Annotated in this window: 36 protein-coding genes and 1 pseudogene; 24 read left to right on the top strand and 13 right to left on the bottom strand. The window is 57.9% G+C overall.

The window, feature by feature from the left end; translation table 11 throughout:
• Positions 1-453: 453 nt before the first annotated feature.
• A complete protein-coding gene (locus VG146_22350) occupies positions 454-825 on the bottom strand; it encodes a cupin domain-containing protein (protein ID HEV2395101.1) in 372 nt (123 codons plus the stop codon).
• Between the two features lie 173 nt (positions 826-998).
• Here VG146_22350 and VG146_22345 point away from each other — a divergent pair, with 173 nt between their 5' ends.
• Both VG146_22345 and VG146_22340 read left to right on the top strand, forming a co-directional pair.
• Entirely contained in the window at positions 999-1,478 is a 480-nt protein-coding gene (locus VG146_22345; protein ID HEV2395100.1) for an Lrp/AsnC family transcriptional regulator, read from the top strand.
• A complete protein-coding gene (locus VG146_22340) occupies positions 1,453-2,628 on the top strand; it encodes an aminotransferase class I/II-fold pyridoxal phosphate-dependent enzyme (GenBank protein ID HEV2395099.1) in 1,176 nt (391 codons plus the stop codon). The genes VG146_22345 and VG146_22340 overlap by 26 nt, the downstream gene beginning before the upstream one ends.
• Before the next feature lie 8 nt (positions 2,629-2,636).
• On the opposite strand, the gene VG146_22335 is transcribed toward VG146_22340, so the two are convergent.
• The 3 genes from VG146_22335 to VG146_22325 are packed head-to-tail and all read right to left on the bottom strand — an operon-like array spanning position 2,637 to position 9,775.
• Positions 2,637-4,805 carry a prolyl oligopeptidase family serine peptidase gene (locus VG146_22335; GenBank protein HEV2395098.1) on the bottom strand — a complete coding sequence of 723 codons (2,169 nt, stop codon included), beginning with the start codon at positions 4,803-4,805 and terminating at the stop codon, positions 2,637-2,639.
• A 6-nt stretch (positions 4,806-4,811) separates the two neighbouring features.
• Positions 4,812-8,405, bottom strand: a complete 3,594-nt coding sequence (locus VG146_22330; GenBank protein ID HEV2395097.1) for an FG-GAP-like repeat-containing protein — start codon at positions 8,403-8,405, stop codon at positions 4,812-4,814.
• A gap of 32 nt (positions 8,406-8,437) precedes the next feature.
• Positions 8,438-9,775: a Gfo/Idh/MocA family oxidoreductase gene (locus VG146_22325; protein ID HEV2395096.1), complete on the bottom strand. Its 1,338-nt coding sequence runs from the start codon at positions 9,773-9,775 to the stop codon at positions 8,438-8,440.
• A 126-nt stretch (positions 9,776-9,901) separates the two neighbouring features.
• On the opposite strand from VG146_22325, the pseudogene VG146_22320 reads away from it, so the two are divergent.
• A pseudogene (locus tag VG146_22320) lies at positions 9,902-10,177 on the top strand (DNA methyltransferase).
• Between the two features lie 300 nt (positions 10,178-10,477).
• Positions 10,478-12,163: a hypothetical protein gene (locus VG146_22315; protein HEV2395095.1), complete on the top strand. Its 1,686-nt coding sequence runs from the start codon at positions 10,478-10,480 to the stop codon at positions 12,161-12,163.
• A gap of 105 nt (positions 12,164-12,268) precedes the next feature.
• Here the strand turns inward: VG146_22315 and VG146_22310 are convergent, their stop codons facing one another.
• Positions 12,269-13,660 carry a hypothetical protein gene (locus VG146_22310; protein ID HEV2395094.1) on the bottom strand — a complete coding sequence of 464 codons (1,392 nt, stop codon included), beginning with the start codon at positions 13,658-13,660 and terminating at the stop codon, positions 12,269-12,271.
• 256 nt (positions 13,661-13,916) lie between these two features.
• Between VG146_22310 and VG146_22305 the strand changes: the two genes are divergently transcribed.
• From VG146_22305 to VG146_22290, 4 genes are all read left to right on the top strand, one after another.
• Entirely contained in the window at positions 13,917-15,275 is a 1,359-nt protein-coding gene (locus VG146_22305; GenBank protein HEV2395093.1) for a tetratricopeptide repeat protein, read from the top strand.
• Positions 15,276-16,826: an ATP-binding cassette domain-containing protein gene (locus tag VG146_22300; GenBank protein ID HEV2395092.1), complete on the top strand. Its 1,551-nt coding sequence runs from the start codon at positions 15,276-15,278 to the stop codon at positions 16,824-16,826.
• A gap of 81 nt (positions 16,827-16,907) precedes the next feature.
• Positions 16,908-17,810: a prepilin-type N-terminal cleavage/methylation domain-containing protein gene (locus VG146_22295; protein HEV2395091.1), complete on the top strand. Its 903-nt coding sequence runs from the start codon at positions 16,908-16,910 to the stop codon at positions 17,808-17,810.
• A gap of 60 nt (positions 17,811-17,870) precedes the next feature.
• Positions 17,871-20,492, top strand: a complete 2,622-nt coding sequence (locus VG146_22290) for a hypothetical protein (GenBank protein ID HEV2395090.1) — start codon at positions 17,871-17,873, stop codon at positions 20,490-20,492.
• A 116-nt stretch (positions 20,493-20,608) separates the two neighbouring features.
• Here VG146_22290 and VG146_22285 read toward each other — a convergent pair whose 3' ends face one another.
• On the bottom strand, positions 20,609-21,925 hold the full coding sequence (locus VG146_22285) for a heparan-alpha-glucosaminide N-acetyltransferase domain-containing protein (protein ID HEV2395089.1): 1,317 nt from the start codon (positions 21,923-21,925) through the stop codon (positions 20,609-20,611).
• A 646-nt stretch (positions 21,926-22,571) separates the two neighbouring features.
• Here VG146_22285 and VG146_22280 point away from each other — a divergent pair.
• Positions 22,572-22,832: an AbrB/MazE/SpoVT family DNA-binding domain-containing protein gene (locus tag VG146_22280; protein ID HEV2395088.1), complete on the top strand. Its 261-nt coding sequence runs from the start codon at positions 22,572-22,574 to the stop codon at positions 22,830-22,832.
• A gap of 61 nt (positions 22,833-22,893) precedes the next feature.
• Here the strand turns inward: VG146_22280 and VG146_22275 are convergent, their stop codons facing one another.
• Together VG146_22275 and VG146_22270 are read right to left on the bottom strand one after the other, a co-directional pair.
• Positions 22,894-25,458, bottom strand: coding sequence for an FtsX-like permease family protein (locus VG146_22275; GenBank protein ID HEV2395087.1), 2,565 nt, complete (start codon positions 25,456-25,458; stop codon positions 22,894-22,896).
• A gap of 1 nt (position 25,459) precedes the next feature.
• Positions 25,460-26,140, bottom strand: coding sequence for an ABC transporter ATP-binding protein (locus tag VG146_22270; GenBank protein ID HEV2395086.1), 681 nt, complete (start codon positions 26,138-26,140; stop codon positions 25,460-25,462).
• Positions 26,141-26,418: 278 nt separating this feature from the next.
• Between VG146_22270 and VG146_22265 the strand changes: the two genes are divergently transcribed.
• The 7 genes from VG146_22265 to VG146_22235 all read left to right on the top strand — a co-directional run bounded on the left by VG146_22265 (position 26,419) and on the right by VG146_22235 (position 32,658).
• Positions 26,419-27,099, top strand: coding sequence for an arylesterase (locus VG146_22265; protein ID HEV2395085.1), 681 nt, complete (start codon positions 26,419-26,421; stop codon positions 27,097-27,099).
• 102 nt (positions 27,100-27,201) lie between these two features.
• Positions 27,202-28,752, top strand: coding sequence for a recombinase family protein (locus tag VG146_22260; GenBank protein ID HEV2395084.1), 1,551 nt, complete (start codon positions 27,202-27,204; stop codon positions 28,750-28,752).
• A gap of 311 nt (positions 28,753-29,063) precedes the next feature.
• Entirely contained in the window at positions 29,064-29,300 is a 237-nt protein-coding gene (locus tag VG146_22255; GenBank protein HEV2395083.1) for a helix-turn-helix domain-containing protein, read from the top strand.
• Positions 29,297-29,482, top strand: a complete 186-nt coding sequence (locus tag VG146_22250; protein ID HEV2395082.1) for a hypothetical protein — start codon at positions 29,297-29,299, stop codon at positions 29,480-29,482. The genes VG146_22255 and VG146_22250 overlap by 4 nt, the downstream gene beginning before the upstream one ends.
• Before the next feature lie 55 nt (positions 29,483-29,537).
• Positions 29,538-30,332: a hypothetical protein gene (locus VG146_22245; GenBank protein ID HEV2395081.1), complete on the top strand. Its 795-nt coding sequence runs from the start codon at positions 29,538-29,540 to the stop codon at positions 30,330-30,332.
• Between the two features lie 290 nt (positions 30,333-30,622).
• A complete protein-coding gene (locus VG146_22240; protein ID HEV2395080.1) occupies positions 30,623-31,636 on the top strand; it encodes a hypothetical protein in 1,014 nt (337 codons plus the stop codon).
• An 800-nt stretch (positions 31,637-32,436) separates the two neighbouring features.
• Positions 32,437-32,658 carry a hypothetical protein gene (locus VG146_22235; protein HEV2395079.1) on the top strand — a complete coding sequence of 74 codons (222 nt, stop codon included), beginning with the start codon at positions 32,437-32,439 and terminating at the stop codon, positions 32,656-32,658.
• A 679-nt stretch (positions 32,659-33,337) separates the two neighbouring features.
• Here the strand turns inward: VG146_22235 and VG146_22230 are convergent.
• The 4 genes from VG146_22230 to VG146_22215 form a co-directional block, all read right to left on the bottom strand.
• A complete protein-coding gene (locus VG146_22230) occupies positions 33,338-33,922 on the bottom strand; it encodes a hypothetical protein (GenBank protein HEV2395078.1) in 585 nt (194 codons plus the stop codon).
• Between the two features lie 17 nt (positions 33,923-33,939).
• Positions 33,940-34,674, bottom strand: coding sequence for a hypothetical protein (locus tag VG146_22225; GenBank protein HEV2395077.1), 735 nt, complete (start codon positions 34,672-34,674; stop codon positions 33,940-33,942).
• 4 nt (positions 34,675-34,678) lie between these two features.
• Positions 34,679-34,909: a heavy metal-associated domain-containing protein gene (locus VG146_22220; GenBank protein HEV2395076.1), complete on the bottom strand. Its 231-nt coding sequence runs from the start codon at positions 34,907-34,909 to the stop codon at positions 34,679-34,681.
• Between the two features lie 383 nt (positions 34,910-35,292).
• The gene (locus VG146_22215) at positions 35,293-35,718 is read right to left on the bottom strand and encodes a MerR family DNA-binding protein (protein ID HEV2395075.1); all 426 of its coding nucleotides are present in this window, start codon (positions 35,716-35,718) and stop codon (positions 35,293-35,295) included.
• 254 nt (positions 35,719-35,972) lie between these two features.
• Between VG146_22215 and VG146_22210 the strand changes: the two genes are divergently transcribed.
• Positions 35,973-36,818 carry a mechanosensitive ion channel domain-containing protein gene (locus tag VG146_22210; protein HEV2395074.1) on the top strand — a complete coding sequence of 282 codons (846 nt, stop codon included), beginning with the start codon at positions 35,973-35,975 and terminating at the stop codon, positions 36,816-36,818.
• A 60-nt stretch (positions 36,819-36,878) separates the two neighbouring features.
• Here the strand turns inward: VG146_22210 and VG146_22205 are convergent, their stop codons facing one another.
• Positions 36,879-37,937 carry a YncE family protein gene (locus VG146_22205; GenBank protein HEV2395073.1) on the bottom strand — a complete coding sequence of 353 codons (1,059 nt, stop codon included), beginning with the start codon at positions 37,935-37,937 and terminating at the stop codon, positions 36,879-36,881.
• 224 nt (positions 37,938-38,161) lie between these two features.
• Between VG146_22205 and VG146_22200 the strand changes: the two genes are divergently transcribed.
• The 7 genes from VG146_22200 to VG146_22170 form a co-directional block, all read left to right on the top strand.
• Positions 38,162-38,935, top strand: coding sequence for an SDR family NAD(P)-dependent oxidoreductase (locus VG146_22200; protein HEV2395072.1), 774 nt, complete (start codon positions 38,162-38,164; stop codon positions 38,933-38,935).
• 17 nt (positions 38,936-38,952) lie between these two features.
• Entirely contained in the window at positions 38,953-40,212 is a 1,260-nt protein-coding gene (locus VG146_22195) for an MFS transporter (protein ID HEV2395071.1), read from the top strand.
• Positions 40,188-41,849 carry a hypothetical protein gene (locus VG146_22190; GenBank protein HEV2395070.1) on the top strand — a complete coding sequence of 554 codons (1,662 nt, stop codon included), beginning with the start codon at positions 40,188-40,190 and terminating at the stop codon, positions 41,847-41,849. Before VG146_22195 ends, VG146_22190 begins: the two co-directional genes overlap by 25 nt.
• A gap of 144 nt (positions 41,850-41,993) precedes the next feature.
• Positions 41,994-42,365 carry a PepSY domain-containing protein gene (locus tag VG146_22185; GenBank protein ID HEV2395069.1) on the top strand — a complete coding sequence of 124 codons (372 nt, stop codon included), beginning with the start codon at positions 41,994-41,996 and terminating at the stop codon, positions 42,363-42,365.
• 153 nt (positions 42,366-42,518) lie between these two features.
• Positions 42,519-43,205 (top strand): response regulator transcription factor, encoded by a 687-nt coding sequence (locus VG146_22180; GenBank protein ID HEV2395068.1) that lies wholly within the window; start codon positions 42,519-42,521, stop codon positions 43,203-43,205.
• Positions 43,202-44,254: an ATP-binding protein gene (locus tag VG146_22175; protein ID HEV2395067.1), complete on the top strand. Its 1,053-nt coding sequence runs from the start codon at positions 43,202-43,204 to the stop codon at positions 44,252-44,254. The genes VG146_22180 and VG146_22175 overlap by 4 nt, the downstream gene beginning before the upstream one ends.
• A 116-nt stretch (positions 44,255-44,370) precedes the next feature.
• A partial coding sequence (locus VG146_22170; protein HEV2395066.1) for an RND transporter occupies positions 44,371-44,668 on the top strand: 298 nt, incomplete at its 3' end.

Genomic DNA, 44,668 nt, shown 5'->3' with positions numbered 1-44,668 from the left:
GGCGTTTGTTACTCCTATACGGAGAAACCGCCTCCTTGTTGAGGCTAAAATGCCGGCACCTCCGGGTGTCGCGCCTGCACCGACCGGAACCATTCGAACTTTAACTACATCTCGTCGGTCTGAGGCTCTGCCTCGCTAGTGTTTAATCCGAACCTGCCAGTCCGGAACTTCAGCGGGATTGCCATCACGTCCGACAAAAGACCGCTTGCGCAGCTTTGAACGCCAATAGTCGACGTGGGTTTTCCCCAGTTTTGTCTGTACCCTTTCTGTACCCTTTTTTGGGTTCTGAAGGCTCCCATCCTGATCGCTACTGTTCATACGGCGAAATCAAAATACCCCAGTAAAAGCAGGGTGTTCAGAGGACTAATGTGAAGAGTTGTGAATAGTTGCTAACACGACGGATTAAACCTCACAATCGCTTGGTCGGGGGTTCAAATCCCTCTGGGCCCACCATTATTTGATTTCAGGGATTCCGGCTAATGTTTTCTCAGGTTTGGAAAGGGTCAACAGCATCGAGAACTGTTTGGTGGCCCTGACAGCGTGAGGAAGGTTCGGCGGCATATATATCACGTCACCGGCTTTCACCTGAATGGTTTTTCCAGCGAGGGAGAATTCGCATTCTCCGGATAGAATCTGGATTACCGCATGTTGGGTTGAGGTGTGCTCGGTCAGTTCCTGTCCTTCGGCGAACCCAAACAGCACAAGACGGCAATTGGCCGCGCGCAGCAAGGTCCGGCTCACAATGCCGTTGGGCGCAAACTGGGTTTCGGCGGCAAGAGAGAGAATTTTCTCCCGACTTGCATCAATCAATGGTTGCTCGTTCATGGGCATAAATTACCCGCTGAAGATCGGGCCGGCCTTGATGCACGTCAAAGAATCTCATCTTTCTGCCGCAATCTTTCTGCCTGCATTTTTCTAGGTGCAACTTTCCGCCTCTTTTCGGCTCGACCCCTAATCGCCCGTTCATTATCTTCCCGCCACTTTACGCGAGGTGGCCTATGGATGAACTGTTACGAATCTTACAGACCAACGCCCTGGAATCGCGCGAGAATATCGCGCGCATGCTCGGGGTGCCAGTGGCCGAAATCGAGAAGCGCATTGCCGATTACGAAAAGCGCGGCGTCATCCGCGGTTACCAGGCCGTTCTGAACGAAGACCGCCTGGACCTGGACAAGGTTACTGCCGTCATCGAAGTCAAAGTGACCCCCCAGCGCGAAGGGGGTTTTGACACCATCGCGCAGCGAATCGGCCGGTTCCCGGAGGTCAGGTCGGCCTACTTGATGAGCGGAACCTATGATCTCCTGTTGTTCGTCGAAGGCCGCACATTGCGCGAGGTGGCGGCGTTCGTCAGCGAACGGCTTTCACCGCTGGAGGGCGTTTTGTCCACCTCAACCCATTTCATGCTCAAGACCTACAAACGTCTGGGCGTGTTAATGCAGCACGAAAACCTCGATGAACGCCTCAGCGTCTCTCCGTAATCGCCTCAACGTCACCGTGCGCGATCTCCCGCGCTCGGGTATTCGCGATTTCTTCGACATCGTCACCTCGATGAAAGACGTCATCAGCCTGGGCATCGGCGAACCTGATTTTGACACCCCCTGGCATGTCCGTGAGTCCACCGTATTCGCCCTCGAACGCGGAGCGACGCATTACACCAGCAACCTCGGCTATCTCGAACTGCGCCGCGCCCTGGCTCGATATGTCGCCAAGGTCTTTAACGCCGAGTATGACCCTCAAGTCGAAGTGCTCATTACCGTCGGGGTCAGCGAGGCGCTGGACCTGGCCTTGCGCGCCCTGCTCAATCCAGGGGATGAAGTCCTTTATCATGAGCCCTGTTACGTCTCGTATCGGGCGACGATCCTGCTGGCTCAAGGCGTGCCCATCGCCGTGGAAACACGGCCACAGGACGCCTTCCGCCTCACTCGCGCGATGCTCGAAGCGGCGGCAACCCCGCGCACCAAGGTGCTCATGCTCAATTTCCCAAATAACCCTACTGGGGCGGTCATGGAGCGAAGCGATCTCGGGGCAATCGCCGCCTTTGCGCGTGAGCGGGATTTGATTGTCATCAGCGATGAGATTTATGGCGAACTGACCTATGATAGCCCTCATACCAGTCTCGTGAGCCTTCCTGGCCTGCGCGAGCGCACGATTCTTCTTCACGGCTTTTCGAAAGCATGGGCCATGACCGGCTTTCGGCTTGGTTATGCATGCGGGCCCGCCGAGCTGATCGAGGCCATGATGAAAATTCACCAATACACCATGCTCTGCGCCTCGTCCTTAAGCCAAAAGGCCGCCATCGAGGCCCTCGCGCGCCCGGAAACCGATGTCGCCGAAATGTTAAATGAATACCGGCGGCGCCGAAACTTTATCGTCAGTGCGTTTTCCGAGCTTGGGTTGGAATGCCACCGTCCGCTAGGGGCCTTTTATGCCTTCCCGAGCGTGGCCCGGTTCGGGCTTTCCTCGCGCGAATTCGCGTTGAATCTGCTCCACCAGGAACGCGTTGCGGTGGTCCCCGGCACGGCTTTTGGAGCATGCGGCGAGGGCTTTGTCCGGTGCGCCTATGCCACCAGCATGGATAACATCAAAGAAGCCATGAAGCGGATAAAGCGCTTCATGGAAACGAAGTAGGAGCAGGATTACTTAGGCGGCCTTTGGATGCCAAGGTTGTATGCCTGGAAAGCCCAAATGTCAGCGGTCTGGGCGATGCGTTTATCTGTGGGCATGTAGCCGTGGCTGGTTTTGGTTTCAACCCGGATAAGCACCGGGTTGGGGCAGCCCTGGTCGCGCTGGAGCGCGGCGGCAAATTTATAGGAATGGCTCGGCACAACACGATCATCGTGGTCTGCCGTCGTGATGATGGTTGGTGGGTAGCAGGCGCCTTTCTTGAGGTTCGCCAGGGGCGAGTAGGCATTCAGCCAGTGAAAGGCCTGTTCCTGGTCGGAGGTCCCGTATTCCGGAGCCCAGAGCGCCCCACCGGAGAACCTTTGATAGCGCAGCATATCCAGGACGCCCGCTCCGGCGTAGGCGGACCCGAACAGGTCCGGGTGTTCGGTGATGCTGGCGCCTACCAATAAGCCGCCATTCGAGTAGCCCTGGATGCCCAGTCGCCGGGAGGAGGTGAATTTTTGGGCGATCAGGTATTTAGCTCCCCAGGCAAAATCATCAAACACATTTTGTTTGCGGCCCAGCATGCCGGCCTCATGCCACGTTTCGCCATAGGTGCCGCCCCCGCGCAGATTGGCGACGGCATAGACGCCCCCCAGTTCGAGCCAAACCGGCAGCATCGGGTTGAACCGAGGGGTGATGGTAATGTCGAAACCGCCATAGCCATACAGGATGGTTGGGTTGCTGCCATCAAGCTTCACGTTGTGCCTGGCGACGATAAACATCGGAATCTTCGTGCCGTCCTTGGACGGATAGAAGACCTGCTGAAGGTCGTATGGAGCCGGGTCGAAGTGGACATCGGGTTTGAAGAACACGCGCGTCGTGGCCTCCTTGAGGTCGTGACGGTACACCGATTCGGGATACAGGAACGAGGTGAAGCCGTAATAAACGGTTTCAGAATCATTGCGGGAGGACATCCCGCTGACCGAGCCAAGCGCCGGCAGGCCGAGTTCCCCCTGCGGTTGTCCATCCGTCGAGAAGAGGGCGAGCCGGCTTTTGGCGACGACCTGGTAATCCACCAGGAGCCGGCCGCCGGCCATCATTGAGCCCTGGATGACACCTTCGCCCTCCGGCACCAAAACGCGCCAGTGCGCCGGGTCGGGCTGATCGAGGTTTGCCGCTACAATGCGGCGCCGGGGTGCGTCGAGCGTGGTCTGGATGAACAGTGTTTTGCCGGCATGCCCCGCCACGATATATTCGGCGTCGTTCCTGGTATAGAGCGGCTGGGGCACGCCGGCGATCGAGGGTTTCAGCGGGTCGCCCAGGTCAAGGTAGAAGAGTTCATTCTGGGGCGCTGTGCCGTTTTGAAGATAGACGAAGAGGTAACGGCCATCCTCGGTCACGCTGCCGTTGATGATCCACGCCGGCAGGTCCGGTCGAGCATAGATAAGCGCGTCGGCGCTCTGCTCAGTTCCAAGGCGGTGGTAATAAAGCTTCTGGTTGATGACCTGCTGGCTGATGGCCTTGCCCGAGGGCGGCTCGGGGTAGCGTGAATAGAAAAAGCCCTTGCCATCCTCCGTCCAGGCAATGCCTGAGAACTTCACCCAGCGGACGGTGTCGGAAAGGTCCTTGCCGGTGGCCACGTCGCGGACATGGACGGTGAGCCAGTCCGAGCCGCCTTGGGAAAGGTTGTAGGCCAGATACAATCCATGCGGCGAGGGTTCGTAGCCAAGAAGCGCAACTGAGCCATCGGGAGAGAGGCTGTTGGGGTCGAGCAATTCGCGGGCTGTGCCTGTGGGCGAGTCCTGAACGTAAACCACAGATTGGTTTTGCAGGCCGGAGTTCTTGCCGAAGAAAATACGCCCGCCTTCCACCAGCTCGGGGGTGCTCTCCCTCGGATAATTCCACAGGGCCGTCAGCCTATCTTTAATCCAGCCCCGGACCGGGATTTTTTCCAGGTAAGAAAACGTGAGGGCGTTCTCGGCCTGGACCCATTGCTGCACAGCCGGGCTGTCGAGGTTCTCCATCCACTGGTAGGGGGCAGGCACCTGGATGCCGAAATAGTTATCGATGGTCGAGTCGCGCTGGGCCGGCGGATATGTCAACGGCGATGGCCGCGCATCGGTGGATTGCGCGCCAGCCAGAGGTACCGCAGCCGCCAACGCTGCCAGGAGCATTGCGAGGGTGTGAAGATGTCGCATACAGTGTTAAAAGGCGCGGCGCGGCCCGGCGGTCATCTCGTTGAAATGGATGAAGATGCCTTTCTTATTGGCGACGAGCACATCGGGCCGGCCATCGCCGTTGAGGTCGGCGGCAATTACCTGAGTTCCCACGCCGCTGTCGTCGTCAATCAGGTGGGGAATGAAGCTGGCGCCGCCTTTGCCATCGCGCCGCAGTTCCATCCAGAAGAGCACTGCGGGTGCGGCGGGTTCTTTGTCGCCGTTGGGCCCGTGAGCCCAGAAACGTTTGCCGGTCACAATGTCCATGAGACCGTCGCCGTTCATATCCGCCAGGGCCATGGCGTGCATTTGGCTGACGCGAAAATCGGTTGTGGTCACATCCGGGTTAGGCGGGAGGATGATATGTTCCTTCCAGTCGGGCTGGCCGTCGGCGCCCTTGATCTGCTGCCACCAGACAAGCCCGTAATGATGGCAATGCCAGGCGGTGATAATGTCGGCCAGGCCGTCGCCATTCACGTCATAGACCATCATCTGCGCGCCGGCATCGGCAAAGTGGAAGGGATGAAAAATCCAAGGCTGGTCGGGCGCCAGCTTAGCAGGTTGCTCCCACCAGCCGGCGGCTTCGATAATGTCCACGCGCTTGTCGCCATTGATGTCACCGAACCCAAGGCCGTGTGTGAACTTCTGATAGCGGTTTTCTTTGGTTGAGATGGGATGAAACACCCAAGGCGCATCCGGGTTGGTCCGGTCAGGGCCGGCATAGCCGAGATAGCCGTCGATGCAGAAAATCAATTCAGGGTGGCCATCTCCATTGATGTCACCCCAGGTCGGCGATTCGTCGCCGATTTTGGGATAGGCCAGATGCTTCTTCCATGCCCCCTCTTTTCCGGCGGGGTTCTCATACCAAAAGCCTTCTGCGCCCGGGAATGGGATGCAGAGGATGTCAGGCCAGCCGTCCCCGTTGAAGTCACCTGTGAAAGTCAGGAAGTTGTCCGAATACCCTTTTGGATCGAAAGCTTTCGCCGGGCGATATTCGTGGCGCTTTTTGAAATCCGGCCCTTCAAACCAGAATGGGCCGGCCACAATATCTATATGGCCGTCGCGATTAAAATCGCCATAAGATGCGCCTTCCGCATAAAACTGGTTTGAGAGGCACACCCTTCTGAAGGGACTGCGCCCGGGCAGCTCGGCGGGCTTGGGCACAATTGCAGCTTGCCCGGCCGGGCCGTCGCCTTGTGGGCATTCGACACGCAGACCGCGGATTGGTTTGAAATCAGTGCCGACGATTCTGGCAACGGCCGACCAACCGCCGCCGCCCTGGGTGATTTTGAGCATGAGTTCATTGGCGCCCTTTTTGAGGCTGATGGGCGCAGTGTCCTGGTCGGTGACTTCGCCACGGTCCACATTATTGCTGTGCACCACTTTTCCGTTCAACCAAGCCTTCACGCCGTCGTCGCTGCCAACCAGCAGCAGGCCCTGGCAATCCTGCGGGGCGATGAGGCGCGTCCGCAAATAGGCAGCGCAGTTTTGCTGCTCGGGGAAAAGGGTCGCAAGGCTCACGTGATCCTCGGGAGGCACGGTCTTCCACTCAACTTTGGAACCAGGGTTCTCTGGAGGAAATGCAATGTCGAAAATGGCCGTCGCGCCGACAACTCCCGCCTGACGGTAAGGACCGGAAACCAGCCAGTCCCGAATGAAAGGCGCGCGGGCCCTGGGCTTTCGGCGCAACGCCCAGGCACGCCGGGCGATATCGCCCTCCTTCACCCGAGCGAGCACTTGGGTTGCTGCTTCCTGGGCGAGGGTAGGATTGGCGCGAGCCAATTTCTCGGCAATGCCCAATGAGGCGAGGGCCGCTTCGTCCGTGAGGCCCGGAATGGTGAGGCTCTTGAGGGCTATATCGAGAGCTTCGGGTGTTGGTATCTGGCCAAGCTCACCAAGGGCCTGCTTTTTTTCGTCCAACCGGCTCGCGCTTGCCATGGCTTGTTCGAGCAAGGCAAGGCGCTTCGCCGGGTCGGGTTCCTGGCCGGCGACCTGGATGGCCCCTCGCAGGGCCAGCGTTTGCAACGTGGGATCAGTGCTCGCGCGGGAGATTTCGAGGAGCAAACCTGCAGGGGCGGCATTGGGCCATTGGGCAAGCACGCGGAGGCCCTCCCTGGCCAGCTCGGGGTCCGCATCGCGACTGGCGGCCTGTGCGGCGGCGAGGGCCTCAGGCGTGCCAAGCTCGGCCAGGATCGGCAGCAGTGGACCCCTCTCTGCGAGCGGGAAACGTCCAAGCGCCTCGACGATTTTATCGCTTGACTCCTCCTTGTTGGGACTGGCCTCACAAATAGCATAGAGCGCCTTGAGGACGGGACCGCGGTCATCGTCGGATTTAGATTTGGCGGCCATTTCGAGCAGGCGCGGGGCAGCCTCGGGCGGCGCCAGCGTGCTCAGGGCATCCAGGGCCGCCAGGCGCACCGGCTGCTCAGCAGAGGAGGCGTTTTGTAGCAGGACACCGACCGCCGAGGGATCGCCGCGTTGACCCAAGGCGCGGAGCAACTCGGTTTTCTCGGGCGTGGCTGCGTCCTCAACCCGGGCGAGCAATGCCTGGCTCGCGCCCGGACCGCGCAGGCGTTCGAGGCCATCCCGGGCGGCGTCGCGTTCGGAGGGCTCGCCCTGGGCTGCCGCCTTGGCAAGTGAAGGGATGGACGGGAGATCACTCAATTCACCAAGCCCCTGCAGTCCAGCTATCCGGAGGCGAAGGTCGCTGCTTTGGCTGGCAAGGCGCGCGAGGGGGAGGGCCGCGGCGCCGAGTTTCATTTGGGCATCCAGGACGGCCAACTGCGATTCCGGTGAGAAGGAGGCCCATTGAGCCGCGCACGCTTCGATGAGCTGCCTGTCGCGCGATTGGCGCAGCAGCTTGAGGGCAACCATCTGCACCGGGCGGTCTGCGCCTCCGAGTGCCTTGAGGACGAGTTCGGTTCGGTGCTGTGCATCCGCTAACACCACGCCACGCCAAGCTGAGGTGCGGACTTGCACCGGGTATTTTGAGTTGAACAATTCCTGATAAACCGCGAGCGCGTTGGCGGTGTCGTTCGCGGCTGCCAGGCGTTCGGCGGACTTGAGGAGGCTCTCGAGCAGCGCAGGCAGCGCAGCGGGAGACGCGTGTTCGCGCGCGGTAGAGAGTGCGGCCAGCGCGTCCGGGCCGCCAATCCGGCCCAGCGCTTCTGCGGCAGCCGACGCAATGTCCGGATTGGAATCCGACAGAAGCGGCGTGAGCAACGGCACCGATGCCGATTGACCGCGCCAACCGATTGAATCGACGACACCGGCTTTGAGCCGGCCAGAAGTTCGGCCCAGCGCATCGCGGAGCGCGGCATCTGCTTCCGGGCTCGGCAAAGCTTCCAGAACGAAGCGCGCGGCCTGGGACAACTTCTCATCTGTGAGCAGAGCCGACAACGCGGGCACGGCTTTGGCGGTTCCCATTACTCGCAGTTGCTGGCACGCCTGCCATTTCTGTGACGGGGCTGCTGCAGATTGGAGCGTAGCAATCAGGTCCTGTTCTTCAGCGGCGCGCAGGTTTGTGGCAGCCCCGGCGAGCAGGCAGGCCAGCAGGATTCGGACTATCAGAATTGTTTTCATTGCACGGGGTGTTAAGCAAAGGTTCATAGGAATCATACCCTCCACGGTGGCCGGGCCGCGTACGAAAGCAGCCGGTTCGCCTCCTCATCGCCAGGGAAGTCAAGGCGCACCGGGTCCCATTTGACGGCGCGGCGCAGCCCGAGGGCGATGCCGCCCGTGAGCAGGGCGTTCATCGAATAAAGGGCAGTGTCCGGGTCACAAATAGTTAACCGCCGGGTGCGAATGCATTCGAGGAAATTGCCGGAATGGCTGTTGGCTTGATAGACCCGGCTGTCGTCGGGGCGCAACGGCTCTTTAAGAATGCGCGCTGGATAGGAGACCAGATTGCCGCGATCGACGGCAATCCGGCCCTCGGTCCCGACGAAGCACGCCCCACCATCGGGGCCGATGCGTTCGCCGGGGTAGCCTTCGGAGCGGACTACCACGCCGTTGGTGTAATGGTAACGAATCTGGCCATTCTCATAATGCGCCTCGATAGGCGCGGTGAGGTCCGGGTTTACAGTCCACTGGACGATGTCGTAATGATGCGGGCCCCAATTGACATCTCCTACGAACAGGCCGGGCACGGTTTGATGGACCTCACCTGCGTAGGGCCGATAAGGCAGCGGCCCCATCCACATGTCCCAATCCAACTCCGGCGGCTGCGCCACCGAGCGGTCCGAAATCCAGGCCGATGGGAACAGCGCGCCGGGCAGGCAGTAGGCATAGACTTCTTTGAGCTGGCCGATCCGGCCATTGCGAACCAATTCGCAGGCGATGCGGAACCTGCCGCCATATTCGGAACGCTGCTGGGTGCCGGCCTGATAGATGCGTCCAAAGCGTTTGCTGGTCTCGACCATCGTGCGCCCCTCGCGGACGGTGATGGCAACGGGTTTCTCGCAATAGACATCCTTGCCGGCGCGCATGGCCATTGTGGCCAGGATGGCCGCCCAATGATACGGCACAGCAATAAGGACAGCGTCAATATCAGGGCGGGCCAGGACCTCGCGAAAATCGTGGTAGGCTTCGACGCCATCGTAGTTTGCTTGCCCGAACCGTTGGGCGTACATCTGATTGCAACGCTCGCGCGCGCTTTCGCGATGCCTCTGATCGACATCACAAACCGCGAGCACTTGCACGTCTGTACGAGCGACGTAGCCGCCGGGCACGTAAGTCCAGCCGCCGCCCAATAGATGCCCGGTGCCCTGGCCCCCCAAGCCAATAAAACCCATGGTAATGCGGTCATTGGGCGCGACCGCGCCGTCGCGACCCAGCGCAGAAGCTGGGAGCAACAATGGTGTGGCGAGCGCTGCGGTGGCGGCACTGGTTGCTTTGAGAAAATTGCGTCGCGAGATCATCCGAAGCGCATTGGCAGTTGCTGGCTTTTTCATATTAAATGTTTTAGCCGGGTATGAGCCGGGCGTAAAAGCAATTCTTCAAGAGTTTTTCAACGGAATTGGCAATTGGAAGAACCACATGATGCCTCAATTGACTGGATACGCGTTGCAATCTCATCTATGATGCTGTCTGCGATGACGGACCTAGGCGAGTTGGGTGTGCGGGAACGCGAGGGCGTATCCATTGAGGCACCGCGCGAAGACAATAAGCTTCGAATCGAAGATCGCGCCGCCCATGATTGGTACCGGTTCGTCCTGTCCTTTCCGGCGCACCTTGTGAGGGCGTACGTCGCCAAGTTCGAGATCCATCCTGGCCACATGGTTTTGGATCCGTTTTGCGGCACGGGCACGACTCTGGTTGAATGCAAGAAACTGGGCATTTCCAGTTGCGGTGTTGAGCCTAACCCGATGGCAGCCTTTGCAAGCAAAACGAAGGTTTCCTGGGATGTTGACTCCCGGGCGCTGCTCAGGCACGCCACGTGCGTAGCCAAGCTTACTCTTGAGAAGTTCGATCGGCAGGGCTTGGCGGACGAAGGCGGCCTGCCCCTCTTTGATGCGAACCGCCAGGCGCCGGCAAATCTGAAAACGCTCAGTCCCGAGCTTCTGAAGCTGCTCCTTAGAGATTCAATCAGCCCACTCCCACTCCATAAGACCCTCTTGCTATTGGAATCTCTCGAAGATTGCAAGGAAGAGGTTTTGGACGCGCACGAGCGACTTGCGCTGGCCAGGACCCTGGTGAATGACATCAGCAACCTGCATTTTGGACCCGAAATAGGGGTCGGTCCAGCCAAGCCAGACGTTTCGGTGGTCGGGCCGTGGTTGCGCGCCGTAAAGGCCATCGCGAGCGACTTGGACCACCTACGCGGCAAAGCCACCGCGGCGTCGGTGGTACATCGGGCAGACGCCAGGGATTTGATTTCCCTCCTGCAACCTGCGTCTATCGATGCGGTGATTACCTCGCCCCCTTACCCTAACGAGAAAGACTACACGCGGACGACGCGGCTTGAGTCTGTGGTTTTGGGATTCATTAAGAGCAAGGACGACCTGCGCCAACTCAAACAAAACCTTGTTCGGTCGAATACGCGCAGCGTTTACAAGAGCGACACCGACGACCGATTTGTCGAGAACCATGACGAGATTCAACGGATTGCCGAAGCGATAGAGAATCGCCGGATAGCGCTCGGGAAGACGTCGGGTTTTGAGCGTCTTTATGCCCGGGTCACTAAACTCTACTTCGGTGGGATGCTTCGTCACCTGACGGACATTCGCCCTCTTCTCCGCCCTGGCGCACGTCTGGCCTATGTGGTCGGAGACCAAGCATCCTACCTGCGTGTCATGATCCGCACCGGCCAATTGCTTGCGGATCTGGCGAAGTCAGTCGGATATGAAGTAGTTAACATAGACCTTTTCAGAACACGCCTCGCCACCGCCACGCGGGAGCAATTACGCGAGGAGGTCGTGATTCTGCGCTGGCCTGGTCCGATGAGGATCAATGGGTGGCCGCGCCCGCCGGATGCAGGCATGGTCGTCAATGACAAGCCGTTGAAAAGTGCCATGAAAGAACAACCCGCTAAGCAATCAACAAAGAAGCTCAACCGCTACTCAGCCATTATCGAGAAGGTCTTTTTCTCAAGGTACAAGCAGGGAATGCGGGAGGTTCCCTTCGAGCGGCAAGAGATGGAAACATTCGCGGCGAAGCTCAATGTCAAGCTGCCGAAGAATCTGGGGGATTTAGTTTACAGTTTTCGTTACCGGGCGCTTCTGCCGAACTCGATTACCTCGCTCGCCGGCGAACAGGAGATTTGGGTGATTCGTCCAATGGGTCGCAGCAGGTACAGTTTCGCTCTGGTGAAAAGCACGCCAATAACACCGAATGAACACATGGCGGTTACCAAGGTTCCCGATGCCACTCCTGGCATCGTGGCGAAGTATGCTTTTAACGATGAACAAGCGCTGCTCGCCAAGCTAAGATACAATCGGCTGGTGGACATTTTCACCGGGGTTACGTGCTACTCCCTACAGAACCACCTTCGAACAACAGTTCCGGACATGGGCCAAGTGGAGACCGATGAGATCTATGTGGGAGTGGATAAAAAAGGGGCGCACTATGCCTTCCCAATCCAAGCCAAAGGCGGGAAAGATAAGCTCAATATTGTGCAGATAGAGCAGGACTTCGCGGTTTGTGCGACGAAGTTTCCTCTTTTGGTTTGCCGGCCCATAGCCGCCCAGTTCATCGAGGGCGGAGTCATCGCGCTTTTCGAGTTTGAGACGGGTGCGAATGGGGCCACAATAGCTTCAGAGAAGCACTATCTCCTCGTCCCTCCCAAGGAGGTCACGGATGCTGATTTGCAGGGTTATCGTGACCGGTTGGGCGGCGGGTGATAAGAACGAGATGCCTGTTTGGATTGAACAAGTTACACAATAAATATGGTGGGTCTGGTGGGTAGGCCTGAGGATTGGCCGCCGAGCGCGCCCCAGTTTAGCGGGTCACTTGTGTTTTTCCATTGGTAGTGCCGCTCTGCGCACCGCAAGGACGATGTCCTGGTCAAAAGCAGGGACCTTAATCGTACGGACTCCACCTTGGTGCTCGAACCGCTCGCGCGACACCAACTTAGCCATTCGGGTATTAAACCACTGCGCGGTGAACTTGCCCGAGGGCAGTTTGAGCTGCAGCGCGAGTTCGCCTTCCCGGAATTTCGCCTGCCTTTGATCGCTTTTCCCGCCAATACCACTGCGCACGTATAGAATGTACTCCTCCCCGGGTTTGACGAGCGCCCGAACGGTTGTGCCCGGCGGCAAGTTCCCATTGACACCCTCGTCCCCTGGCCGCATATGCACAAAATCGAACCCATTGATGAATTCTCTAAGAAATCCAATCTGGCGGCGCAGTCCAGGGTTTCCGCCGCCGGGTTGTCCGGCTGGAACACCAAACGTGCCGTCTTCGTGCCCGACAGTGAACGAATAGTCCAGGTTATTGAACAGACCCCCGCCGGCGATGATGAAATCCCATGCCTCCATTCGATAAGGGGCGTCGTTGGTCCCGCGAAAGCCGGTTTCGTTGTCGCCAATTACCCGATTCAAACCAAAGTTCATCGCAACCGTGTCCGGCGGAGTGGCATAGTGAAAATTGAAAATGGAAACCGCCGGATGCGGGTCTTGCACTGGGGCCTTTTCATTGGCGATATTTTGGGAGATGAGGTGATGCGCGCCGAAAGGAGTCTCGGTTGCAAAGATTACATCCGCGATATGGCGTTGCCACTCGATGGTGACCCCGCCGAAATAGGGTTCATTGCAGATTTCATAATAGAGATTGTCGAAGTTCTTCAGCTCAGTCACGAGCTTGCGTGCCAATGCCTCCTGAACCGCCAGCAGACCGCCGTTTCTATCGAGCGTATAAACATTCGTGCGGGCCAGCTTTCCCAGGCCGTTGATGTTGTTGGCCCCGTTCATCGGGCTGAGCAACCACATGCTCTCGTCGTAAAACGGGCAGAAAAGGTTTAGCTCGACAATGATGCCTTTGCGGCTTGCCTTCGACAGGAAGTCCTTCAGACGTGCAACATAAGCAGGGTCCCACCTATTCAAATCAAACTTATTGCCGCCGCAGCCGCAGCCCGGTTGCTCGCTCCGCGCCCAGGGACAGATCAGGCGCCCAGGCGCCGGCGCCAGGGTGTTGCTGGTGATGTTGAAAGCTGCGGGCGACTCGCAATAGACTCCCGTCCAGGTGCGTGTGCCGTTCAAACCCGCTCTCGCCAGCGTATCGAGGTAGCTCACATAATTAAAATCCCGATTCAACACCGCTCCGTAATGTTCGCCGGAAGTAATGAAGAGCGCTGGTTTGCCGCGAAACAGGAAATAGTGGCCGTTTTCTGGATGCAACAAGAGGGGCTGCCCAGCCGGCAAACTGGAGGAACAAAAGCTCCAGAGCACAAAAACTGGAAACAGCTTACAAACAAATCGGGAACATGAACGGCGCAGTGAACGGACGACGAGTTGTGGTTTCATCGCGGTGCATCTTACTGCTGGAATTGCTTTTGAACAGAAGAGAGCGAAGGGCAAAACGGCGCCTGCGTGGCAGAACACGGGCTTTCTTTTTCCTGATTTCTGTTAGATGCTGAATGACGAAGGCAAAACACGCATGAGCGCTGGGCTGGCCATTTTTGTTTGGTTTTTGATCTTCAGCGGCTGTTTTGCCGCGGCGGCGCTCTATGTGATTTTGCGGCTTGTACCAGAGCCGAACCAGGCGGGGATGTGGCGCTGGTTGGGCGCTTGGGCGGTTAAAGGCGGGGCAGTTCCTTTTCTCATTTGGATGCTGATGAACGTGGGTTTGTCGTGGAGCTTGCAGCCTTTTATGCCGCAGGTCCAGGCCGCCCGCAACAGCGGAGGTCCATGGTTTCCGGAATATTTACGGGTGGCTGGCGCCGGCCTGTTCATCATCAGTTCGTATTGGGTCGCGATTACGTTGGGATGGGTATTAGTGAGGGCTGGATTGGCTGCGCCAGAAGAGCCGCGCAAGGACTTTAAGGGCTTATGTTGGACGTGTGTGCTGGGATTGTTTTTCCCCGCCCTGTTGGTGTTGCTGATCGGCGGCTGGGCGAGCTTCGGCCTGGCAGCAGGAGTGGTGCTCATTCCCATGGCCGGGTATGCCCCATCTGTCCTGCACCGGAAAAGAATGCCGCCGATGTACGCGCGAGCCGTTGCCCGAATGAAGTTCGGCAAATACAACGAAGCCGAGCTGGAAATCCTGCGCGAGCTCGAAAAATGCGAAGAGGATTTCGAGGGCTGGATGATGCTGGCGGAGCTATACGCCAATCATTTCGGTGATGTCGCCGAAGCAGAGCGGACGGTGCTGGAACTCTGTGACCAGCCGGGGGTCACTGCCTCCCAGGTTTCCGTTGCCCTTCATCGGCTGGCAGATTGGCAGTTGAGACTCGCCCAGCAGCCGCTGGCGGCCCGGCGGGCGCTCGAAGTGATTTGCAATCGCTTTCCAGGCACGCATCTGGCCCATATGGCTCAATTACGAATCAATCAATTGCCCAAAACCGTCGAGGAACTGCGCGAGCAACGAACTGCCAAACCCATCCCGCTGCCGGCGCTCAGTGAAACGGACCAGCCTCCGAGGCTGGCCGAAACTCCCTTGGAACGCCGCCAGGCAGCCCGCGCGGCCAACGAGTGTGTCCAGCGTCTTAAGGAGGACCCGGACAATGTCCCCGCCAGAGAAAAGCTGGCCCGGATTTTCACCGAACAACTTGAGCGCGCCGATCTCGGGATTGAACAGGTCATGCTACTGCTGAATATGCCCGGGCAGCCGGACGAACGGCGAGCGGAATGGCTGGGTTTGGTGGCCTCCTGGCACCTGCGCTACCAGAAGGATTTTGATACAGGGCGCAAGTTCCTCGAGCGCCTGATTCAAGAGTTCCCCGGCAGCCCACAGGCTTATACGGCGCGGCGCCGACTCAATGCGGCAACCGACGAGCGGCGGCAGAGCGCGAGTTGAATGGGCGCAACGTCTCCAGCCCGCCCTTCCCCACCCTTCCTCGAGCTGCGCAACGCGAGCTTCCGTCTGGGAGACCGCCTCATTTTTGAAAACACCTCATGGAGCTTTCAGCGCCACGAGCACTGGGCCGTTCTCGGCCCGAACGGCTCAGGCAAATCGTTGCTGGCCGATGGCCTTCGTGGCCGCCTGCCGCTGGTTCGTGGCGAGTTGGACTATTACTTCCATCCTCCGCCCGGGCTGAGCCATGAGGAGGCCATAGGGCATGTCTCGTTTGAAGATCGCCAGGCTGATGTTCATGAAACTATCGTTCAATCGCGCTGGAACAGCATCGAGCAACAAGGCGCGCTGAGCGTTGGCGATTTTCTCTCGTACGAGCGCGTGATGGAGATAAACCCATTCGAGGTCATGCCGCAGCGCAACCAGGCGCGGGCCGGTTTTGCGCCCCGGCGCCGCCAGGCGATAGCCCTCTTGCAGCTCGAATCCCTGCTCAACCACTCCCTCCTGTCCTTATCCAACGGCGAGAGGCAGCGCGCGCAACTAGCCCGCGCCCTTTGCCGGCCTTTGCGCCTGCTGATACTGGATGAACCCTTCGTCGGCCTGGACGGCGCAACGCGCCGGCATTTTGGCGAGGTCCTCGAGAATTTAATGGCGTCGCCTCTGCGTATCCTCCTCCTCAGCACGCGCCCGGAAGATTTGCCAAGGCACATTACCCACGTGCTCAGGCTGGATGATTGCCGGGTCATTACATCCGGTCCACGGCTGTCGATGCTTCCCGGTGAGCTTTCCGCACAAATGAGGCAGCCGTTGAAATTGCGAATACGTCCGCGGTCAGCGCCGGCCCGGACATCGGCTTTGGGAAAGCGACGGTTAAACCATCCAGAGCAATTGTTCCGTTTGCGAGACGTCACAGTGGGTTACGGCGAAACGATTATCTTACGCGGCATCAACTGGACCGTTTGGGAAGGAGAGAGCTGGGCGTTGCTCGGGCCGAACGGCTCCGGCAAGACGACCTTGTTGAGCCTGATTCTGGGCGATCACCCCCAGTCTTACGTCAACGACATCTCTGTCTTCGGACGCCAACGCGGCAGCGGCGAATCAATATGGGACCTCAAACGCCACCTCGGCTGGGTCTCACCGGAACTGCACCTGCACTATCCCACCGATGCGACTTGCATGGACGTGGTGGTCTCCGGCTTTCACGAGACCGCCGGTCTTTTCCAAGAGCCGAACAGGATTCAACGCGCTGCCGCGCTTCGTTGGCTGAAGCGTTTTCAACTGATCGACCTGGGACGTGAGCCGCTTTTTGCCCTCTCTGCCGGCTTGCAGCGGATGACGCTCCTGGCCCGAGCTTTGGTGAAACAGCCGCGTTTGTTGATCCTTGATGAGCCGTGCCAGGGATTGGATTCAGCCCACCGGGGGCTCTTCATCCGCACTATCGATGGCCTCATCCGCGGTCGTTTGGTTACCGCCATCTACGTGACCCACCGCCCCGAGGAAATCCCGCCTTCCATCACGCGGGTGATGCGGTTGAGGAATAAGGCTGCAGGGTGATTTGAGGTGCATGCGCCGAGCGCAATTATGTCGCCGAGCGCAATTATTGACAATAAGCGGGATTGAATGTATGCGCTTCTTATGAAACCAGCAGATGTATCGGCGCCTGGTTCATTGAAACGAGGCACCCATGAGGCGCCCGTGGAGGCCCCCTTCGGATTCACGCTGATCGAGCTGCTGGTCGTTATCGCTATTATCGCGATTCTGGCGGCGATGCTTCTGCCTGCATTATCCAAAGCCAAAGTGCGGGCCCAGACCTCTAGTTGCCTGAACGATGAAAAGCAACTGACTCTGGCCTGGATGATGTATGCAGGCGACAACCAGGACAAGCTGGTTAACAACCATACCATGGGCAATGCGGGCTGCGGCCCTTATGCTTGGATTTCTTCAGGCCAAAAGCTGGGCTTGGGCAATTGGACCGGAAATGCGCGCACGGACCCGACCAACTGGGCGATCGTGTTTGGTTTGCTTTATCCTTATAATGGAAGCCCCGGTATTTACCACTGCCCGGCGGACAATTCGGCCGTGAACGGGAACCCAGCGGTTCGCCGGTCGCGGAGTGTCTCGATGAGCACCGGCATGAATTGGGTGGACGAGAATAATTACAACCCGACCAATGGCAGTTTTTTTCGCCTGACGCAGATTTTGAATCCAGGACCGAGTCTGGCCTCCGTGTTCTTGGACGAAGCGGCTAATAGCATCGATAACAACGCACTCGGCATCTACTCTGGCACAACATTGGACCCACTGGGGGGAGTAATTGGCTACTGGAATTTACCCGCCAGCCGCCATAATAACGGCTGTGTTCTTTCCTTTGGCGATGGGCACGCTGAGTACTGGAAATGGCGCGGGCCCTGGATTCTTAATGACAATGCCATCGCTGATTCCGGCGCCGGCAGCATTGGCCCGGGTTGGGGTGCTCCCAGCGATGCCGCCGACCCGGACCTCAAACGGCTCAAACGAACAGTGCCCATCATGCAGTGAGAACGATTGCTTGAAATCTGACTGATGCGCGGCCAATCTGCACCATTAACCACAACACCTATGAAAAATCATATCCCTCATTTGCAATGGTTGAATTCCTTTTGCTTTGAAGCCACAACCGCCGCGCGACACTGGCGCGGCGTGGCGTTGGCCATTCTATTGCTCCTTGCAGGCAAGCTGGAAGCTGGGGCACAAACTTACAGCCTAACCACTACCTGGCAAGCGACCAACGGCACGCCTGGAGCGCACCTGGCCACGGGTGACGTCAACAGAGGGCTGGCTTTCAGTGTGCTCTCCAACCAGGTGTTTGTCGCCAACAAAGGAGTGACCGGCTCGGGAACGACCCCAGCCATTGATGTGTTCGATGGAGCCACGGGAAGTTTGGTGGGCAACGCGGATACGACCGGTATTTCTGGCGGAACTTTTTGGCTGGACCAGGTCGCGGTCGCCGACGACGGGGTGTTTTATGGCGCCAACCTCACGACGGCGGTCGGATCGACCGCTTACCGGCTTTATAGGTGGCCGAGTTGGATGACCGTGCCTGCCAATGTCTTTGCAGGGGACCCGACAGGGGGCGCTACGATAGGCAAACGCATTGGCGATAACCTGGCTGTCACGGGTGCCGGAACCGCCACCCTCATCCTGGCTCCAGTGGAAAGTGGCACTGTCCCGACTACCAACGTCGTCTTGTTCAGCACCCTGGATGGTACCAATTTTAATCCGACCCTGGTGAACATATCAGGATTGCCTCCCGCCACCGGAGGGCCGGTCTTCGGTATTGCATTTTTTACAAACAACACCTTTCTCTTCAAACCAAATGGCGCCGCAATTTACCTGGTCCAGTTCCCAGTGGATTTCGCAAGCCAATCCAGCCCGGTGACGGCAACCGTTGTGGCGACCAATGCCTTCAGCGGAAACAATTTGATTTTATCGTTCGATAGCGTGTCGAGGTTTCTGGGAGCAGTCACCCCGGCCAGCAGCGGGACCACCCTGGTCAACCTTTACACCTTGCAGGATTTCGTGCAGGGGCTCAATTCTGTGGCCTCGACCAATTTTGCTTCTCCCAACGCAAATGGCAATCTCACCGGAGGCGCAGCGCTTGGAGGACAGGGGAAGACCAACTTTATCTATGCACTGGATACGAATAACGGCTTGGTGGCTTCTCGCGTCAATTTCACAGCGGCCGCTGTCGCCCCGGCGATTACGACCGAGCCGGTGGGCGGAACGGTTTACACCAACGCCCCCTCGTTCACGTTTACCGTTGCCGCCAGCGGCTCGGCGCCGCTCGCTTATCAATGGCAGTTCAATACTGTCAGCAACGTGGCGAGTGCAGCAAATATCAATGGCGCCACAAATACCTCTTACACACTAACGTATCCGCCGACCAGTGCCTCCGGCTGGTATGACGTCGTGGTCACCAACCTGGCGGGGGCAACCTCGAGCATCCCGGCCCAATTGATAGTCGTACCTCCGGCTTCCAGCGGCGTAGTAACCCAATTATGGAGTTTGGCGCCGGGGTTCAGGCCCTACCTGGGTGGGGCGGATACGTATGATACTCGCGGGCTTGCCTATGACGGCGCCAGCAACACTGTCCTTGTGGCCGACAAAAACATCGCCAACTTTGGCGTCTTTGTTCTGGACGGGGATACGGGAGCCGACTTATTCGCGTTGAATACTCTGGGCATAGGCCAGCCAGGCAACCAATTTGATTTAGACCAGGTTGGCGTAGCCGATGACGGCGTGGCATACGCCGGCAATCTGACCCTCGCCGGCAGTGGCGCAAATTTTGGCCTGGTCAGTTGGCCTTCGGTGAGCGCCAGTGCGGCTCCTTATCAGGCCTACGCGGGCGACCCGGGCAACGGTTCAGAAGATCGGTGGGGCGATACCATGGCTGTTCGCGGAGCGGGGGCGAGCACGGAGATTCTTTTGGGTTCTTATTCGGGGTTTGGCGGGGGACCCGCGACGAATGTCGCCTTGTTGACGACGAGCGATGGGCAGAACTTCAGCGCCACGACTCTGGCCATTTCTAATGTCCCCGCAGGATTCTCGAGCCTGGGGATTGCCTTTGGGGCCGGAAACACATTCTGGGCGAAGAGCCCCGGCTATGACCTGCGGCAGATCGCCTTCGACCAAGTTGCGGGGACAGGGACCGTTGTGGCGGATTACCCGGCGGCGACCAGCGGTATTTCGAGCTTCTCGTCGATGTCTTCCATCGGTTTGGACGCCATGCACGGAATCCTGGGCGGCATTACTTTCAATGACGTTCCCAATGATCTGGCCTTGTACCAGATCAGCACAAACGGCATTCCACCGTATCTCTTTGATCAGGACTTTTTCCCGTCCCTGAACGGAAACGTTCAGGAGAACGGGGTTACGGTCATCCGATTTCCCCGAATTTATGCCCTCGACGTCAACAATGGAGTCCTAGCCCTGAGTTATGGCGTGCCGCCCCCCCCGCCCCTGCCGCCCTTCAGTATCAGCGGAATCATCAAAGGGGTTAGTGTGACCTTAACGTGGCCAAGCTATTCGGGGCGCTCTTATCAGGTAATGTATAAAAACGCGCTCACGGACCCATCCTGGACCGCTTTGGGCGCGCCGATTGTCGCAACCGGGACTACCAGCTCGTTCACGGATACCTCGGCTGGAGGGGCGGCGCGTTTCTACCGGATTCAAGGCCAATAGCCGCTAAGCGCCTGTTTTTGAAATTTGTGGGGGCCTGCGGCGAGGATTCTCGGCCGGCCCGAGGCGTGGCAGCTCCCGTGGCGGGAGCGCTCCCCATTTCAACTTCATGTTGCGGCTTAGAGCCTCAGGAAAACCTTGCGGCGATAAAGCACCCGCACAAACCAAAAGGCAAGAAATAGCCCAACAACTGAAATCATCAAGTCTCCCATCCCTTTCGCGAGATGCGCGTCTAACAAGGACCTTACATCGCCTCCAGTCAACCGCTCTGCCAGCCTGCGGAAGCCGCCCAGCATATTGCTGGCAAGATAAACTGTAATCGAGTTCATTCCCATCCAAACAAAGGGCTGACACCAGCCACGCGCCCGCCAGACATCCACCGCCAGATAGAATAAGCCAAGCAGTACCGCGCTATAGCCGCCCGCAACCAGCACGTAGGAAGAAGTCCAAATCTTTTTAATCACGGGGAATTGCAGACCCCACAGCCATCCCAAAGCCGCGCTCGCAATGCCAAAGCCGAGCAGTAACAGGACCTTGCGATTATCCGAGACGTTCTGACTTCTTAGAAGCAATCCGCCAAACATACCCAGCAGGCAGGTCCCTATCGCCGGGATCGTGCTCAGCAGACCCTCTGGATCGAAGAACGTGTCGTACTTGCGCCCTGGGAGGTACTGGAAATCAATATGGTCCGACAGGTCCAAACCCTTGTCGAACTTCCCTGTGACCCGCCGGGTTGTGCCATAAAACATCTTTTCGGCCGCAGCATAGGCTGGACTGTTCTTCACCGCTGACGGGTTGGTGTCTTCAAGGAACAGCGCCGCGGTATTGGTATGACCTGCGCGTTCTGCCAGGTTTGCCAGGTTCTCTTTTGTGAGTTGAATATCGCGAATCGGCACGAAGGTCATCAGCGCCCAGTAACCCAACAGCAGCCCGGCGCAGATGCCCGCCAGCACGCGCGGTTTAAAAAAGCAAAACAGCAAGCCTGCAAAGAAATACGCCAGCGCAATTCGGTTGAGCACACCCATTAAGCGCATGTCCGGCCAAGGCCGTGAAAATCCGCCTGAGTAGAATAATCCAATCAGAAACAGCAGAATACCACGGCGAAAGACCCGCTTGAGCGCCTCGGCGCTCCCGGCCCGTTCGATAATGTTAGTGAGAGAAAAAACAAGTGAGACGCCGGCAATGAAAACGAACAGCGGAAAGATTAGGTCGTAAAAATGGAATCCGCGCCATTCCGCATGTTCCAGTTGGCCCGCCAGAAAAGCGGCTGGTTTGCTGCCGGTCATCCGGTTCAGCGCATAGACCAGCGAGTCGGCGCCAATAATCCAAAACATGTCAAAGCCGCGCAGCGCATCGACTGACATCAAGCGCTCCCGCTTCGGCGCGCCTTCGGCGGGCTTTTCCGAGGCAGGCTGGATTTGAGCAACTGTGGTCATAAGGGGAGGACCAACGGGGCAGCAGAAAGCCCTGCATCCCGGCTCACGCTGAATGCCCAGCCCTGAGAGCAGGTCGGCTCGCCTTACAAGGCGCTTCTGCCCGCAGCTTTTGCTCTGCGCCAGCGCGCCCTGGCCATTGCGGCAAGTCTTGCCCTAACCGCTGGGCTCATTCTTCTTTTGGCCTTCCGGGCCGGTGCTGCTAATCCGCGTTCAGCCCTCAGTTTGGCCCATCTAGCCGTCGCAGCGGCTGCTATCCGCGCGCGGCCGGCAGCGCTCATTCTGCGCTTTTTCGGAGCCGCAGTGATAGCTGTCGTCCCATCGTGTGTTGGAGCGCCAAGAATTTCGCTGAGCTGGGTTCGGAGCGATTCAATGCGCTCTTGAAGGTCCGCTGCCCGGCGAAGTTGTTGTGCCGATAAGTTCATGATTGATTCCATAAGTCCTTAGCATGTGGCTGGACGCGCGGAGAAGTCAAGTGCGCTCGGCGGGGCGCAGCAATTCTCATTTTGGAGCCGCCGCCGCATAAAATGCGAATTGCGGGAGGTGCGAATGAATCCTGCACCGTGTTTTGCTGTGGGCGAGTTTGGCGTCCGCTCAAGGATAGCCAAGAAGTCTTGAAAAAGCCTCTTCCTGGCAGGGAAGGTGCACCGTGAGCGCAACAGTTCTACGCGAAAAACGGCAGACCACCTTGCCTCTTGAAGTGGTTGAGGCAGCGGGACTCAAGCCAAATGACCAGGTGGACTGGCGGTTTCAGGACGGGGAGATACGAGGACGGAAGCTCGAGCCGGTCAAGCCCGCTCCGATCCTCAAGCCGCTACGGCTAAAGGGCCGACTGAGGCCGCCTCCGGGCTTCAAGCCATCCCCCCAGACGGTTGCGGCCGCTATCCGGGCCGACCGGGACGCCAGATGAGGCGTTACTGGGACAGCTCTGCATTGCTGGACTAGTGAGACTTCCATACGCCCCCACCGTTTTAGACCTCTGCCCGTAATATCGCCAGCGGAGGATGATTCAATATACCGCGGCTGACGAGCAAACCCGTAGTGACTGTGATTGCCGGGACGAGCACCAGCGCAATTGCCAGCGGCAATACCGCTATGGCAAAGGGCGTTTTGAAAACAAACAGGGCCAGCGCCCACGCGGCCAGAACGGCCAGCAGAATGCCGGTCAGGGCTGCCAACAAACCGAGCGACAGATACTCCACCAGCAGAATGTTTAAAATCTGCCTTCGCGGGGCGCCGAGCGTGCGCAGCAGCACGCTTTCCTGAATGCGCTGGTAGCGGCCAGTAACCAAGGCGCTGACAAGCACCAGCAAACCGGTCAGCACGGTGAACATTGCCATGAACCGCACCACAAATGAAATCTTCCCCAGAATGGAATCGATGGTCCGCAGCACCAGCGTCAAATCAATGATCGACACATTTGGAAATGCCTTCACCACTTCGCGCTGCATTTTGGCGGAGGCATCGCTCGAGGGAACGCGCGTGACGAGCACATGCATGGCCGGCGCGTCTTCAAGGGCGCCACGCGGAAAGACTACGAAGAAGTTTGGCTGAATGCGCCGCCATTCCACCGTGCGCAAACTGGCGACTCGAGTAGTGACCGGGACGCCTTGCACGTCGAACTCCAGTTCGTCCCCCAGCCCGACGCCGAGGTCCTTGGCAATGCCGTCCGCCAGCGAAACCGGGATGATGGGCGTGCCATTCATCACGCTGGGAATAAATCTCCCGGCGATGATCCTTTCGCCGTCGCGCAAGTGATCGCTGCTGGTGCTGCGATATTCGCGGCGAAATGCCCAACGATTCCGCTCTCGATGTTTGTCCCCCATGATGGATTGAATGGACTGTCCGTTGATCGCGCTCAGGCGCATTGTGATGATGGGCAGTTCATCCAAAACCGGCAGATTCAGCGAGTGGACCATGCGCATCACCGCTTCCTTCTGGGACGGCTGGATGTCGAACAAAACGGCGTTGGGCTGTAGCTTTCCGGTGGAAGAAACCAACTGTGCCAGCACGTTTCGTTGAACCAGGTACAGGCTCACCAGCAGGAACGTTCCCAGGCCAAGCGAAAGCAATAGCAGCAGCGTGCGGTTGTTTGGGCGGTGCAAATTGGCAATACCTTGCCGCACGGAAAACGGTAGCGCGCCAGGGACGAACCTTCGCGCCCCAAAAATTAGAACCCTTGCCACAACCGTCAGAGCCAGGAACGCCCCCCCAAGACCGGCGGCGAATCCAAGTCCGATGCGCCAATTGCGGGTTTGCGAAAGGGCAAAGGCAATAATGGCTGCTGCCAGACAGGCGCCCGCCAACCATTGCAACAGGTCTGGTCGCGGACGCTGTGGTTCGAATGAAACTCGGATTGCCGCAAGCGGTGAGACGCGCCGCACACTCAGAAGCGGTAGCAGGGCAAAAATGACGCAGATGCCGAATCCCACGGCCATGGCGCGCCCGACGGCAAGCCATGACGTATGAAACTGGAAGGCAAATGGGATGAAGTCCGCCAGCACTCTGGGCAGCAAGGCTTGAATAGAAATGCCAAGCCCCGCGCCCGCCACCGCCCCGAAAGCGCCCAACGCCATGCCTTGCGCGAGATAAATCGCAAACGTCTGCGCGATAGACCCGCCCAGGCAGCGCAGGACCGCCACCGTGCCGAGCTTTTGCCTGACGTGCGCATGTATCGCACTGGCGACGCCTACCCCTCCAAGCAGCAGCGCCACAAATCCAACGAGATTTAGAAAATGATAGAGGTTGTCCATCGCCCGGCCCAATTGGCGCTTGCGTTCCTCGACCGTATCAGGCCGGAGACGAAGCCTTTCGAGCTGCGGGCGGATTTGGCTCACCAGTTCAGACACATCGGTGGCAGGAGGAAGTTTGAAATAGAGCCGATACTGCGCCAGACTGCCTTCGCGCAGCAACCCGGTCTTCGGCAGGTCATCCATCGAAAAATACACCCGTGGCGCGATGGCTGAGAGCGCAACAGCTTCTCCGGGGATTTTTTCCAGCCTGCCAACGACATGGGAAACAAGGTTCCCAATACGCAATTCATCGCCGAGGTGAGCGTCGAATTGGGTCAACAGGGTTTGTTCAACCAGCGCGCCTCTGTTTCGCTGGCGGAATGCCATGGCCGCTTCCGGAGGTTCCGCCTCGAATTGCCCATAAAATGGAAAACCGCCTCTTAACGCGCACGCCTCCACCAGGCGCGTCCCGCCGGTGCGCGGAAAATAAATCATCGTAGTGAATGAAATCTCGCGTGATTGTTCTCCGGCGATCTTTTGGAATAACTCGTCGTCCTCCTGGGTGAATGGGTCGCGCGAACTGATCACAAGGTCGGCCCCGAGCAGCGTTTTGGCCTGCTCTTCGATGGCGCGGTTGAGGTTGACTCCCAGCGACCCAATGGCCGCCAGGGCCGCGATGCCCAGAATGATCGAGCAGGAAAAAAGCAGGAGCTTTTTGCGGCTGGTCCGGCTGTCGCGCCAGGCCATCTGCCAGGTCCAGCGCGAAAACAAGTGGCTGAAGAGATTGCGTGAGGAGGTATTCAAATCAGTCTCCGTTCACCATCACACCGCCCTTGAGCCGAATAACCCGCTGGGCCCGTTTGGCCAGTTCGAGATCATGCGTCACGAGCACCAGCGCTGTGCCCGAACCGGTATTGAGCGCAAATAAATTCTCGATCACGAGCTTTCCGGTTTCGGCATCGAGATTGCCCGTTGGTTCGTCGGCAAACAGAATCTTGGGGCGGTTGATGAATGCGCGCGCCAATGCCACCCGTTGTTGTTCCCCGCCGGAAAGTTGCGCCGGATAATGGCCAAGCCGTTCGCCCAGACCCACGCGCTTGAGCAGGTCCACCGCCTGGGCGCCCACGTGGCTGCCCCCGCGCAATTCCAGGGGCACCATCACGTTTTCGAGCGCCGTTAGCGTCGGAATAAGCTGAAAGGTTTGAAAAACAAACCCGACAAGTTCGTTGCGCACGCGGGCGCGCCCATCTTCATCCAGCGCCGCAAGGCGAATGCCATCCAATTCCACCCTGCCCGAAGTGGGCTGGTCGAGACCGGCGCACAGGCCGATAAGGGTGGTTTTGCCGCTGCCCGAAGGACCGAGGATGGCGCACGACGAGCCCTCGCCGAGGGAAAAGCTAATGCCCTTCAGGACTGTGAGCGTGCGTCCCCCGCTGGGATAGCTCTTGGTCAGCCCGGACACCTCAAGAATCGGTTTTGGATTCACTGTCTCCTCAATACATTAGCCCTTTGGCGCGTCAAATAGCATTGTGTATCCTGACTCGTCTGCTGGTTGAAACGTATTTCCAGAAACGCGCCCCTTTTGGCGTCACGACTTCATCCCGCATTCCTTGCGTTCCTTGCGCTCTTTTGCGGCTAATAATGTCCTCTCTGTGTTCCTTCGCGGGCAATTTCCGTATTCCGCGGTTCAAAAAAATAAGGGTCCGGCGCTAATACTTTTTCTTCATCTTGATTTTGGCTTTTATCAACCGTACATCGACTGACATGCGAGCATTAATGACGCGGCGGTTCGGGCCAATGCTTTTTTGGGCAGCGCTGTTGGCCGCATCTCCGCCGCCTTCCACCCCGGCTTGGGGCGGCATTCCTCAAAATCTGCCCGAACACAAAACAATCGTTGTGCTCGGCGACAGTCTTGCCGCCGGGCTTGGAGTGGACCCTTCGCAAGCCTTTCCCGCGCTGTTGCAGGACAAAATTGACGCCGCGGGTTGGAACGATACCGTTATTAACGCCGGCGTCAGCGGCGACACCACCGCCGATGGCCTGAGCCGAATCAACTGGCTGCTCAAACGAAAAATAGACGTGCTCATCCTCGAACTGGGCGGCAACGACGGCTTGCGCGGTATTCCGGTTTCGTCAACAAAAACCAATCTGCAATCCATTATCGACCGATTGAAGGAAAAATATCCGCAAGCCAAAGTCATCCTGGCCGGATTGCAGGCCCCGCCCAACATGGGCCAGGACTACACGACGCCGTTCAGGAATATATTCCCGGAACTCGCCAAAGAGAATGGCGCCGCTTTGATACCGTTCTTGCTGCAAGGCGTGGGCGGCAAGCCCGCCTTGAACCAGCCGGACCATATCCATCCCACGGTCGAAGGCCACAAGATCGTTGCCGAGAACGTTTGGAAAGTGCTCAAGCCGGTCCTGCTGAGGGACACGAACTGACAACACAGGATCGGATAGCGGCCGCTGACATTCGATTTGTCTCTGAGCAAACCGGCTGAAACCCGTTGATATTTAGACACCGCTCTGGCATTCTCAGGGTGAATGAATACGGAACACCTTGAAAACCCCAATAAAGCTGAGGCGAAAGTCGCCATATCATACGTTCGGTTCAGTAGCAGAAAACAGCGGTTTGGCAAGTCGGTTGAACGCCAGCTTGATGAAACACGGGCATTCTGCCAGGAGCACAAGTTGAACCTGGACGAAAGCCGCTCAATAATGGACCCGGGCCTGTCCGCATTCCGTGGAGCCAACACGGCGCAAGGCAATCTTGGAACGTTCATAAGGGCAGTCAAGGCTGGAAGGATTGAAGTCCCGATTGTGCTTTGCGTGGAAGCCCTTGACCGCATCACCAGACAAGAGACAACCGAAGCCGTGCATTTGCTTACAGAACTTCTGTTGCTCGGGGTGGAAATCGGACTGGTGTCGGATGACAAAATCCTTACTCACGCTGCCGTCAAGAATAGCCCCGTTGAACTGATTGTTGCGACTACCTACTTGATACGGGGATATGACGAAAGCCGAATGAAGTTCAGACGCACCAGCGATGCTGTAAAGCGAATGATTGCAACCGTGAAGCAAGGCAAGCCGTGTCAACTTGGTGGATACCTCCCGCCCTGGTACAGGTTCGACAAAGAAAAGAACCGTTTCGTTCGGGATGACGCTAAAGCTGCAATTGTCAAGAGGGTTTTTGATGCTTATCTGAACGGCAAGGGCACTACTGCCATTGTAAAGGACTTGGTAGGGTATAAAGTCCCAAAGTGGAATGACACTAAAGACAGACACGCCCCTTGGCGTGCTGGCGGTGTTCGCTCAATGCTCCGCAACAAACAAGTCATAGGCACGTTGACCCTTGGCGGGGTTGAATATCCGAACTATCTAAAGCCCATTGTCCCCGAAGCCGACTTCAACAAAGTTCAAATGATGCTGGACAAGAACACCACCAGGCACGGCAAGCACGATGCACGGATAAACAACCTGTTCAATGGGCATATCTTCTGCAAATCGTGCCGCAAGCCGTTAGGTGTCCACAAGTCAAGTTCAGCGAACTACTACCATTGCTTCAACGCTCGTGATTACGGGTGCCAGGACAAAAAGTATGTGAAAGCCGATGACGTAGAGCAATGGGTGTTCGGGGTGTTGTTGAAGAAAGCCCCGAGCATCCTGCGTGCGGAAAAGGATACAAAGACAGCCCGAGAGATAGACCGCTTGGAAACGGAACTGGCGTCCATCCGAAAAAAGCGAAAGAACACCCTCATATTGCTGGAGGATGACACAACTAACACGGATGACTTGAAGCCCATACTTGCCGACTTGAAGACACGGGAGAGAGATACGGAAAAGGCTTTGCGGGAAGCCAGAGTAAAGCACTCCGAACGGAAGACAGCCCCGAAGAACTTGGCTGTCTTTCTTCAACTTATCGCAAGGGACTTGAGAGACCAGACCATACGCCAGCAAATCAAGGCATTGGTCCCCACTTTCTTGAAGCGGGTTGAAATCGAGTTGGAAACCGATACGGTTAGGGTTCAACTCCTGAATGGCGCTTGGCTCGGCGACTATATGACCGATGAACAGGCGGAGGAAGCAGGTCTGTAACCCAGTTTGCCTATCTTCCCCACTACCCTGGGCGGCTGGGAGTGTGTCTGAACAATCGAAGGTCACCTTCCCGCTCGGGGTGCCCATAGCCGTTTAACAGGCGGGGCCAGATTCTCATAGGCGGCGACATTTGCATACGTATGGGGAGCAACCGTGGCAGTTCGATAGCCCCATTCCGAGTCGGCTCGGCAACCAGCCGAAAATATTTCTGCATCCTTCGGCGGCGGCGTTGTATTTATTCCTGTAGCCAAGGAACACTCTCACGCAATTGGAGTTACGGCTGACGGCATCACCCGCTGCGAGTTCGAGCGGTGGAATCCAGAAGAGGGGCCATCCGTGAGCGGGTCAACTCGGGCCTTGCGGCGGCGAAAGCCAAGGGCGTGACGCTGGGCCGACCCGCTACCCTTCAGCGTCGGCGCGCCGACGTATTGGAACTACGGGAGCAAGGCAAGGGCATCCGTGAAATCTCTCGGGAGTTAAGAATGCCCGTCTCCAGCGTATTCAAGTTGCTCAAGGCGAAGGCCGTGGTAAAAAGGATACGGAAATGAAGACCGAGATAATCAGAGACGCCAGCGGCAAGACGATTGCCTATCAGCAGCAGGTAAACGACTATCGAGAGACCATCACGGACCCCTCAGGTTCGTTGTTGGGCTGGTACGCCCCCCCCGAAGAACGCACACACGCAGCGGCAGGGTCATCAGCAACAGCGGGGACGTTCGGGCCTCCCTGATTCCGAGAGGCGAGAAATGAGCCAGCCATCTTCGTTCTGGTCTCGGTCCTACACGGTGACCTGCCTGTTGGGTTTTCTGCTGTCGCCTGTCGGGGCATGGGGCCAAGCCACGGTTAACAAGTCGCTTTCGCCCGGTGGCACGAACGGCGTTGAACCTTGGCCAACTTTGGTGGCGGATTACGTCCCATCTCTGCACGGTCAGCCTTGGCCTTCCCTGCCGACTGTTCGCTACGTCGAGATAGACACCAACTTGAACATTTGGGGCCATCCCGCATTCCCAAAGAAATTCCCCACAATGCAGGAAGTCCATGACCCAGATGCAGATTTTGCTACCGTGGTCGTGCGGTTACCGAACGGCGAGGTTTACAAAACTTACAACGATTTTGTTCTTGGCCCTTACTTGGCTGCGGTGTATTCGGGCGATTTCAACGGTGATGGCGTCCCAGACTTCTTTGCGATAAAGCCGACAACAGCCTGCGGCATTGGTGGAGAGCAGGCTCTAGGCGTGTTCGCCTTCTCAGAAGGAACAAACGGGTATCGGTTTACGAGAGTTCATGGTTGGGGGTTGGGGCGTCATTCTTTGGTGATAGACCCGACCACCAAAACATTCCGATTCATGCACACGACGTTTTGTCCTGCGAAGGGTAAAGAGGGTCGCTATCACGCGTTTTGGGTGCATCGGTTTTTTGAGTGGGAAAATGGTTCGATGCGTTTGGATGAGCATCATCCTCCTATCTGGGTTCAATACTTGTTTCGACCTAACCATGAGCCCACGAAGCTCCTGACAGAGCAGATGAAGGCAAAGGCATGGGCGGCGGAGCGGGACAGGCTTGATTATATCGAATGGTAGCCCCTCCGTGGAGACTGGCATCCGAGGGGCAGCCACGCTCTGGTTAAGCCGATGTTGTGACCAGGAGCCAGACAATGGCATGACAGCCGACCTTGCGGTGTTCTTCCGCTGTTGATTTGTTCGATGGCTCCCGAGCGGTGTCTAATGGACAACTGGAAGGCTCCGATCCGCTGCACCTCCGATTGGGGGGTGTCATGTTGCTCCTGCCGCGGGCCGGCCGGCGAAGAACCTGGCGAGTGATAGGCTCGATTCAACCTTGACCATCCGGGTTGACTTCGTAGGCTGGGCACGTGAATCAGAACGCTCCCTTCCAGGATATTCCTCCCGTTCCGCCGCAATATAAAGATCGCCACACCGGTCTTGTAGTCTTTGGCATCCTCGAAATCGTGCTGGGAGCCCTGTGCTTGCTGATGGTCGGTTTTATGGTTCTCGGACAATTGATGCTTTCTCGAACATCGGGCGCGCTCAACAGCAGAATACTGCTTCCCGGCATACTTGTTTACGTAGGGATGGCTGCCGTCTTTGTGTGGCTCGGCGTTGGCTCCATCCAATGCCGCCGCTGGGCGCGGGCACTGCTGCTGATACTTGCCTGGGGCTGGTTATGCGTCGGTGTGATAGCCGTTCCGTTGATGGCCTTTCTCATGCCCCGCATCCTCCGTGCCTCAGCCGCCACTGGCCCTGCATTGCCCCCTGTAGCGCTCGTCGTCATTGTCGTTGTCCAGATGGTGTTCCTCACGGTGTTCATGTTGGCGCTGCCAGGGGTACTCGTATTCTTTTACCAAAGTTGCCACGTGAAGGCCACGTGCGAGGCGCGCGATCCGTTGCGCCGCTGGACCGATGCCTGCCCGCTGCCTGTGCTGGGGGTTGCGTGCTTTCTGTGGCTGGGTTCTGTCTCAATGCTGTTGTTCCCGTTAGCCTACGGCGGTGTGCTGCCGGTTTTCGGAACAATCGTTTCACGTCTGCCGGGAACACTGCTAGCACTCGTCCTGGCGGGCCTTTGGTTTTGGCTTGGCCTGCTGTGGTATCGGCTCAAAATCGCCGGATTGTGGGCGCTGGTGGCCGTTCTGATCGTCTTCGGCCTCTCAAATGTTATTTCCTTCCTGCACCTGGACATCCTGGAGCTGTATCGAAGGATGGGCTACCCCGAGGCGCAAATTGACCTTATCCGCCGCCAGGGATGGATTTCGAGCAAGTTCATGTTGTGGAACTCTGTGCTTTGGATGCTCCCGGTTCTGGGTTATCTGTTTTGGGTCAAACGCTTCTTCCGCCCTGTGTCGCAGGTTGAAAGTGGCCAAGGGCATTGAAGGAAGCCATGCAGGACAGTCGTGCCTGGCGCCGTAGGTGACCCTGTGTCTCTGGCGAAGTCGAGGAGGATTTACTTTTGCCGTCAAGAGAATCTTCACGGATGACAGTATGGCGGGGTTGTGTTGCGGAAGTAAACCAGTTTTCGGGACCATTCCGTGCGGGCGCAGTTCGTTGCGCTAAGCGTCGGGGTCAAACCGTAGGTCGTTCCAGACGCATCACCCAATTGAACAAAGTCTCGCGTTCGTCAACGAGTGAGATTATCTGCAATGCCCCATGGACGCCACTGACTGAGCCCAATCTGACGACGGATGCCTAGCATCTCCCGCGCGAACGCTCCAACCCGAGCTCAGCAACAAATCCCGTTTGCACGGCCATCTTTTTCAGCGCAGTCAACGCCAGGTTCCACACCATCGAATCGCAGACGTAGATTTATCCGCCCTCCCGTCAGCAGGTTCGGATTCTCGTGTCTCTGGTCTGTGGCCTCTGTGGCCCTGCGCCGATTGCTTTTCCCAGTACACTGGTTTAGCCTGCTCCATCAATGCGTAACCGCGCTTCTGCTCACGCCCTCCATTGGATTTCCCGGCAGGACACGATGCCCTCGAATGAACCGCAACTCGCTCCAGAAGCTTGGCGCCTGGCTCGGGCGGCATCGACTGCTGTTGGCGGTGGTGCTGATCACCCTGCTGGTGCCCTTGTTTACAACGATGGAGCACGTGCGTTAAAGCGCTTTGCGCTCCGCCACGGTGGACCGCCCCAGTCGCTCGATGCTCTCGCGCCTGAATTCCTTCGCTCCATCCCGGTGGACTACATGGATGGCAAGCCAATCAAGTTTCGTCCGCTCCCCACAGGCGGTTTTGTGCTCTATTCAGTGGGTGAAGACGGCAAGGACGATGGTGGCGATGCCAGCTTGCGTCCGGGCAAAACCAACTCACGAATGATTTGGGACCGCAACGATGCGGTTTGGCCCGCCCCGGCTACGGCCAAGGAGCTGCAGGCTTATCGCGCCGAATCCACAAAGTGACCTTTGCGGCGAACGGGCGCCTTGAACGAGTGTCGAGTCGATAGGTGGGACGATGCTTATCCTCTGACCGAGCCTCTGCTGCCTCTGCTCCCGGCGGTTGAATTAATCGATGGTCTAGATCGCGGGCACCATGCATCAGCCGGATTGCCTGCCGGCAGCCTAAACCTTAAGGCCTGACCGCGCAAGGACCTGCGGTGTTGGCGGTGTTGGCCTCTGCCTCTGTATTTTGGGCCCCGCTTGCGGCTCTTTTCCAAACCTCTGTATCTGCGCGCCTCTGTGGTTTGATACCACCTCGAATTCGACGAGAGATATCTCTGGGACTGAAATCGCCCGGATGAATCGCGCTTTCAGCGCTCGGGGATATCTTGTAACGCCTTGGAACGTCTTGTAACGCCTTTGTAACGCCCTTGTAACGGTTTGATCTTCATAATGCCTCGGTTTTATGCGGGTTGTAACGGTGTAACGCCCTGTAGCACCTAAACACTCCCCCCTCCCCTCTCCCTTCCCTGGCTATCCACTTTTTGGACACTCTCAGCCTTCCTGTAGCCAGACGTCACCTGTTGTCACCAATGGTCACCAATGGTCACCACAAATCGCCTCCCCTCTCTCGCCGACCCGAACCGGGTGCCCCCGAAAAAAAATCCATTCTCGACCTGCCTCCTTTGCAGGCCGGATGCCCTCACGCAGCGAAAACTCCTGCTCCCAGGATAGCCACAAATGCCAGAAGCTGAAGCTTAGCTGCGGTTCCGCTGTTGAGAGTTTGATCCGAAACGGCTGCAGGCCTGGCTTCAAAAGGAAGCCTGGCGGCCTTCAATCGCTTCACCGCTGCCCTAACAGTTCCCAGGCAGCATGAGCCCTGTGGATTGCGCACTTCGCAAGCGCAGTCCCCTGCCCTGACTCTCGACGCGATGCGTTGCGCGATATCGCAATCGCCGGTTGCATCGATTTCCTCAATCACCATCGCTTCGGTAAAGCCAAAACAATAGCAGAGCATAACGGGGTCCTCCGTCTCCTTGAGCCCAACCCGCACCCGCAAGTCGCCTTTACTGAATCGTTCGCCATCCGGATGGAAGTAAACCGTTCCACAGTTTGGTGAAGGGCAGAAGAGGAAGCCGGGCCTACTGGCAACGTCGAGAAAGCTCGGTTTCACGATGTGCTTGAGAGTGATTGTTGCGACTCGGGTCCCCAGGTCGCTGCATTCAGGGCATTTGCCGGCCCTGCTGGCTGCCGGGGTCTCTGGATTATTTATGCAGCAATTCGACATAAACCCATACAGACCCATCAAGGCTCGTCCCTATTCGGGCGAAAGCCCTTCAAAGCCTCCTGCAATTGACTCACCTCTTGTTCATTGAGGTACTGCCGGCATATCTTCAGGATTTCTTTCTCAGTCGAATCCCGGTCCGGCAACCCACCCGTCAGCCGGCGTGTGAGAATCTCGGTGAATTGCTGCTGCATGGCTTTGCTGTTTGGACCGGTTAACGTGACCACGGTGCGAATCTTTCGAATCAATCTGCCCGCCATAATTCCGGCTTCTTCCTCGCTAAGGCGGTCCACGCCGGCGCCGCGATACCAGGCATTTCCGGACTGAAAATCTTTGAGTGCCTGTTTTTCAGCATCCCCGGTAAGTTTCTTCGCCGTCATCTCTTTTTGCTCAAGAATCGCCTTGAGCGTTTTGGCCCGCTCTCGGGCTTTCGATTGCTCGTTCCAGACAACAGCCAAAATGGTTCCCGCGCGGTTTAGCCATGCTTCCGACACGACACCGCTGTGCTCGAGGCTGAGCAGGAGCGGCTTGGAGGCGCTGCCGCAGCCAATTTGTGGCGCTGCAGGACACACCAGAGGCACCTCGTAAAAGCTAACCCGATCGGGGTTGAGCATTCCTCTTTCATGTTCGGAGCTTGTGGCTGGGGCGGAACTTTGGGCTATGTCCGCGCAGAGGGCTGTCTGAAAGCAAGCGAGATAAGTTGATGCGGCAACGAGCACCGCACGCATGACGGCTGTTCGATATTTGTCTTTCATTTTATTACGGGGTTGTGGGCTCAGCTTTGAACCCGGTTTCATCGATTAGGTTCATTATATTCCTGGCGGTAACTTCGGCGGGATTATAGCGCACCACGGCTGCCTTGGTGCGGAATGTCACGATTGCGTTCTGAATGCCCGTTTGGCGCAGTTTGTTTTGAATCAGTATCGCACAGGCATCGCAGTCCATCAATGGGACTCTGACGCGAAGGGTGGCGAGTTGCGAAACGGGCATTCCGGAAGAAATTTGCGTTCGAGATTCAAGGTGCTGGGCAACGGCTCCGAACCAGTTCGGAAAAGTCGCAGTAGCAAGAACGAACACCGTTGTGAACCAAAGAATGATCCTGGTCCATTTCACGGTTGGTTTTATCGCGCAGCGCCAGCTTTCACAAGCTGCATTCGTTGGCTTGCGGTAGGTCTGATACCAGGCGAGAGCGAGCAGTGCGAACGTGACTCCCAGAAAGGCCGGCCGCCACTTCGTCAAGAACGACGCGCCCGCAAATCCTGCCCACCCGAACGCCAACGTCGCCAGTGGCCCAAGGCAGCAAAGGGATGCGGCTACTGCGGAAACCGCGCTGCCTCCCACGAGAACGCCTTGTCTCTTCGCTTTTTTTGACACTAGAACCTGCCTTCCAAATGTTTCAGCATCGGACACTCGATTCCGTTGGAGCGCGCGTCGCATTCCCGGGCGAGCTTCGCCAGCGCTCGGCTCATCCGGCGCAACGAACGGATGCGCGCCTTAATATCAGTGATTTTCGCGTGCGCCCGGGAACGGACCTCTGCACAGGACGTTCTGCGATTCGTCCGCAATGCTAACAGGTCCCTGATCTCATTAAGCGTGAAACCAAGCTGCTGCGCGCGGCGAATAAACCGTATTCGGACGACTCCCTCATCGGGATACAGGCGATAATTCGACGCCGTGCGCGCTGCTTTTGGCAACAAGCCTGCGCGCTCGTAAAAACGCAGCGTAGGAACGCCGACCTCGGCAAGCCGCGCCAGACGGCCAATCGTCAATAAATCCACGTTCGATGGCTGACTTTGCATCTTAAAAGGATGCTAAACCCTGCACCTAAGTGCAGGGTCAAGCCCAGAAGCAGAGAAATTGCAGGGCCGCTTTACCATAAGCCGAGGCTGCCTTTTCGCCACCTTCGATGTCCCCGGCGCCTGCTTTAGAGTTTGCTTCCTGGCTGGCCGGTGGGCATAATGGGGACATGTCGCGAAGGCCTCCATCACGGACGGCAGCCAATTGCGTGGTGGCACAAAAGCTGGAGGCAATAGAGCCTCGAAGTTGCTAATCTATGCAAGAGATTCAAAAAACGGTGTTCACTTTCCTGGCGGTTTACGGCATTCAGATCATCGGCGCCCTGATCATCCTGACGGCAGGGGTGCTGGTGGCGCGATGGGTTGGCAGGGCTGTTGACGGGTGGCTGATCAAAAAGCAAATCGAACCGCCGATCCGGATGCTGACCGTGCGGGTGGTCCGGTTGCTCGTCTTTGGCCTCGCTGTGGTTCTGGCCCTGGATAAATGCGGCGTCCCCATTGCGCCGATGGTTGCCGGCATAGGGGTAGCGGGAGTAGGCATCGGTTTGGCCACGCAACACGTCCTGTCGAATCTGGTGGCGGGCCTGACGATCATTTTCACCAAGCCATTCCGGGTGGGTGAATACGTGGAGTTGCTTGATGTCAATGGCCAGGTGGTCAGCGTGCAACTTTTTAGCACCACACTCATCCATGCCGACCAATCGCGCGTGGTGATTCCAAACCGCAAGATTGTTGGTGAAATCCTGCACAATTACGGAATGAACCGGCAGTTGGACCTCTCGGTGGGAGTGGCTTATGGCACCGACATCAGTGAAGCCCTGGCCGTCGTGCGGCAAGTCCTGGCGGCCAATCCACGGGTACTCAAACAACCCGCCCCGATAGTCGGTGTGACGCTGCTGGGCGATTCGTCAGTCGATATTGCGGTTAAACCATGGGTGGGATTGGACGATTTTGTGTTCGCCGGGAGCGAAATCTACCAGGCGGTGGTTGAGCAGTTCAGGCTTAAAAATATCGACATGCCCTTCCCACAACGCGAAGTGCGCTTACTCAACGCCGACACCGAAGTGGTGACGGCTTTACCAAGCCGGGCAAAGGGAATCTGACTGAAGATTGCCGCGACGCATCCTGAGGTGTTGTTGGAGGTCTCGTAGTTTGGTCACCACCTATTTGCCAGAGGGACTTACCACGACGACCATGAATGAGCCGGGTTTTGGGCGTGGCCGAGATCGGCCCTCCGTCGCAGGCCCAAACTCGGCCGTGGGAAGATAGAGCGTGTGAGTTGCGGCATCGATGCCCATGGTCCGCGCACCGCGTGGAGTCTGGACAGTTTGGACGAGCTGGAATTTGCCCGGAGCGGTCTCGCGGGCGGCGGCGAGCGTGCCGTCCCCGCAACTGGCAAAGGCGTCACCGTCGAATTTCGTGGCATCGACCCCAGCCCCGATTTCCAGAGCGGCAAGGACCTTGCCATCATCCGCGCCCATGACAACCAGGCGCTGTGGCCGCCGGCAACCGATGAACAAACGGCGATTCACAACGTCCATCGACATGCCGACCGGCGAGCCGCCCGGCAGGGTTGACCATTTATTTAGGACCTTCATCGTCTTGGTGTCCACCACCGCTACCTGGTCTTTATCCACCAGGTTGATGTAGGCCTTCCCCTGTCCATCGGCGGCCAGAAATTCAGGCTTGCCTCCAAGCTCCACCGCCGTGTCGGCCTTGCCCGTTGAGAGGTCCAAATCCGGCGAAATGGGAATCATTACACCGGCATCGCCGCAGACGACCAAGACCTTCCCACTCGCCGGGTCGTAGATAACCCCGTCGGAGTCATCAGCAGTTTTGACCTTTCCCAGCACGGCGTAAGTCTTCAAATCGAAGACAGTGACGGAGGCATCTGCGCCATCGGTGATGAAGCCCCGACCGGCGCTGGGGACGATGGCCACGCCATGGTTGCGTTTTTGTCCGGGGATGTCCGCAACAGTCTTGCCTGTGTTGGCGTCCAGAACCATGGTGTGCGTCGAGCGCGGAACGTAGAGCAGCTTGTGCTCGGAATCCACGGTCAGGTAATCCCACCCGCCCTCGCCCCCCACATGGAAGAGATGGGAAACATGATAAGGGCCCGTGTCGCCCGTTGTGGATACTGCAGACTTGCCCTGAGCCGACGCGCTCATCAGGACTGCCAGTGAGAATGGAAAAACACCCCGCGCTAGTTGGCTTATGCTCATAAAGAAAGAACTCCAATGGATTGAGTTTGGTTGTCCCAGCAGGTTTAAGTCCTGCTGGTAGAAGCAGTGCATACAATGAAATTGAACTGAGATCAAGGCCATTCGCTGTGCCGCCGCAGCGTGAATCCCCCTGAATTCTGCCCGCCTCAAATGGCTGGAGCGGTGCTGGTCACCGCGTTAGAATGTTTCTGAATATGACGACCACCACCCCTCGAACCACTTCTATGAATCGACGCGCCGCTCAAAGCAAGCTCCTGCCAGGTTCCGTTGCACTGGTGACCGGCGGCACTCAGGGCATTGGCGCCGCCACGGCAATTGCGATGGCGCAAGAGGGCGCCGATGTAGCCCTCGTGGGACGCCGGTTAAGTTCTGAGGCCAAAGAGACACACCGGCGCATCGTGGCCCTGGGCCGCAAATGCTTGCTCATCGGCGCGGACGTTGCTGTGGCCCGCGAGGCCGCGAGATGTGTGGAGGAGACGACCCGGGAGCTTGGGCCGGTCGATGTGTTGGTCCACGCAGCCGGCGGGCCGGTCAATGGCGGACTATTAGAATTGACGGTGGAGGCGTGGCATGCCGCCTTCGATGTGCATGTGCACGCCATTTTTCATCTTTGCCGCGCTGCCATTCCAGCCATGAAGCAAAAAGGACGGGGCGTCATCATCCTGATTTCTTCGGCGGCCGGGATTCGCGGGGTCAAGAGCAACGTGGCTTACCAGGCCGTCAAGGGCGCTTTGCCGCAACTGACCCGTGCTTTGGCTTTCGAGTTTGCGGACAATAACATCCGTGTGAATTGCGTAGCGCCTGGCATTATCCGCACGGCCTTTCACGCCACCATGCCGGCGCAGGTCAAACAGAACAACCTGGACAACCGCATCCCGTTGCATCGGGAGGGAACGCCCGAGCAGGTCGCCAGCCTGATCCTTGAATTGGTGACCAACGAATTCATCACGGGCGAAACGGTCTCGGTGGACGGCGGGATGACGATGCGTATCTGCTAGGTGTCGCGGCCAAAGCCATGTCAGCTCCTCAGGCAGAGCCCTCTCGTTTGCGCTGGGTGATGGTGGGTCTGATCTTCCTGGCCACGGTTATCAACTACCTTTGCCGCCAGGCCTATTCAGTCTCTGCCACAACCCTCCAAAAGGTCTTTTCCCTTTCCAATGAAGATTATGGCCTGCTCACCTCCGCCTTTTTCTTCGCATACGCCATCAGCAACGGGGTATCCGGGCCGATTATCGACCGGCTGGGCGCCAAGCGTGGTTACCTCCTCTGCATGTTCCTGTGGAGTTCCGCCGTTGGGCTGATCGGCGCGGCTCAAAATGTCTGGATGCTCGCCGGCTTTCTGATGCTGCTGGGGCTGGGTGAGGCCGGCAACTGGCCCGCCGCCGTTAAGGTGGTGGGGGAATGGTTCCCACCGCGGGAGCGTTCACTCGCCTCAGGGATTTTCAACAGCGGCGCCGGCATCGGCGCCCTGGTCGGCCCCACGGCGGTGGGTTTGCTGCTGATTCACGTGGGCTGGCGTCCCGCATTCGTCATCGTCGGGCTCATCGGCTGCCTGTGGCTGATCGGCTTCGCGGTGATTTACCACACCCCAGAGGCCCTCGTCGCCGAAGTGACCGCATGCCCGCCCTCGCCCTGGCGCTTGCTCAAGACCCGTTTCCTGTTGCTTTTTGCGCTATCGAAAGTGTTCATGGACCCGGTCTGGTATTTCTACGTATTCTGGCTGCCCAAATTCCTGACCGACGTCCACCACTTCAATCTCAAACAGATCGTCTGGCTGGCGCCCATTCCATTCATCATTGCGGATATTGGGAATCTGGCCGGCGGAGGTCTCACACAGCTCTTGATCTCGCGCGGCGTCTCCATTGGGCGCGCTTACAAAACCGGCGCCGCCCTCTTCGGGATGCTCATGGTTTCGGCGATTCCGGCCATCATCACTCATGATCCATATCTATCGATTGCGTTTGTTTCCATCGCGATGTTCGGCTATACCGGCTACGTGGCCAACACGCTAGCCTTTCCGGCAGAGGTCTTCCCAAAAAATGCGCTCGGCTCGATTTGGGGCCTGGCCAGCATGGGCTCGGGTTTGGGCGGCATGCTCTTTCAATGGCTCTCTGGCCGCATGGTGGACCGGTTTGGATATTACCCGGTCTTTATTGGGTATGGCATCCTGCCGGTGTTGGCCGTCGCCATTGTGTTGTTCCTTATCGGGCCGTTGCGCCCGGACCCGCGCTTCCAAACTCGATCAATACCATGCAGTCCCGCCATTACGCACTGAGTCTTGTCTTGGCGGCAGCCTTGGCAGGCCAGCCGGCTCAAGTTCTGAGCCAGCAGAAATCCCTTGCCACCCTACCGGCCCCTCGGCCAACCGCGCCGCGGGTTATAGGGCCGAACCTGTGGGTCCCTTCGACCCAAGCAGTCCCGGTTTACACCCGAGAGCATCCTCCCACCACGCCCAACCTTGAGGAACTGCCCTTGAAGAACAGTGTTTCGCAATACGGCATCACATGGACCTTCGACAAACCCACGCGCGCCGGCCAATTCATCAATGGTGACTGGTATGTGGTTGGTCCGGTAACAATCAAAGTAATCACCCCTGCCCCGCTCTACGGGGCGGAGATTCCCGAAATCGAACTGGACCACATGGACCTCGAGCGCCCGATGGCCCAGCGCGTCCGCAACGGTTTCATGCTCAATCCACCGGCGGCAATGAAAGTCTCTTACGACAGCGGCGTGCGCAACTGGTTCGATCCTTCCCTCATCCAGAGGTTGCCTGTGGCAATGAAGCCCGGCGATTCGCTCGTCTCGACCATCAGCATGCCCAAGGGTCTAGTCCTCAAACCGCAGTTGTGGGAGACCGTCGAGCGCGGTGTGGATGACAGCAGTCCAATCCGGACCGCTGCAGTGCTGAGTTGCGTGGCAGAACCGCTGCCTCCTGACGCCTTCCGCCCCGCCTTTTGCGATCGCCAGGCGAGAATCTATCTGTCTCGCAACTTGAAACGAGACCTCCTCCCTGCCGCTGCCGGCAAGGCCCTGCCGGACCTCGGATTGTATGTCCGGTTCACTCAACGGCCCTGGGTTGGGACGGGCTTCTTCGGCTTCGAGAGTCCGGTGGAAAACATGCCGCAATATGGCCGCGATTACGCCCGGGTCGTCGGGCAGGACGCGCTGCTGCTCTGCACCGACCTCAAGCCGGAAAAGAAGGAAGCGCTCCTGGTAGATTTCGTGCAGGTGGGTATTGACCTGGGCGGCATGATTCGCTCAGGGCACCCCGGTTGGGAAGGATTCGGCGGGCACGGCAGCGGACGCAAACTGCCCATTGTTTTCGCGGGCCTGCTCCTGGGCGACGACCAGTTGGCCCACATCAATAAATCCTTTCCCGCTGCGCATTTTGGCGAAGATGAACAAACCGCCTATGGCGACTCTTGGACAGGGGCCAAGGTGGTCTTCACCGGACATCGGGGCATCGACGAAGCAACCGGAATTGCGCGAGCAGACACGGGGCCTTATGAACACACCCCGCCCTCCACCTGGAAGGAGGGGCGCGAAAAGATGAGTGAATCGTACCGGCGCTGTTGCACCAGCGCTGCCTGGATCGCTGAGGCACTGGCTTTGCGCCTGATGAAGGCCGAGAAGGCCTGGGACCACGATGCCTTCTTCGACTATTGCGACCGCTGGATGTTTGAGGACGAAACCCAGGTCCTCAAGCGGTTGAAAAGGGATGCGGCAATGGACGAACCCGACTGGGCGCAGGAAGGGAAAACCTGGGAAGCTTTTGTCAACGAGATGTGGGCCGCCTACCGCGTGGCGCCCGGTACGCCACCAACCGATGGTTGGAAGAAGCAGCACGACGACAGCTACCTGAAGGCGGCCATTGAGAAGGCGCAGCGCGGGGCGAAGAGCGCCGGCGAGTGAACCGAGTCTGTAAAACTCGATACTCGGCAAGGTCCTGCTCTGGCGTAAATGACAAAACCGTCATCTGCGGTTCATCAAGGATTCATGTCAATCGGGTTTCATTCAGGCGCGCGAACCAAAACGGTTTGCAAACCGAATGAGATCATGAAAATCAAAACCATCGTCTGTTCCACACTGGCCGCCGGGCTGCTGGCGGCCTGCGTGTCAGAAAAACATGAAGGCCACGAAAGCCAGGCCGCCCTTCAGTCTCAAGCAAAAATAACCAAAGCGGATGCGCAGAAAATCGCTTTGGCCCAGGTGCCCAGTGGCACGATCAAGGAAGCCGAGCTCGAACGCGAAAAGGGCAAACTGATCTGGTCCTTTGATATTGCCACCCCCGGCGCGAGCGACATCACCGAAGTGAACGTGGATGCCGTCACGGGCCAGGTCGTGGGCGTGGACAAAGAATCCGCTGCCCAGGAAGCCAAAGAGAAGAAGAAAGAAAAGGACGACGACGAAAAGGAAGAAGGCAAATAGTACTTCCATCTGCGGCAGCGAAGACCAAAGCACCGGCAGCGTCCCGTGCTTTTGGGCTCATTTGACCTTTCCAAAAGAGCTGCTCTTCCCGATGTTTACCGCCAGTGAAAGGGATTTGTCTCAAAATCCGCCGCTGCGGGAGGGTGACCTGATATGCGCATCCTGGTTGTTGAAGACGAAAAGAAGACGGCTTCCTTCGTACGCAAGGCGCTCCAGGCCGAAGGGTTCGCGGTGGATGTGTGCCACAGCGGGGACGAGGCCTTAGCGGCGAGCGCCGCGATACCGTACGACGCCGTTGTGCTGGATATCATGCTGCCGGGACGCGACGGTTTAAGTGTTCTGCGGCAGTGGCGCAGACAACGCTACCCGGCGCCGGTTTTGTTGCTCTCGGCGCGAGGTGAGGTTAATGAACGCGTCGAGGGCCTCGATGCGGGAGCGGACGATTATCTGCCCAAGCCTTTTGCGCTAGTCGAGTTGGCGGCGCGTGTTCGGGCTTTGACTCGGCGTGGCAGCGAAACCAAATCCCCTGTCCTGCGCGTAGGCGACCTGACATTGGATACGGTGACTCACCGAGCGCAACGCGGCGGAACGGAAATCGAATTAACCAGCCGGGAATATCGGTTATTGGAGTTTCTGATGCGCTCGTCGGGCCGGCTGTGCGGGCGAATGATGATCCTTGAGAAGGTCTGGGATTACCACTTCGATCCCGGCACCAATCTGATTGATGTGTATGTCATGCGCCTTCGTGAAAAAATTGACGCAGCTTTTGAGCGCAAACTGATCCATACCGTGCGTGGGACCGGTTACGTCTTGAAGGAACAACAACCCGACAGCCCATGACCATCCGCACACGCATGACGCTTTGGTATGCCGGGGTTCTGCTTCTTTCGGTGCTGGCCATTGCAGCCCTTTCTCTAAAAGAACTGCACGAAGAACGCAACGCTACCGAAGAGCCGAGTGATAGCCTGGATGACGTGGTGGGTTTGGTATCTGGCATCGGAATTCCAGCGATTCTCATAAGCATTGTTGGCGGTTGGTGGTTGATGCGGCGAGCCTTCGCGCCGATTGCTGAGCTGATCCGCGCGGCGGAAGGCGTTCACGCCCGCAACATGGCTCAGCTTCCACGCACTCACAACCATGATGAACTGGACCGTCTGGCCGAGGTTCTCAATGCCATGACCGCCCGTTTGAATGACTCTTTTACGCGAATCCGGGATTTTACGCTTCATGCCTCCCATGAGTTGAAGACCCCGTTAACAGTCCTTTGCGGCGAGACCGAAACCGAGTTGCGTGACGATTCATTGGGTCCGGTTGCCCGCGAACGCGCCATCAGCCGGTTGGATGAGCTGAGCCGCCTGGCACGGATTGTCGATGGGCTGACCCTTCTGGCAAAAGCCGACGCCGGTCTTGTTCCTTTGGTCCTTGTCCCTGTGTCGTTGGCCGATTTGGTTCGAGATTGCTTCGCAGACGCCCAGATGCTCGCCCGAGCCTCTGGATTGTCTGTGGAGCTGCTCGCCTGCGAAGAACTGAGGGTGCGCGGCGAGGCGCACAGGCTCAGGCAGTTGCTGCTGAACCTGGCGGACAATGCCGTCAAACACAATCAACCGGGTGGCTCGATTTGCATGGCCCTGCGACAAGCGGATGACTGGGCCGAGTTTACCATCGCCAACACGGGCCCTGGCATACCCTCTGAATCGCTCCACCGCGTCTTTGATCGATTTTTTCGCGCTGATTTTGCCCATACTGCAGATGCGGAAGGGTGCGGGCTGGGCTTGAGCATCGCACAATGGATCGTTTTAGCGCATCAGGGGACGATTGCCATTGATTCTGCGCCGTCCCAAATGACAACTGTGACCGTTCGCCTTCCGCTGGATGCGCCGAAGGTTTAAGGATTGAGCCTCTGAAATCTTTGCGATCCGGCGAGCGTTCAACTAAAATCGGTTTTGCTCGAAGTATGTCCGGTTTTTAACGGCAGCAGCGCGAAGCGCTATTCATGCAACGCATTTTGAAACTTTTTATCAGGGCGCTCATCGTTAGCGCTGTTTTGGGTGCTGGGTTCTGGTGGTGGCGCTCGCGAAGCAATTCCCAAGTGTCCTTCCACACGGCTGCAGTGAAGCTCGGCAGCATCGAGACTACCATCAACGCCAGCGGCACTGTCGAACCGATGGAAGTAGTGGACGTCGGAGCGCAGGTGGCTGGCCGCATCCAGTCCTTCGGAACCGACACGGAAGGCAAACCGGTTGATTACGGCTCGGTAGTCGAGCAAGGAGCGGTGTTGGCAAAAATAGACGACTCAGTCTATG

Source organism: Verrucomicrobiia bacterium (assembly GCA_035946615.1).
Classification (GTDB): domain Bacteria; phylum Verrucomicrobiota; class Verrucomicrobiia; order Limisphaerales; family UBA8199; genus DASYZB01.
Note: the sequence above shows the minus strand (reverse complement) of the source record. Positions and strands in the feature narration are given on the sequence as shown.

What these genes read in the sequence shown, in the direction of transcription:
- VG146_22350 (HEV2395101.1), bottom strand. Translation starts at nt 825, where the DNA reads ATGAACGAGCAACCATTGATTGATGCAAGTCGGGAGAAAATTCTCTCT.
- VG146_22345 (HEV2395100.1), top strand. Translation starts at nt 999, where the DNA reads ATGGATGAACTGTTACGAATCTTACAGACCAACGCCCTGGAATCGCGC.
- VG146_22340 (HEV2395099.1), top strand. Translation starts at nt 1,453, where the DNA reads ATGAACGCCTCAGCGTCTCTCCGTAATCGCCTCAACGTCACCGTGCGC.
- VG146_22335 (HEV2395098.1), bottom strand. Translation starts at nt 4,805, where the DNA reads ATGCGACATCTTCACACCCTCGCAATGCTCCTGGCAGCGTTGGCGGCT.
- VG146_22330 (HEV2395097.1), bottom strand. Translation starts at nt 8,405, where the DNA reads ATGAAAACAATTCTGATAGTCCGAATCCTGCTGGCCTGCCTGCTCGCC.
- VG146_22325 (HEV2395096.1), bottom strand. Translation starts at nt 9,775, where the DNA reads ATGAAAAAGCCAGCAACTGCCAATGCGCTTCGGATGATCTCGCGACGC.
- VG146_22305 (HEV2395093.1), top strand. Translation starts at nt 13,917, where the DNA reads ATGAGCGCTGGGCTGGCCATTTTTGTTTGGTTTTTGATCTTCAGCGGC.
- VG146_22300 (HEV2395092.1), top strand. Translation starts at nt 15,276, where the DNA reads ATGGGCGCAACGTCTCCAGCCCGCCCTTCCCCACCCTTCCTCGAGCTG.
- VG146_22295 (HEV2395091.1), top strand. Translation starts at nt 16,908, where the DNA reads ATGAAACCAGCAGATGTATCGGCGCCTGGTTCATTGAAACGAGGCACC.
- VG146_22290 (HEV2395090.1), top strand. Translation starts at nt 17,871, where the DNA reads ATGAAAAATCATATCCCTCATTTGCAATGGTTGAATTCCTTTTGCTTT.
- VG146_22285 (HEV2395089.1), bottom strand. Translation starts at nt 21,925, where the DNA reads ATGACCACAGTTGCTCAAATCCAGCCTGCCTCGGAAAAGCCCGCCGAA.
- VG146_22265 (HEV2395085.1), top strand. Translation starts at nt 26,419, where the DNA reads ATGCGAGCATTAATGACGCGGCGGTTCGGGCCAATGCTTTTTTGGGCA.
- VG146_22260 (HEV2395084.1), top strand. Translation starts at nt 27,202, where the DNA reads ATGAATACGGAACACCTTGAAAACCCCAATAAAGCTGAGGCGAAAGTC.
- VG146_22250 (HEV2395082.1), top strand. Translation starts at nt 29,297, where the DNA reads ATGAAGACCGAGATAATCAGAGACGCCAGCGGCAAGACGATTGCCTAT.
- VG146_22230 (HEV2395078.1), bottom strand. Translation starts at nt 33,922, where the DNA reads ATGTCGAATTGCTGCATAAATAATCCAGAGACCCCGGCAGCCAGCAGG.
- VG146_22225 (HEV2395077.1), bottom strand. Translation starts at nt 34,674, where the DNA reads ATGAAAGACAAATATCGAACAGCCGTCATGCGTGCGGTGCTCGTTGCC.
- VG146_22220 (HEV2395076.1), bottom strand. Translation starts at nt 34,909, where the DNA reads ATGCCCGTTTCGCAACTCGCCACCCTTCGCGTCAGAGTCCCATTGATG.
- VG146_22215 (HEV2395075.1), bottom strand. Translation starts at nt 35,718, where the DNA reads ATGCAAAGTCAGCCATCGAACGTGGATTTATTGACGATTGGCCGTCTG.
- VG146_22210 (HEV2395074.1), top strand. Translation starts at nt 35,973, where the DNA reads ATGCAAGAGATTCAAAAAACGGTGTTCACTTTCCTGGCGGTTTACGGC.
- VG146_22205 (HEV2395073.1), bottom strand. Translation starts at nt 37,937, where the DNA reads ATGAGCATAAGCCAACTAGCGCGGGGTGTTTTTCCATTCTCACTGGCA.
- VG146_22200 (HEV2395072.1), top strand. Translation starts at nt 38,162, where the DNA reads ATGAATCGACGCGCCGCTCAAAGCAAGCTCCTGCCAGGTTCCGTTGCA.
- VG146_22195 (HEV2395071.1), top strand. Translation starts at nt 38,953, where the DNA reads ATGTCAGCTCCTCAGGCAGAGCCCTCTCGTTTGCGCTGGGTGATGGTG.
- VG146_22190 (HEV2395070.1), top strand. Translation starts at nt 40,188, where the DNA reads ATGCAGTCCCGCCATTACGCACTGAGTCTTGTCTTGGCGGCAGCCTTG.
- VG146_22185 (HEV2395069.1), top strand. Translation starts at nt 41,994, where the DNA reads ATGAAAATCAAAACCATCGTCTGTTCCACACTGGCCGCCGGGCTGCTG.
- VG146_22180 (HEV2395068.1), top strand. Translation starts at nt 42,519, where the DNA reads ATGCGCATCCTGGTTGTTGAAGACGAAAAGAAGACGGCTTCCTTCGTA.
- VG146_22175 (HEV2395067.1), top strand. Translation starts at nt 43,202, where the DNA reads ATGACCATCCGCACACGCATGACGCTTTGGTATGCCGGGGTTCTGCTT.